This window comes from Auritidibacter ignavus (genome assembly GCF_003703835.1).
Classification (GTDB): domain Bacteria; phylum Actinomycetota; class Actinomycetes; order Actinomycetales; family Micrococcaceae; genus Auritidibacter; species Auritidibacter ignavus.
In genome coordinates, this window is the sequence record NZ_RDQR01000014.1 from 1 (window position 1) to 57671 (window position 57671).

Annotated in this window: 54 protein-coding genes and 1 riboswitch (1 of these 55 running past the window's edge); of the genes, 30 read left to right on the top strand and 24 right to left on the bottom strand. The window is 60.4% G+C overall.

Annotation, left to right across the window (positions count from 1 at the left end):
• On the top strand, positions 1 to 411 hold a 411-nt coding region (locus tag DYI20_RS07905; RefSeq protein ID WP_183145615.1), incomplete at its 5' end, for a transposase.
• Between the two features lie 853 nt (positions 412 to 1264).
• Here the strand turns inward: DYI20_RS07905 and DYI20_RS12805 are convergent.
• Together DYI20_RS12805 and DYI20_RS07915 are read right to left on the bottom strand one after the other, a co-directional pair.
• Positions 1265 to 1387, bottom strand: a complete 123-nt coding sequence (locus DYI20_RS12805; protein WP_255410749.1) for a hypothetical protein — start codon at positions 1385 to 1387, stop codon at positions 1265 to 1267.
• Positions 1384 to 1995, bottom strand: a complete 612-nt coding sequence (locus DYI20_RS07915) for a hypothetical protein (RefSeq protein WP_110110608.1) — start codon at positions 1993 to 1995, stop codon at positions 1384 to 1386. The genes DYI20_RS12805 and DYI20_RS07915 overlap by 4 nt, the downstream gene beginning before the upstream one ends.
• Before the next feature lie 167 nt (positions 1996 to 2162).
• On the opposite strand from DYI20_RS07915, the gene DYI20_RS07920 reads away from it, so the two are divergent.
• The 3 genes from DYI20_RS07920 to DYI20_RS07930 all read left to right on the top strand — a co-directional run bounded on the left by DYI20_RS07920 (position 2163) and on the right by DYI20_RS07930 (position 5421).
• Entirely contained in the window at positions 2163 to 3365 is a 1203-nt protein-coding gene (locus tag DYI20_RS07920; RefSeq protein ID WP_122549247.1) for a sensor histidine kinase, read from the top strand.
• On the top strand, positions 3358 to 4011 hold the full coding sequence (locus tag DYI20_RS07925) for a response regulator (protein ID WP_110098112.1): 654 nt from the start codon (positions 3358 to 3360) through the stop codon (positions 4009 to 4011). The genes DYI20_RS07920 and DYI20_RS07925 overlap by 8 nt, the downstream gene beginning before the upstream one ends.
• 192 nt (positions 4012 to 4203) lie before the next feature.
• Positions 4204 to 5421 (top strand): cation:proton antiporter, encoded by a 1218-nt coding sequence (locus DYI20_RS07930; RefSeq protein ID WP_122549248.1) that lies wholly within the window; start codon positions 4204 to 4206, stop codon positions 5419 to 5421.
• Between the two features lie 518 nt (positions 5422 to 5939).
• Here the strand turns inward: DYI20_RS07930 and DYI20_RS07935 are convergent.
• Entirely contained in the window at positions 5940 to 6542 is a 603-nt protein-coding gene (locus DYI20_RS07935) for a LysE family translocator (RefSeq protein WP_110100757.1), read from the bottom strand.
• Between the two features lie 112 nt (positions 6543 to 6654).
• Here DYI20_RS07935 and DYI20_RS07940 point away from each other — a divergent pair, with 112 nt between their 5' ends.
• From DYI20_RS07940 to DYI20_RS07945, 3 genes are all read left to right on the top strand, one after another.
• Positions 6655 to 8064 carry an aminotransferase-like domain-containing protein gene (locus tag DYI20_RS07940; RefSeq protein WP_122549249.1) on the top strand — a complete coding sequence of 470 codons (1410 nt, stop codon included), beginning with the start codon at positions 6655 to 6657 and terminating at the stop codon, positions 8062 to 8064.
• A 22-nt stretch (positions 8065 to 8086) separates the two neighbouring features.
• Complete coding sequence (locus tag DYI20_RS12350; RefSeq protein WP_158524723.1) at positions 8087 to 8242, top strand: hypothetical protein; 156 nt, start codon at positions 8087 to 8089, stop codon at positions 8240 to 8242.
• 87 nt (positions 8243 to 8329) lie between these two features.
• Positions 8330 to 8743 (top strand): hypothetical protein, encoded by a 414-nt coding sequence (locus tag DYI20_RS07945; protein WP_183145616.1) that lies wholly within the window; start codon positions 8330 to 8332, stop codon positions 8741 to 8743.
• Here DYI20_RS07945 and DYI20_RS07950 read toward each other — a convergent pair.
• Positions 8740 to 12297, bottom strand: coding sequence for a proline dehydrogenase family protein (locus DYI20_RS07950; protein WP_122549250.1), 3558 nt, complete (start codon positions 12295 to 12297; stop codon positions 8740 to 8742). The genes DYI20_RS07945 and DYI20_RS07950 overlap by 4 nt on opposite strands.
• Before the next feature lie 153 nt (positions 12298 to 12450).
• Here DYI20_RS07950 and DYI20_RS07955 point away from each other — a divergent pair, with 153 nt between their 5' ends.
• The gene (locus tag DYI20_RS07955; protein ID WP_122549251.1) at positions 12451 to 13368 is read left to right on the top strand and encodes a LysR family transcriptional regulator; all 918 of its coding nucleotides are present in this window, start codon (positions 12451 to 12453) and stop codon (positions 13366 to 13368) included.
• Between the two features lie 111 nt (positions 13369 to 13479).
• Complete coding sequence (locus DYI20_RS07960) at positions 13480 to 13959, top strand: MaoC/PaaZ C-terminal domain-containing protein (RefSeq protein WP_208392137.1); 480 nt, start codon at positions 13480 to 13482, stop codon at positions 13957 to 13959.
• A 107-nt stretch (positions 13960 to 14066) separates the two neighbouring features.
• Here the strand turns inward: DYI20_RS07960 and DYI20_RS07965 are convergent, their stop codons facing one another.
• Positions 14067 to 14819, bottom strand: coding sequence for an SDR family NAD(P)-dependent oxidoreductase (locus DYI20_RS07965; protein ID WP_110100753.1), 753 nt, complete (start codon positions 14817 to 14819; stop codon positions 14067 to 14069).
• Between the two features lie 144 nt (positions 14820 to 14963).
• Complete coding sequence (gene putP / locus DYI20_RS07970) at positions 14964 to 16502, bottom strand: sodium/proline symporter PutP (RefSeq protein ID WP_122549252.1); 1539 nt, start codon at positions 16500 to 16502, stop codon at positions 14964 to 14966.
• A gap of 221 nt (positions 16503 to 16723) precedes the next feature.
• On the opposite strand from putP, the gene DYI20_RS07975 reads away from it, so the two are divergent.
• From DYI20_RS07975 to DYI20_RS07990, 4 genes are all read left to right on the top strand, one after another.
• Entirely contained in the window at positions 16724 to 17419 is a 696-nt protein-coding gene (locus DYI20_RS07975) for a helix-turn-helix domain-containing protein (RefSeq protein WP_244924671.1), read from the top strand.
• A gap of 176 nt (positions 17420 to 17595) precedes the next feature.
• On the top strand, positions 17596 to 18033 hold the full coding sequence (locus tag DYI20_RS07980) for a pyrimidine dimer DNA glycosylase/endonuclease V (RefSeq protein ID WP_122549281.1): 438 nt from the start codon (positions 17596 to 17598) through the stop codon (positions 18031 to 18033).
• 57 nt (positions 18034 to 18090) lie between these two features.
• Positions 18091 to 18531: an acyl-CoA thioesterase gene (locus DYI20_RS07985; RefSeq protein WP_122549253.1), complete on the top strand. Its 441-nt coding sequence runs from the start codon at positions 18091 to 18093 to the stop codon at positions 18529 to 18531.
• Between the two features lie 93 nt (positions 18532 to 18624).
• Positions 18625 to 19878, top strand: coding sequence for an Nramp family divalent metal transporter (locus DYI20_RS07990; protein WP_122549254.1), 1254 nt, complete (start codon positions 18625 to 18627; stop codon positions 19876 to 19878).
• Here DYI20_RS07990 and DYI20_RS07995 read toward each other — a convergent pair.
• The 3 genes from DYI20_RS07995 to DYI20_RS08005 all read right to left on the bottom strand — a co-directional run bounded on the left by DYI20_RS07995 (position 19875) and on the right by DYI20_RS08005 (position 23797).
• The gene (locus DYI20_RS07995; RefSeq protein ID WP_122549255.1) at positions 19875 to 21059 is read right to left on the bottom strand and encodes a siderophore-interacting protein; all 1185 of its coding nucleotides are present in this window, start codon (positions 21057 to 21059) and stop codon (positions 19875 to 19877) included. The genes DYI20_RS07990 and DYI20_RS07995 overlap by 4 nt on opposite strands.
• Before the next feature lie 122 nt (positions 21060 to 21181).
• Entirely contained in the window at positions 21182 to 22630 is a 1449-nt protein-coding gene (locus DYI20_RS08000) for an MFS transporter (protein WP_122549256.1), read from the bottom strand.
• Positions 22631 to 22684: 54 nt separating this feature from the next.
• Entirely contained in the window at positions 22685 to 23797 is a 1113-nt protein-coding gene (locus tag DYI20_RS08005; protein ID WP_110098101.1) for an agmatine deiminase family protein, read from the bottom strand.
• Between the two features lie 294 nt (positions 23798 to 24091).
• Here DYI20_RS08005 and DYI20_RS08010 point away from each other — a divergent pair, with 294 nt between their 5' ends.
• The 4 genes from DYI20_RS08010 (at position 24092) to DYI20_RS08025 (ending at position 31476) form a co-directional block, all read left to right on the top strand.
• Positions 24092 to 25057, top strand: a complete 966-nt coding sequence (locus DYI20_RS08010) for a DMT family transporter (protein ID WP_110098100.1) — start codon at positions 24092 to 24094, stop codon at positions 25055 to 25057.
• An 82-nt stretch (positions 25058 to 25139) separates the two neighbouring features.
• Positions 25140 to 28544: an aldehyde dehydrogenase family protein gene (locus DYI20_RS08015; RefSeq protein WP_122549257.1), complete on the top strand. Its 3405-nt coding sequence runs from the start codon at positions 25140 to 25142 to the stop codon at positions 28542 to 28544.
• A 133-nt stretch (positions 28545 to 28677) separates the two neighbouring features.
• Positions 28678 to 29886, top strand: a complete 1209-nt coding sequence (locus tag DYI20_RS08020) for a M23 family metallopeptidase (RefSeq protein WP_147472545.1) — start codon at positions 28678 to 28680, stop codon at positions 29884 to 29886.
• Positions 29887 to 30180: 294 nt separating this feature from the next.
• Entirely contained in the window at positions 30181 to 31476 is a 1296-nt protein-coding gene (locus DYI20_RS08025) for an MFS transporter (protein ID WP_122549259.1), read from the top strand.
• An 18-nt stretch (positions 31477 to 31494) separates the two neighbouring features.
• Here DYI20_RS08025 and DYI20_RS08030 read toward each other — a convergent pair whose 3' ends face one another.
• The 9 genes from DYI20_RS08030 to hisD form a co-directional block, all read right to left on the bottom strand.
• The gene (locus DYI20_RS08030; protein ID WP_122549260.1) at positions 31495 to 32769 is read right to left on the bottom strand and encodes a hypothetical protein; all 1275 of its coding nucleotides are present in this window, start codon (positions 32767 to 32769) and stop codon (positions 31495 to 31497) included.
• Between the two features lie 57 nt (positions 32770 to 32826).
• Positions 32827 to 33039 (bottom strand): cold-shock protein, encoded by a 213-nt coding sequence (locus DYI20_RS08035; RefSeq protein ID WP_122549261.1) that lies wholly within the window; start codon positions 33037 to 33039, stop codon positions 32827 to 32829.
• A 114-nt stretch (positions 33040 to 33153) separates the two neighbouring features.
• Positions 33154 to 33549, bottom strand: a complete 396-nt coding sequence (locus DYI20_RS08040; protein WP_122549262.1) for an RNA-binding S4 domain-containing protein — start codon at positions 33547 to 33549, stop codon at positions 33154 to 33156.
• Complete coding sequence (locus DYI20_RS08045; RefSeq protein ID WP_110098092.1) at positions 33542 to 34090, bottom strand: flavin reductase family protein; 549 nt, start codon at positions 34088 to 34090, stop codon at positions 33542 to 33544. Before DYI20_RS08045 ends, DYI20_RS08040 begins: the two co-directional genes overlap by 8 nt.
• 58 nt (positions 34091 to 34148) lie before the next feature.
• A riboswitch (SAM riboswitch) is annotated at positions 34149 to 34269 on the bottom strand.
• Positions 34270 to 34382: 113 nt separating this feature from the next.
• Positions 34383 to 34652: an alpha/beta hydrolase fold domain-containing protein gene (locus tag DYI20_RS12945; RefSeq protein WP_122549263.1), complete on the bottom strand. Its 270-nt coding sequence runs from the start codon at positions 34650 to 34652 to the stop codon at positions 34383 to 34385.
• Positions 34616 to 35083, bottom strand: a complete 468-nt coding sequence (locus tag DYI20_RS12810) for an alpha/beta hydrolase (RefSeq protein ID WP_280524158.1) — start codon at positions 35081 to 35083, stop codon at positions 34616 to 34618. Before DYI20_RS12810 ends, DYI20_RS12945 begins: the two co-directional genes overlap by 37 nt.
• Positions 35084 to 35181: 98 nt before the next feature.
• Complete coding sequence (locus DYI20_RS08060; RefSeq protein ID WP_122549265.1) at positions 35182 to 36627, bottom strand: flavin-containing monooxygenase; 1446 nt, start codon at positions 36625 to 36627, stop codon at positions 35182 to 35184.
• Positions 36628 to 37237: 610 nt separating this feature from the next.
• Entirely contained in the window at positions 37238 to 38725 is a 1488-nt protein-coding gene (locus tag DYI20_RS08065; RefSeq protein ID WP_122549266.1) for a sodium/glutamate symporter, read from the bottom strand.
• 93 nt (positions 38726 to 38818) lie between these two features.
• Positions 38819 to 40186 carry a histidinol dehydrogenase gene (gene hisD / locus DYI20_RS08070; RefSeq protein ID WP_122549282.1) on the bottom strand — a complete coding sequence of 456 codons (1368 nt, stop codon included), beginning with the start codon at positions 40184 to 40186 and terminating at the stop codon, positions 38819 to 38821.
• An 85-nt stretch (positions 40187 to 40271) separates the two neighbouring features.
• Between hisD and DYI20_RS08075 the strand changes: the two genes are divergently transcribed.
• Both DYI20_RS08075 and DYI20_RS08080 read left to right on the top strand, forming a co-directional pair.
• The gene (locus DYI20_RS08075; RefSeq protein ID WP_166769845.1) at positions 40272 to 42065 is read left to right on the top strand and encodes a mechanosensitive ion channel domain-containing protein; all 1794 of its coding nucleotides are present in this window, start codon (positions 40272 to 40274) and stop codon (positions 42063 to 42065) included.
• Positions 42046 to 42735: a mismatch-specific DNA-glycosylase gene (locus DYI20_RS08080; protein ID WP_122549283.1), complete on the top strand. Its 690-nt coding sequence runs from the start codon at positions 42046 to 42048 to the stop codon at positions 42733 to 42735. The genes DYI20_RS08075 and DYI20_RS08080 overlap by 20 nt, the downstream gene beginning before the upstream one ends.
• Here DYI20_RS08080 and DYI20_RS08085 read toward each other — a convergent pair.
• The 4 genes from DYI20_RS08085 to DYI20_RS08100 all read right to left on the bottom strand — a co-directional run bounded on the left by DYI20_RS08085 (position 42732) and on the right by DYI20_RS08100 (position 45561).
• The gene (locus tag DYI20_RS08085; protein WP_110100738.1) at positions 42732 to 43313 is read right to left on the bottom strand and encodes an O-acetyl-ADP-ribose deacetylase; all 582 of its coding nucleotides are present in this window, start codon (positions 43311 to 43313) and stop codon (positions 42732 to 42734) included. The two genes, DYI20_RS08080 and DYI20_RS08085, sit on opposite strands and share 4 nt — an antisense overlap.
• Positions 43314 to 43781 (bottom strand): universal stress protein, encoded by a 468-nt coding sequence (locus DYI20_RS08090; protein WP_110100737.1) that lies wholly within the window; start codon positions 43779 to 43781, stop codon positions 43314 to 43316.
• Between the two features lie 81 nt (positions 43782 to 43862).
• The gene (locus tag DYI20_RS08095) at positions 43863 to 44696 is read right to left on the bottom strand and encodes an SDR family NAD(P)-dependent oxidoreductase (RefSeq protein ID WP_166769846.1); all 834 of its coding nucleotides are present in this window, start codon (positions 44694 to 44696) and stop codon (positions 43863 to 43865) included.
• A gap of 34 nt (positions 44697 to 44730) precedes the next feature.
• Complete coding sequence (locus DYI20_RS08100) at positions 44731 to 45561, bottom strand: MBL fold metallo-hydrolase (protein WP_110098079.1); 831 nt, start codon at positions 45559 to 45561, stop codon at positions 44731 to 44733.
• 12 nt (positions 45562 to 45573) lie between these two features.
• On the opposite strand from DYI20_RS08100, the gene DYI20_RS08105 reads away from it, so the two are divergent.
• Positions 45574 to 46710, top strand: coding sequence for a glutathione S-transferase family protein (locus tag DYI20_RS08105; protein ID WP_243857479.1), 1137 nt, complete (start codon positions 45574 to 45576; stop codon positions 46708 to 46710).
• On the opposite strand, the gene DYI20_RS08110 is transcribed toward DYI20_RS08105, so the two are convergent.
• On the bottom strand, positions 46674 to 47696 hold the full coding sequence (locus DYI20_RS08110) for an asparaginase (protein ID WP_122549270.1): 1023 nt from the start codon (positions 47694 to 47696) through the stop codon (positions 46674 to 46676). The genes DYI20_RS08105 and DYI20_RS08110 overlap by 37 nt on opposite strands.
• Before the next feature lie 42 nt (positions 47697 to 47738).
• Positions 47739 to 48173 (bottom strand): YchJ family protein, encoded by a 435-nt coding sequence (locus DYI20_RS08115; RefSeq protein ID WP_208392139.1) that lies wholly within the window; start codon positions 48171 to 48173, stop codon positions 47739 to 47741.
• Between the two features lie 94 nt (positions 48174 to 48267).
• Between DYI20_RS08115 and DYI20_RS08120 the strand changes: the two genes are divergently transcribed.
• The 10 genes from DYI20_RS08120 to DYI20_RS08165 all read left to right on the top strand — a co-directional run.
• Entirely contained in the window at positions 48268 to 49749 is a 1482-nt protein-coding gene (locus DYI20_RS08120; protein ID WP_166769847.1) for an MFS transporter, read from the top strand.
• Positions 49750 to 50086: 337 nt separating this feature from the next.
• Positions 50087 to 50512 (top strand): MarR family winged helix-turn-helix transcriptional regulator, encoded by a 426-nt coding sequence (locus tag DYI20_RS08125; RefSeq protein ID WP_158524720.1) that lies wholly within the window; start codon positions 50087 to 50089, stop codon positions 50510 to 50512.
• Between the two features lie 340 nt (positions 50513 to 50852).
• Entirely contained in the window at positions 50853 to 51089 is a 237-nt protein-coding gene (rpmB, locus tag DYI20_RS08130) for a 50S ribosomal protein L28 (protein WP_110098073.1), read from the top strand.
• A gap of 1 nt (position 51090) precedes the next feature.
• Positions 51091 to 51258, top strand: a complete 168-nt coding sequence (gene rpmG, locus DYI20_RS08135; RefSeq protein WP_110100733.1) for a 50S ribosomal protein L33 — start codon at positions 51091 to 51093, stop codon at positions 51256 to 51258.
• Between the two features lie 3 nt (positions 51259 to 51261).
• On the top strand, positions 51262 to 51567 hold the full coding sequence (rpsN, locus tag DYI20_RS08140; protein ID WP_110098071.1) for a 30S ribosomal protein S14: 306 nt from the start codon (positions 51262 to 51264) through the stop codon (positions 51565 to 51567).
• A gap of 274 nt (positions 51568 to 51841) precedes the next feature.
• The gene (gene nhaC, locus DYI20_RS08145; protein ID WP_122549273.1) at positions 51842 to 53329 is read left to right on the top strand and encodes a Na+/H+ antiporter NhaC; all 1488 of its coding nucleotides are present in this window, start codon (positions 51842 to 51844) and stop codon (positions 53327 to 53329) included.
• A 205-nt stretch (positions 53330 to 53534) separates the two neighbouring features.
• Entirely contained in the window at positions 53535 to 53819 is a 285-nt protein-coding gene (locus tag DYI20_RS08150) for an HU family DNA-binding protein (protein ID WP_110098069.1), read from the top strand.
• A gap of 189 nt (positions 53820 to 54008) precedes the next feature.
• Positions 54009 to 54737 (top strand): hypothetical protein, encoded by a 729-nt coding sequence (locus DYI20_RS08155; protein ID WP_110100732.1) that lies wholly within the window; start codon positions 54009 to 54011, stop codon positions 54735 to 54737.
• Positions 54738 to 54828: 91 nt separating this feature from the next.
• Positions 54829 to 55527, top strand: a complete 699-nt coding sequence (locus DYI20_RS08160; RefSeq protein ID WP_110098067.1) for a copper resistance CopC family protein — start codon at positions 54829 to 54831, stop codon at positions 55525 to 55527.
• A gap of 46 nt (positions 55528 to 55573) precedes the next feature.
• A protein-coding gene (locus DYI20_RS08165) for a bifunctional copper resistance protein CopD/cytochrome c oxidase assembly protein (protein ID WP_244924672.1) crosses the window boundary here: on the top strand, positions 55574 to 57671 show its 5' portion. 65 nt of this gene lie beyond the right edge of the window; 2098 of the gene's 2163 nt are visible here — the first part of the coding sequence; the start codon lies at positions 55574 to 55576; the stop codon falls past the right edge of the window.

The following is a 57671-nucleotide window of genomic DNA, read 5'->3' on the forward strand; positions in this document are numbered from 1 at the left end:
CTGCACAGCATCTATGACCAGCCCGATGCCCAGGAAGTACACGCCCAGTTCGACCGTGTCGTCGAGGCCCTGGACCATAAACACCCCAAGGTCGCCGACCACCTGGCCGGGGCCCGCGAAGACATCCTGACCTTCACTAGCTTCCCCAAAGAGGCCTGGCGCAAGATCTGGTCAAATAATCCCAACGAGCGGCTGAACAAGGAGATCCGCCGCCGCACCGATGTGGTCGGGATCTTCCCTAACCGCGAGGCCATCATCCGCCTAGTCGGGGCCGTGCTGGCCGAGCAGCACGATGAATGGGCCGAAGGCCGCCGATACATGAACCTCGAGGTCCTCCAACACGCCCAACAGCTCGGCACCGACACCACCGAGGAGGTGCCACCACAGACCATCGAAGCCCTCGCCGCATAACCCAGAATTACACGCTTGAAGGATCACCCCTCATACACCACACCACCGGACTTGACTCAACAGAAGCGTAATGATGATAGCTGTGCCAGGTGGGAACCGTCCGGGTGGGGCATTCATAGCATTCCTTTGCAAGATGTCTAGGTGTCTTAAAGGTAGCAAAACTGCTAAACACGTGTGTTTGTTTCCGGGCTCGAATTGGACGATGAGGCGCTACGTTTGCACCCACCCACGACATCGTATGAAAAGTTGCGTATGCACAACCGAATGCTTGCTGACAATGACGCGTTGATGTACCACCAGGCGCTTTTCGTCCGAGGGCGCCATGCTCAGCCCGCTCTGAAAAGCTCAGGGCTTTCCGGCAATGCCCGTCATGGTGCACGTCCCAACCGCCGAATTCTGCACCCTTAGGCCCTCGCCGGTTGGGTTCTGCGGACGTGTGTGGGACAACGTGCGCAGATCTAACGCAACGGCTAGATATTCGCGTAGCAACTCTATCTGTCATCCGTGCAGGTGAAGTCGCGTCTGGTCGAAGAGGGCGACTGTGGCGCCAGCAAGCTCGAAACGCAGGACGTCAGATACGGAGTTCCGATTGAAGGAGTCGTTACTTTGATAAACCCGCTTAGTAGCACCAGCGCCACCGTAGCTCGTCATGATGACGTTGGCCATCTGCAACTCGGTGTGAGTCGGGTACAACATCCAGTTGTATCCACCTGCTGTTGCGCCCCAAGGTAAAAGGCTCAGCTACGTAAGATGGGCAACAAGAAGCACCCCCGTTGATGGCGGGAGAAATTCTCATGGTTGGTGGCTCCGGGCGTGACATCGGGATGGTGCGGGCGGTCACGCGACGAGTGGTTCAGTCGTCTTTACGAATGTAGTAGACGACGATACTGATGATGACGACGAGGAGGATGGCCGCGAAGGGACCGGCGTCGAAGGACCAAGGACCGATCCCGACGCTGTTGTTTGCTGTGATCATGCGTTCTCCTTGGTTCGAGTGTCGGGTTCTTCTGGGACGTATCGTGATTTGAAGATCGTGGTGTAGACGGGGCCGGTGAGTAGCCAAGCGATGTTGATGAGGGTGAGTCGCGCCACCCAGGCCCACAGCTCGTCAGTCCAGAATTCCTCCATCGTCGAAGGCCACGACCAGCCGGAGAACGCCTTCATGATCAGCAAGGCGGGCACGGCGATGGCCCAGGCCGTCAGCACACGCAGCCAGTCTTGCCACTCGTGCCGGACCTTGGCGGGCCCTGTCCGTGGTGGACGTGATGGTCTGGGACCATCGGCGAATCGATAAGCGAACCATGCATCCGCTCTTTTGATGATGTAGTGCCCGAAACCGACGCTGAAGCCCAGGTAGGCCCCGGCAAGCCCGTGGACGAAGGTGGGCTCGGAACCACGGGAGAGATCCAGGCTCACCAGGATGATCAGCACCAGATCGGCCAGTGGCACGCTGAGCAGCAGGGCCGTGCTGGTCCGTTTCAGCTTGAGCGCGTAGCGAGCGAGCAGTCCGAGCACGAGCAGAACCCAGAACGCGATCTCGGCGCCGATGATGGCGACCACTATCCAGCTCCCAGAGAAATCCATGTCTCAACCTTGTCGCATCCGCGCTGTGTCATCATCGACCAGATGACGGCACTTCGCAGGCTGTGCGTCACCCGTTTGGGCTACGCAGGATGGTGCTTGCGTGAGACCCATCATCGGGTTGAAATAGAAGCAAGGGCGTGGACGATCGCGGGTCGCGAGGTGATGGTATGACTGGGACAGGGTCGATCCCGTCGCTACGTCATACGTGGATCACCATCGGGTATGTCGTGGTCGCGATTGGCTTCTGCTTCGTGCCGGGCGCGGGGATCGAGTGGTTCGCGACACCCCGCTCACAGGTCCTGATCGGTAGCATCGCTACCGCGATCGCCCTCGGCATTGTGCATCTGTTCCGGCAAAAGTGGCCCACCGTGGTCGTCGTAGCAGGGCTGGCAGTAATGACCGCTGAGGGCCTCACAACCGGGACCACTTCGGTTGGGGCGATCCTGATCGAGTGTGATGCCCTTTATAGCTTGGTCATTGCCCGACCAACGACGCGGTCCCGGAGACTACTGCCGATGATCGCCGCGGTCTGCTTGTCCAGTGCCGTCGGTGGACTGCTTCTAGCGAACCTCCTCGCGGAGCCATTGTTGCAGATGACTACCTTGCTACTGGCGGTCGGGGTTACTCTGTGGTGGGGTATCACCGTACGAGCACCGATGACCCGGGCCGAGGAAGAACGTGAACGCGCCACTCTCATCGCTGACGCCGTCGCGGCCAAACAACGAGAGGCGCTGGTCGCTGAGCGACTGCAGATCAGTCGCGAACTGCACGACACCATTTCCGGGCACCTGTCTGCCATCACAATCCAGGCAGCTGGGGCCCTGGCGACCACAACACCGCCCACAGCCGAGGAACTGACCGAGCGCCTCGAGCGAGTCCGGGCTCTCAGTCTGGACGCGATGGGCGACATGCGAACCCTGATCGACGTGCTCCGGACCGACACGCCCTCATCCCTCGCGCTCGCCCAGAACTGGTCATCGGTGGACTCGCTCATTGCAGGTGCGCGAGAATCCGGCACATCTATCACCCTGACCGGCGACGACCCCGCGACGATCAACCTGGACCCGCTCGTCTCGGTCACCGCCTATTACGTCCTCCGCGAGGCACTCGTTAACGCCGAAAAACACGCCCCGGGCAGCGATGTGACCATCGATATCCGACACGAGGACGAGGTCCTCGCTATGACCATCACGAACGGACAACACCAGCCTGGGCACGTCGGAGCGATGCCGTCCGGATACGGCTTGATCGGATTGGCCGAACGTGTCCGCCTCTGCAACGGAGAGCTCGACATCGACCGCTCCAACGACACCTGGACCTTGCGGGTCTGTCTGCCGCTGAGAACCGGACGGGAGTCACAGCATGCCTAGACTCGTGATCGTCGATGACCACGCCGCCGTGCGGGCGGGCGTTACAGCCATCCTCACGGCCGATTCGGAAATTGAGGTCCTTGGCGAAGCAGCGACCGGCCACGACACGATCGAGGCCATCCAAAGCCTGAAGCCGGACGTGGTCGTCCTCGACCTCCAGCTACCTGACCGCGACGGCGTTGACATCTGTCGCGAGATCACCGCAACGACCGCCACTCGCGTGTTGATCCTTACTGCCTATGAGATCACCGACAACATTACCGCAGCTCTGGATGCCGGAGCGACAGGGTTCCTCGCCAAGACGGCCGAGCCACAGCAGATGATCGACGCTGTGCACGCTGTCGCAGCAGGACAGGCGTATCTCACCCCGTCGGTCACCCGGCACGTCATCGCACAGGCGACAGGCAAACACCCGCCAGCACATCGAACCAGGGCTGCCGCGCCGGAGCTGACCGACCGCGAGCGGGAAGTCCTGCAACTGGTCGCCGAAGGTCTGACCAACAAGCAAATCGCTCAGCGACTTGTGATCTCCCCAGCCACTGCGAAAACGCACCTGGCGCGCATCATGCAGAAACTGGGAGTATCCACCCGCACACAAGCGGCCATGCTTGTTCGAGCAGGAAACTCACTGGATAACGGAGTGTGAGGCCAGGGCTGTTCCGTCATCAGACGGCCGTGGTCGGGGCGAACGAGAGGTCATCGATCAAAAGGAACTCTCAGAGCCCTCTTCGGCGTGATAAAGGAACAGGGTGTGAGCGTGACAGCGCCCGTTGACTTGCTCAGCTGGGCAGATCTGCAACTCTTGATAGCATAAAACCCGTTCTAGAGAGGGGGTCTCATGGAGGGTGCGCAGTTATTGGCTGACAACCTGCTGTCCATGTGGTGGATTGCGATCGTCGCTGTACTCGCTCCCATTCTCGCGTTGGTGACGAGACGCGTTGTACCGGATGTCGTGTGGTTACTCGTGTTCGGGATTATTATCGGCCCGAACATGCTTGGTTTGGCTGAAAGCACTGAAGCTGTCGAGTTTTTGCGCGAACTCGGTATGGGATTTCTGTTCCTGCTGGCCGGTTTTGAGGTCAATGCATCTGAGATGCGTGGCCGGCAGGGTCGGCATGCCGCCCTGACATGGTTCATTTGCGCGCTTCTTGGTGCTGGGGCTGGGTTCCTCTTGCTCCAAGATGGGTGGCAACTCGCTGTGGTGTTTGGCATTGCCTCCACATCGACTGCGCTGGGTACCCTGCTGCCGATCCTCAAAGACTCGGGAGCCCTGCAGTCACCGTTAGGGCGTGCCACCATGGTGCACGGGGCCTACGGAGAGCTGTTGCCCATCGTGGCCATGTCTTTACTGTTGTCCACCCGGGGTACCTGGCAAGCAACGGTCGTGCTCATCCTCTTCAGCCTCGTTGCCATGATCACCGTGGCGGTCCCGACGCGGATTTTCCGCAAGCTTCCACGCCTGGGGCGGGCCTTCGGGGACGCCTCCGATTCAACAATGCAAACCACTCTGCGCATCACCGTGTGGGTGCTGATCACGCTGATGCTCCTCACCGCACTGCTAGAACTCGATGTGGCACTTGGTGCGTTCTCCGCCGGTCTGCTACTCAACGCAGCGCTCAGCGCTACGTCTCCCGCTCATGCCGACGAGGTGATGCACAAGATCGAAGTCGTCGGGTTCAGCTTGTTGATTCCCGTCTTTTTTGTCACCAGCGGTATGTCGATCGATTTGGGTGCAGTTCTCAGCCAGTGGCCTCTGCTTTTAGGTTTCGTCGTGGTCATTGCTGTGGTCCGCGGGCTACCGGTCTTTGTGCGTGAGCAGTTCACCACGACGCATTCAGGGCTGAAAACCGTGCAAGAGCGCATCGGGCTGGCATTCTATTCAGCGACCGGCCTACCCATCATCGTTGCTGTTACCCAAATTGCAGTTTCGTCAGGTCTCATCTCCACGACCTTGGCCTCGATCATGGTGACTGGAGGTGCGGTAACAGTTCTCATCTTCCCGTTTATTGCCTCCCGGATCACGGCAACCGGCATTACCGTTAACGAGAGTAAATAAGTCATCGGGGGAGAAAGCTTGCCCACGGGGTTGGTGTGGCGAAGCCCAGTTCGTTGGCCATCTCGTGCGATGCGACTGTGGTCCTCTGAATGCTTGTCACTCTACTCAGTAGGCCAGAAGCGACGATGAAATGGATCATTCTTCTTCGAAATAACGTCTTGAGGTTTCTACTTTAGAGTTCCTGAATTCTTTCATGGGTCGACCGGATTGTGCCTGGAATGCTGAGCGTTACATTGTTGCTTGTGAACACGATATCGACAAATAACGTTTTCAAAGGAAAATGTTGGTGTTCTCAAGTGCTATGCGGGTAACGGCGGAGGTAATGACTCGTCCAGGCGTGAGCTGAGAATGACTCATGGTGTAGTTCGTGTGTGTGATTCCCAGTTCTGCGCGTGAGACCTGCGAGTTCCCCATGTGCCGATTCTAAACCCGCTTGTTCTGTCGTCCCGAACGTGCGATGCATTGTCTCGTCGCCGGATAGAGCATGGCAGATGAGCCTATCGCCGCAGGGCACACGGCTAAAGCGAGGCTGTGAGCATCGGGTATAAAGTGGTCACCAGCAAAATCGCCATGACAATGTTGAAGGCTCGGCGCGTGCGGGGCTGTCCGAGCCAATCCCGCAGCTGAGCGCCGAACAGCGCCCAAATCGCCACGCTGGGCGCATTGACCAGGGCATACACCGTGGCGATGAGGCATACCTGCAGAAGATCGATCGAAGCGGGCAGGTAATTGGCCGAAGCACTCACTGCCATGACCCATGCTTTTGGGTTAACCCATTGGAAGGCGGCAGCGCCCAGGAAGGTCATCGGTCGCCTCTGCGAGTTCTCGCTGGTAGGGGAGGGAGCTGTGGCGATTTGCCAAGCGAGCCACAACAGATAGGCCGCGCCAACGAGACGGACGAGCGTGTATAGCGCGGGGAACGTGGTGAACAGCTGGGCAAAACCCAGTGCCACAGAGAACACCAGCACAAAGAAGCCGGTGCTGATCCCGGCTAAGTGGGGCAGCGTTCGTCTCAAGCCGAAATTTACCCCGGAGGCCAGCAACATCAGGTTGTTCGGTCCCGGTGTAATGGAGGTGACCAAAGCGTATCCGGCCAGAGCGAGCAGAGTGTCGACGCTCATGCCGAAACCGACCGGGAGTGGAAAACGTCTCGTGGTTTTGTGGTGTTCATTCCCATAGCATGACACTTATGGGAATACGGTGCAGGTGTCATAGGACACTAAAGGAGCTCGTGTGAAGACACAATCGTCGTGGCATGCGTGGGTCGAGGAGGGCACTGCGACGCTGTACGAGCGTCTCGCAGCTGCGATCGAATCTGATATTAGGAACGGGCTGCTTCCTCCCGGCACCCGACTGCCGGCGCATCGCCAGCTTGCCCAACAATTACAGATAGCAGTAGGCACAGTCACACGCGCCTATTTGCATCTGGAACAGCAGGGTTTGGTTCAGGGCCAGCACGGTCGTGGTACGTTCGTCGCTACATCAGATCAGCCCGGTGCGCCGGCGCTCAGTGGGAGATCCAGTGCGTCCGGCGGGGCGGTAGAGTTGCTTGACTTATCCCTGAATGTGCCACCACCGTTGATCGCTGCGGAAAAACTTGCCACGACATTGGCGCAACTGCCGGATGCGTTTTTGGCCGCCGACTTTTCCAATTACGCAGATGCCTCTGGGGTACCACGGCACCGCCAGGCCCTTACTGGATGGTTGTCTGGGCAGGGAGTTCAGGTCGACGTTGAGCGTGTGCTAATCACCCACGGGGCCCAACATGCACTTGCCGTTGCTTTTGCTGCCACCGCGCCAACTCGGGGAACTGTCTACACCGAACCCCACACTTATGGGGGTGCCCTATCCGCAGTGCGTCAAGCACTCCGACAACTCGTTGCCGTACCTGTCGACGAAGAGGGAATGATTCCCGGGGCCTTAGCCGAAGACCTACAAGGTGCTAACCCTGAAGAGCCGGCAATTGTTTATCTCACTCCAACTCTCCACAATCCCTATGGCATCAGCATGCCACAGCATCGTCGGCGCGAGATTATCGCCGTCTGTCGCCACCACGATACAACCATCATCGAAGACGATGTCTACTCTACTTTTCGGACGCCCCACACAACCCCGCTGGTCGCACTCGCTCCCGAACGAACCTGGTATATCAATGGCTTTTCAAAGTGCATGGGTCCCGGTTTGCGAGTAGGTGTGCTTATCGCGCCGGCCCAGCAACTACAACGCGCGGCAACGATTCTGCAAGCTACGGCGCTGGCAGTCAGCCCGATCATGGCTGAACTGGCTACACGCTGGATCCAGGATGGAACCGCACGTGATGTCGCTACGGCGTTGCGCGCTGAATCCCAGGAGCGACTCACGCTCGCCGATACCATTCTCGGTGACTACCTCGCGCGTCGTCCTGCCGGCGGTTTCCACCTGTGGCTTCCGCTCCCACGACAGCGCGCCGAGGAAGTCGCTCACCACATCGCGCGTGCCGGGGTGTTAGTCACTCCGCCCGCATCTGTGCTGACCGACCCAGCCGGTCAATCCGCGGGCCTGCGCCTGTGCATTGGCCGTCCCACGCTTCACGAACTCGACCGTGGTTTGCGCAAGTTGCGACGCATCCTTGCCGGACCAGCGCAGCTCGCACCGCCCAGCTGATGCTGTCGATACTGGTGACCCAGTGGATGAAGGGCCGTTACTTGACCTGCTCAATGTTGCCGTTTTCGAGGTCGTATCCCGTCACCGTGAGATTGCTGGCCTGGTGCAACGAGTGATCGATGCGCGGGGGATTACCGCTCAGGCCCTGGGCGGACGGCGCTTGAGCGAGCCGGTATGACCGAAGCGATCGTCTACAGTTCTCGCCCAGACAAGCTAGACCACAAAGACAACACCATGTCGTGAAACAAGGCGGCGATTGATGACGATGAGCTTGCGGTCATTCACGCGAGAAATTCATGTCCCGCTTGAGCTGGTACGCGCAGCGACGTATGGCCCCAGTGGCGTCGCCGAACCCAAAGGTTTCCGTGCCCCGGGACTGAATACGCTCGGGAAGAAAGTCTCGGCAACGTATCGACTCGACGGGGAACAGTACTACTGGAATGTCACCGGAGCATCGGATGTGGTGGTCTTCGAGATTGACCCGGATTTTAAATACAGCCGTCTGATTCTCTCGATGGACGACCCGGTCGGCTGGGAACGAAAAATCAATAACGGGGTGGGAAACCCAACCCCTGGAGCACTGGCGTTCAGAGCGCAACAACGCGGTTCGCCTGTTCTTTATGGCCATTCAGACCAGAAAAAACAGGCGAACCGCCGTGCGAACCCGAATGTTCCTTAACCCTTGAGCTCGTCTGCCAATTGGTGGAACAACTTAGACGCGTTGCCGAACCGGTGCAAGGTCATCGAAATCGACTGTTCCTTGACCCAGTACCGCAGTTCCACTCGACCCGAGTGCGTCACAGGATCATCGAGCAGAGCCACCACTGGACGGTCGGCTACCTTCTCGCGGACCTTCGAGGCGATCTCACCGAGATGCCGAACCCGAGTCCCAACACCGAAGTCGTACTCGCCGCAGGCCAGCTTCTTCGCGAACTCCGTGTCCTTTTCCTTCGCCGGCTTGACGTTGAACTGCTTGGCCACGGTCTTCAGTGCTTTCACCGCACGCTGATCGGCGTCGGGGTGATATGACATCACAGGGGTGACTTCGGCAGTTGCTGCCGCCAACAGGACGCGGACTACGTCGTGGCTGGTTGCTCCAGGAGCCAGGCGAAGGACCACATCAGCACGGCGATAGCGGAAGATATTGGCTTCTGAGGACAAGCCGGTGGGATCCTGAGCGACACCGAATTCTCGGTCCCACCACACGGCGTCATCAGTGGCCGCAACCTTGAGTGCTTCCAGCTCGGTATCAGACACCAACGACTTGGCCTCGGCCGTTTCCAACAGGTCCTGAACGACCTCGTTGGCCGTGTGGGGTGTAGACACCTTGGTGGTGTCTACGGCGTCGTTCCAGGTACCAAACAGCATCACGTAGTTCGGCCCACCGGCCTTAGAACCCAGCCCCACTGAGGACGCCTTCCAACCGCCGAAGGGTTGGCGGCGCACGATCGCGCCGGTGATCCCGCGGTTGACGTAGGCGTTGCCGACGTGGACGTGGTCCAGCCATTCGGCGACCTCGTCGGTGTCCAAGGAATGGATGCCACCGGTGAGACCAAACTCGGTCTGGTTCTGGTACTCGATCGCGGTCTTTAGGTCCTTGGCCTCCATCAGGCCCAGGACGGGCCCGAACACCTCGGTGAGGTGAAAGAAGCTACCGGGCTTGACTCCGGTTTTGATCCCGGGGCTCCACAATCGGCCGGTGTCGTCGAGTTGTTGCGGCTTCAAGAGCCACTGTTCGCCGGGCTCCAGGGTGGTCAACGCGCGGGTGAGTTTCTCGGTCGGCAATTCGGTCAACGGGCCGACGGTTGCCGACAGGTTCTGTGGCCAGTCCACCACCATCGATTTCGCGGCGTCCACCAACTGGCGACGGAACCGCTCGGACTCATAAACGCTACCGACGAGAATACCCAGGGACGCAGCCGAGCATTTCTGACCGGCATGACCGAAAGCCGAGGCCACCAGATCCGCCACCGCTAGGTCGCGGTCGGCCGAAGGAGTGATCACCAGTGCGTCCTTACCGGAGGTCTCAGCATTGATGTTGAGCTCGGGCTTCCAGGAGCGGAACAGTGCGGCCGTATCGGAGGCGCCGGTGAGAATAATCCGGTCCACACCCTGGTGAGAAATCAGCTTCTTGCCGGCATCGCCTTCATCAGGGTAGATTCCGTGCAACACCTCCCGCGGTACTCCGGCATCCCACAGGCATTCCAACAACGCCATCGAACAGTGCGGTGTGGGGGTCGATGGTTTGTGAATCACCGCGGCACCGGCGGCCAGCGCGGCAGCCGTCCCACCGGTGGGGATGGCCAACGGGAAGTTCCACGGCGGGGTAATCATCACCAGTTTGTCGGGGGTGAATTCGGCGTGCTCGACCTGTTCGAGAGCCAACGCGCTGTGTGCGTAGTACCGCAAAAAGTCGATGGCTTCAGAGATTTCCGGGTCAGACTGTGCCACGGACTTACCCACCTCGGCGGCTGCCACAGAGGCGAGGTGTCCTCTGCGGGAGGCCATGATATCTGCGGCCCGGTAAAGAATCGTGGCCCGCTCGGAAGCGGGGCGGGCGGCCCACTGCTGGCCAGCAGCGCGCGCATTGGTCACCAAAGCGTCAACGTCTTCGGTGGAGACTTTCTCCGGTACCGACTGTTGTTTCAGCCACTCGGGGGTGGCCCGTTCGATGACCTGTTCGGCCCAACGCTGGTTGGGTTCCAACGACGGGTTGGTGTCGGGCTCATTGCGAAACTCGGGGACACCTTCGGAGTACTCGCCGGGCTGGTGGGACTCTTCGGCGAGCCGATCCTGTTGGTGGTTGGGTCCGGGAGCAACGGTACCCTCCGCGACGAGGATGGCTCCCAGCGATTCTACCGCGCTGCGGAACCGGGATTCTTCGCGACGGAAGATCTCGCTACCCTCACCTTTCTTGTCCACCGAAAGGTCAAAGATGCCCGACATGAAGTTCTCGCTGGAGGCATTTTCCTCCAGACGACGCACCAGGTAGGAGACCGCGACGTCGAACTCCTCGGGACGGACCGCCGGAACGTAGAGCAAGAGCTGGCCGACATCGTCGCGAACGGTATGCTGCTGTTCGGCGGCCATACCCTGTAGCATCTCGAATTCCAGGCGGTCGGTTACCCCGCGCTCGCGACCCAGCAGGTGGGCGAAGGCGATGTCAAACAGGTTCTGACCGGCCACGCCCAGGCGGACACCGCGCATCCGCTCTTGGGTGAGCAACCAGTACAGCACGCGCTTGTAGTTGGCGTCGGTGGCTTCTTTGGACTCACAGGTGGCCAGGGGCCAGTCCTGAATATCGGCGTGCACCGTTTCCATGGCCAGGTTCGCGCCTTTGACCAAGCGGATCTTAATACCCGCACCGCCGTTCTCAACTCGTTCATTGGCGAACTCGGCCAGTTCCTGGACTGCGCCTAAGGCATCGGGCAAATAGGCCTGGATGACGATTCCGGCCTCGTAGTTCTTCAGCTCTGGCTTGGACAGCAAGCGCTTGAACACCGCGATGGTTAACCGCAGGTCCTGGTACTCCTCCATGTCCATGTTGATGAACTTGGTGCCAGCCGGTGCTTTGGCTGCCTCAAGGTAGAGGTCGGTGACCCGGTTGACCACGTAGTCAACGGTCTCTTCGTAGCCCCACATCGAAATCTGGCTGGCAATCGAAGAGGCCTTGATCGAGACGTAGTCCACATCATCGCGACGCAACAACCGCACGGTGTCTTCAAGGTGCTTGGTGGCTTCGTCTTCACCTAGCACCGCTTCACCGAGCAGGTTGATGTTGAGTCGGTTGCCCTGCTTTTTAATTTCTTTAACGGCCTTGCCGAACTGTTTATCGCGCGCATCGACCACCATGTGGCCCACCATCGACCGCATCCGCCGACGCGCCACCGGCACCACGATATCCGGCATCAAACGTCCCAGAGCAGAGCCAGCTTGGATCTGCGCACGATCGAGCGCATCCAGAGTATCGGGAGCGATGTCGCCTAGCTCGTTCAGTGCCTTCGCTGCTGCCTTGGTATCTTCGGTGCGGATCACGCGGTCTACGAAGCCGACGGTAAAGTCCAGGCCCGTGGGGTGAGCAAGGACCTGAGAGAGTAGTTTGGCCGAGCTATGAGGTTTGACCCCGGATTTTTGAGTCTTCTGCAACCAGGTTCTGACCTTCTGCACGGCCTCATCGGCCAGTCGGCGGAGCTCTTGCTGCACGCCCTGTTCGGTGGAAGTGATTTCGCTCATCAGCTTCGTCCTCTCCTGACGTTGGACGACCCGGTATTCAGTAGTGTGTTGTGGGTCTCGTAGACATCGTAAGCAGTAGCTTTTTATCCTTCGTTAAAATCGAATGAAATCCTCCGACTCCATCGGAAGACGCTGAAAGACGGGGAGGGTACCGTGCTGAATCTGCATCGACTCCAGCTATTTCATGAGTTCCGCTTGCGTGGCACGATCTCAGCGGTGGCCACCTCATTGGGGTACAGTCCCTCCACGGTCTCCCAACAGCTGACGCTGTTAGAGAATGAAGTTGGGGTGGCCCTGTTTCACCGAGGCGGACGCACGCTACGGCTCACGACGGCAGGTCTTCGTCTGGCTGAACATGCTCAGACGATGCTGGATCTGCAAGAAGAGGCCTTGCGCTCGCTGACATCTGCTGAACCGGAAGTCGGTGGCCTGCTGAGACTGTCAGTTTTTCAGACCGTCGCGCTCACACTCGTTCCGGCAGCGCTGAGTCAGTTGCGCGCCCAGCACCCGGAACTGCGGGTGGAGATTGTGCAGGCGCCACCGGAGCGGGCCTTATTTGATCTGCAGGCTCGACGTCATGACTTGGTGGTGGCAGAGCAATATCCGGGGATGAGCAGGCCGAGGCAAGCTGAGTTTGACATTGAACCGTTGGGAACCGATTCCCTGCGTCTGGTGGTCCCCCAACAGCTAGCCGGGATAGACGCCGAAGACCTGGATGCCTATCCCTGGGTGATGGAGCCGGCTGGAACCGTAGCGCGAGAATGGTCCTTACAACAATGTCGGGCCCTGGGCTTCGAACCAGACGTTCGGTTCACCACGGACGATCTCGCCGCCCAGCTGAGGCTGATCAGCGCCGGGCTGGCTGTTGGGATTCTGCCGGAGCTTTTCCTGGCCGGTCACCGACTCGACAGCGTGGCGCTCAAACCATTGCCACAGAACCCGGTGCGCAGTATCTTTACCACGGCTCGTCGGTCTTCGGTACAGGCGCCAGCGGTTCACGCCTGCCGGCAGAGTCTGGCGGAGGCGTTTAAACAATTCTCTCGTAAAGGCTGGCGTCACGATTCGCCGTGACGTTGTCTGATAGGGCGCCTCTGGGCGACGATAGCTTCCCCGAGAGCCCGGGTCTCCGTACAGTGGGGGAACAACTATTGTGATAGAGAGCACTCTTGGAAGGAATTGCGGATGCCTGCTCAGATGCCACCGGTGGTGAACGAAAACGGATTATGGTTTGAGGACCTCTACGAGGGCTACACCTTCACGACCGGCACCCACGAGGTGACTGTGGAAGAAATCATTGCCTTCGCACAGCGATTCGACCCGCAACCGTTTCATACCGATGCCGATGCGGCCACAGCAAGCCTTTTCGGCACGCTGGTGGCCTCCGGGTGGCATACCGCTGCGATGAGCATGCGCCTGGTGATCGACTCTTTTCCTGTTGCCACCGGTGTGATCGGGGGACAAGGCGAAATAGCCTGGCCCTCTGCAACACTGCCGGGAGACATCCTGCGTGCAGAGTGTGTGGTGGAATCACTGCGGGACCCCGGCCCTGAGTCCCCGCGAGCCTCCGGCTGGGTGAAGAATACGACCACGAATCAACACGGTGAAACTCGTTATATCTCGCGACTCAAAGCCGTGCTGTGGAAGAACCCGACGTTGCGCTAGTGACTGTTCGCTTACGGTTCACAACACCAGATGCAGATATGCAGGTGGCCCGGCCGAACAGGTCGTTCGGGCCGGGCCACGCGTGTGCGCTGGTGGTGTCGAGACGATTAGACGGCGGTGTAACCGCCATCGACGAGGTGGTAGCTACCGTGGATGAAGCTTGCTTCGTCGCTGAGCAGGAAGGCGGCTACATCGGCAACTTCCTGGGCGCGACCCAGCCGGCCTAGCAAGTGCTTATCGGCCAACGACTGCTGAGTCTCGTCGTCGAGGTGCTTCTCGATCAAAGCGGTCAGGATGTAGCCGGGACCTAGGGCGTTGATGCGCAAGCCCTGCTCGCCGTATTCCGCAGCGGCGGTCTTGGTCAAACCGACCACGCCGTGCTTGGCGGTGACATAAGCGGCTGCGTGGGGGAATCCGACCGACCCCAGAATGGAGGCCAGGTTGACGATTCCGGACGCAGCGGGATTCTTGAGCAACTCAGGGATCTGGTACTTCATGCCGTAGAAGACACCGTTGAGGTTGACGTCGATGACCTTCTTCCAGTCATCGAGCTCCACGTCAGCGACCGGGACCGGCTCGCCACTGATACCGGCGTTATTCACCGCGTAATTCAGTCCACCGAAGGCATCTACCGCAGCCTGGACCGAAGCCTTCGCATCTTCCGGGACAGCAGCGTTGGCTTCAACAGCCTTGGCTTCACCGCCGGCTTCGATGATCTCGTTGGCTACTTTTTCTGCGTTCTCGAGGTTGATATCGGAAACCACGATCTTCAGACCGTGCTTGGCCAGGGTCTTACTGATGGCTTCACCGATTCCGGCGCCACCACCGGTGACGAGTGCGACCTCACCTGTGAAATTCATGGTTCAAACTCCTTCTGCCCAGCAGGGGCGTGGTGTTATTAGTGTGTTAGACATCAACACTAATCCTGACGCGGTTAAAACACCCGGCCCGGTTTTCTGCGAATTTGCAAAAACCGGGCCGGAGCAACGAGGCGATGAATCGCGTTAGGCGTTGGCCGTGACTTTCTCGGAGGCCATCAGCTCATCGAAGGCCTTCCGGTTCTTGGCCAAGTAGGCCGCGCGCTCAAATTCCTGCTCCACCTCGGGGTTGGGCTTGTAGGTTACTGCTGAGACAATCAGGGCCACCAGTAGCGACAGAATGAAGCCCGGTACGATCTCGTAGAGGTCGAAGATGCCACCGGTCAGTTCCGCCCAGACGAACACGACAACCGCGCCGACGACCATACCCGACAGGGCGCCCCAGTTGGTTAGCTTCCGGTAGTAGAGGCTGAGCAACACGAGCGGGCCAAAGGCAGCTCCGAAGCCAGCCCATGCGAAGCCCACCAGTTCCAGAATCGTACCGTTGGGATTCAGCGCCAGCAGGCCAGCAATGATGGCCACCAACAGCACCGCGCCACGGCCCATCAGTACCAGTCTGCGGTCGCTGGGTGGATCCTTGCGGACCACCTTGTAAATGTCCTCGATCAGAGCCGACGAGCACACGATCAGCTGTGAGGAGAAGGTCGACATAATCGCAGCCAGCACGGCGGCCAACACGAAACCGGCGAACAGCGGGTGCAGCAGTGCCTGGGACATCAGCAGCACGATGGTCTCGGGATCGGCCAAATCAACATTGTTTTGGTGTACCCAGGCCACACCGATGAGCCCGGCGAAAACGGTTCCGGCCATGGAGATGGCCTGCCAGGCCAGCCCCACACGACGGGCCTGCTTAGCATCCGAGGGTGCACGCAGTGCCATGAAGCGCACCACAATGTGTGGCTGTCCGAAATAGCCCAGGCCCCAGCCAATACCGGAGGCAATCACGATGATGGAGGCAGTGGTCAGTCCACCGCCGCTGAAGCTCAGGTGGTTGGGCTCCAGCGTGTTGATCAGTGAGACGGCTTCGCCCCAGCCGCCCACGGAGATCACTGCAAAGATCGGGACAATGATGAGCGCGATAAACATCATCAGGCCCTGGACCACGTCGGTCAACGAGGCACCGAGGAAGCCACCGAAGAGCGTGTAGAGCAACGTAACGGCGGCGACGATGAGCATACCGGTCAGGTAGTCAGCCTCGAAGGACGATTCGAAGAAGACACCGCCAGCGACCATTCCCGAGGAGACGTAGAGCGTGAAGAAGACCAGCACGATGACCGAGGAGACAATTCGAAGCACGCGGGAGGAGTCGCGGGTGCGGTTTTCGAAGAAGCTCGGTAGCGTGATGGAGTTGCGGGAAACCTGAGAGTAGGCGCGCAAACGTGGAGCAACAATAAGCCAGTTGACGAATGCGCCGATGGTCAGACCGATTGCGGTCCAGGCCTCAATGAGTCCGGCAACGTAAATGGCGCCGGGCAAACCCATGATCAGCCAGCCCGACATATCGGAGGCACCGGCCGACAGCGCAGCCACCCAGCCGGGTAGCCCCCGGTTGGCCAGCATGTAGCCTTCGTGGTCGCTGGTCCGCAGATAGGCCGCAACTCCGATGCCGATCAGCACTAAGAAGTAGATGCCTATCGCAAGGTAAATGAAAAATTGGTCGTTCATTGATAAAGATCCAAGAGGTAAGTGATGGTCGTTAATGGACAACTCGGGGCGAGTCAACCCCGCCCCGAGCACCCGGTTAAGTATAGGGGTGGTGGGTGGCTGTGGCTACTACGCTCGAGAACTGTTCCCCCCCTGGTCTTGCTGCGAACCGCTAAGATGAAAACCATGCCATGGTGGTGAAGGCCACTGTAATCATCACAGGATGAAGATAGAGGGCTTGAGTGAGTTTCGAATCCGACCTGTCCCCGGAGATGTTAAAACCGACCCAGAGTCCGGATAACCGACCCGATGCTCGTGGACCAAAGACGCTGGAGCAGGCGATCGCCGAATCAACGCGACAAATGCGTAAAGCCCGTCGTCTCACATTGGCGGAACTGGCTGGGCGGGTTGGTATCTCACGTCAAATGCTGTCGAAAATCGAGAACGCGCAGACCTCGGCCTCCTTGGCTACGGTGGATGCGCTGGCTCAGGGGCTGGAAGTTCCCGTGACCAGCTTGTTTCGGGGTGCTGACTATGAAACCCAGGCAGTCTTTGTCAAAAATGGAGGCGGACAAGAAACCATTCGCCGCGGCTCCCACTTGGGCCATCTCTACCACTTGCTGGGAAAATTAACCGGTCACCACAGCAACCTCGAGCCACTGCTGGTCACGCTGACTGAGGACTCGGAGACCGTTCCGCTGTTCCAGCACGCCGGAACCGAGTTCGTCTATGTACTCGAAGGAGAGATGGAGTACCAGCACCAAGAAACCACCTACCACATGCAGGTCGGCGACAGCATCACCTTCGATGGTGAAGGAATCCATGGGGCGACGAAGACTCTGCAGGCACCGGTCAGGTTCCTGTCGGTTTTCGTCTCCGATGAAAAAGTCCTGCACAGCTTTGAGCCCGAGGAAGGCTCTGCTACGGAAGAGCAGTAGTTCTCCGTCGGGTTTGGAGGGAAGCTGAGTAACAGGCGAGGAGTTAGAGCGCGTGGATCCCCACTTCTGCGGTGTCCTGGTGTAGTTCCTGAGGCCTGCGTCGTCGGGTGTGGGGTCGGTGCAGGAGAAAGACGATGGTGCAGGAGAAAGACGATCATGGGATGAAGGAGAGGTCCGTGAGGTTGTGGTCACTACACCCGCAACATCTCGATGCCAAGGGTCTTGTCGCGTGTTGGCGCGAAGCATTGCTGGCGCAGAAGGTGCTTGCCGGCGGAACAGTCGGCTACCGCAACCATCCACAGTTGGTGCGCTTTTGGGAACAACAGTCCCCATTGGTAGCGATCGGGGCCTACCTCACCGGAGTACACGACCAGGCCACCGACCGCGGATATCGCTTCAACCCAGAGTTGATCCAGCGCCCAGTCTCCGATTGGTCCACGGTGGCCCCGATCACTGTCAGCGACGGGCAGGTGGACTACGAGTGGAACCATTTAGGAGCTAAACTTGCCGCGCGTTCGTCCGCCGACTACCGACGCTGGCAAACCGAGTCTGCCGAAGTCCACCCGGTGTTTCGCGTCGTTCTCGGTGAGGTCGCTGACTGGGAAAAGATGTGAAAAACCTCGCAGGGTACCACCCCGTTAGGTCTCCGGGTCGGCTTCTAGACTGGGGATATGACCCACGATCCCAACACATCCGATTCCGCTGTCACCGGCTCAGGATTCGACTTCCACACCCGGAAATGGGTTAAGCCAGAAGATCTCAATGCCCACGGCACCCTCTTCGGTGGCGCCCTGGTGCGTTGGATCGACGAGGAAGCCGCGATCTACGCGATTTCGCAGATGGGCAATAAACGTGTGGTGACCAAATTGATCTCCGACATCAACTTCATCTCCTCGGCCGTGCAGGGTGACCTCATTGAGCTGGGGCTGAATGTCACCGGGTTTGGGCGCACCTCGATGAGCCTGTCTGCCGAAGTTCGGAATATCGAGACCCGCACCTTGATTCTGTCGGTCGACCAGATGGTGTTCGTGGCATTGGGAGAAGACGGCCGGCCCGCTCCGCATGGCTATACCGAGATCGCCGACGATCACGACCGTATCCCTACCCGATAACCTCGTGTGAGCTCGCCAACTTGTGCGTGAGGTGCATCACTGTCTAGAGTTACGCAGGTCTCAATAATTTATACCTGCGGAAGGTAGGGCCTGATGCACAACGAGCAGAGCGCACCGTCGCCAGAAAAGAAACCTCGTCGCCGAAGTTGGTTTGGTCCCGGTCTGTTGATCAGTGCCTCCTTTATCGGCCCGGGTACTGTCACTACTGCCACCGTCGCCGGTGCAGATTTCGGGTTCGCCTTAGCCTGGGCCGTGGTGTTCTCCATCCTGGCGACCGTCATCTTGCAGGAAATGTCGGCCCGCTTGGGCGTGATGACCAATAAAGGTCTTGCCGAAATCATGCGCGAGACCTTTACCCATCCGCTGAGCAAGACCTTCATGATCGTGTTGGTCGTGGCGGCGATCGGTGTGGGTGGGGCGAGCTACGCCGGAGGGGACACCACCGGTACTGCTCTGGCCATCGACCAGCTGATTCCGCTCCCGATGCCGGTCTTGGCGGCCATTGTCGGTGGCATCTTGCTCCTGTTGTTGCTGACCGGTAGCTACAAGATCGTCGAGCGGGTGATGACCGTGCTGGTGATCATCATGGCACTGGTCTTTTTCCTCACCGTGATCGTGGTGCGCCCAGACTTTGGGGCCTTCCTGTCGGGCGTTTTCGCACCCAGTTTGCCGGCCGGATCCGCGCTGACCGCTATTGCGTTGATCGGTACCACTGTGGTGCCTTATAACGTCTTCCTCCACTCCTCACTGGTCCAGGAAAAGTGGGGTCATGAACCCGACCGTGAGCAGTCGCTGAAAGAAGCCAAAGTTGATAACGCCGTGTCGATCTCGATTGGTGGTTTGATCACCTTGGCCGTGCTGGCCACCTCGGCCGGAACGCTGTTCGTGCACGGTGTCAGCGCCCAATCAGCTGCCGATATGGCCACCCAGCTTGAGCCCCTCCTCGGACCGGCTGCCCACTGGGTATTTGCCATTGGGCTCTTCGCTGCCGGTTTGACCTCCGCGCTGGCCGGGCCACTGGGTGCTGCCTACGCGATTTGCGGGATTGTCGGCTGGAAAGCCGACATGAGCTCCTGGCCCTTCCGGCTGATCGCGCTGGGCGTGGTCGTGATCGGCATCATCATTGCAGTCACCGGGGTTAATCCGGTGACGGTGATTGTTGTGGCCCAAGCTGCCAATGGGCTGATCTTGCCGATTATTGCCGGTTTCTTGCTTTACACCATGAATAAGGCCCGCGCATTGGGCACTCACCGTAATGGTGTGGCCGCCAACATCCTGGGCTTTGTTACCTTGCTGGTGGTCACCGGATTGGCGATCTTCCAGCTGGCGGATCTGTTTATTGGCTAGTTGCCACTGACCGCGTGGTCGTCCACGGCAGCATCCGACGGATCGGCCTGCTGAACCTCAGTCGGATCCTGACCGCGTTGATCTGCCCGCAACGCCTCGATCAGCTGTGCCTTATTCAGTGCTGAGCGTTGCGGCAGGTCACGCTGTTGGGCGTAGACATAGAGCTCCGCCTTGGACAGCCTGGAGTAGTCGGCGACCAGCCGGTAAGGCGGTTCGCCCTTGGCCTTCCAGTATCCGTGCACGTAGCTGTCGGCCTTGGACAGCTCCCAGCCGGAGCGGATGAACTCCCGCAACGGTCGCACCAGTGAGGATTCACCGACCAACCAGCCGAACACGTAGCCCTGCGGGCGGGGTAGCGAAGTGACCTTATCGACCAGCTCGTTGAGCGCCTTATTATTTTCGGGTGCTTCTAGCGCCTCGTCCGGGTGTGTCGGGTAGGCCCAGGTGATGGAGAAACCGGTCGGCAAATCCAGTTCGAACACTGCATCCGGGCCACTGGTGAGCACAAACAGCGCGCCCTGGGCGTTGGGCGGGAGCAAATCGATCCAGCGCAAGGTAGAGCCCAGCCCGGAGTCATCGGTGATCATCAGGTAGAAGTCGTAGTCGTTGGAGATCTTCAGCCCGGACTTCACACCCTGAATCCACACGGTGTCGCCGGGCTGGAGGTCCTCGGCCCATTCGGTACCCGGCCCACGTTGGTGGCGGGTGACGTAGAGCTCGATCGCGCCGGTCTCGGGCCAAAACCGTCGCACACTGTACTTGCGGGAGGCCGGCTTGGCCTCATCCCAGAACGGCAAGACGCCCTTGTCGGTTTCCCGCACCGTGCTGGGGGTCTTGACGCTTCCGTCCACGTCATGGGGTGGGATGAGAACGCGCACGTACTCTTCGACGAGATCTTCACTGACCGGCCGGATGTTGTCGGTTGCTGGGGTCAGCACCACGGAGATGAGGGTCGCCGAGATCGGGGTGATAGATTCAGCGCGCATCTGGTGGTGGCGTTGTGGGATCTTGACCTTGGCCTGTGCACGGGGACGCTGTGCCAACTGCTGTGAGGTCTCCTCAGCGTGTGCGAGCTGGTCTTTCAGCTCGCGCTGGGATTCTTTGGTGGCTTTCTTCTGTTGTTTCAGCTCGCGTTCGGCAGCCTTGAGTTTTTTCTTCAGGTCTTTCTTCTTCGAGCTCACAGCGATCTCCGAGGACAATCACGGCATGCACGCATGCCCCAGCGGTTCAGCATTTTTAGGCTACGTCGTGCGGTGGACAGACTCCAAAAAATGTGAGCGAGACCGCCTGTCAGCTCGGCGTGCTACCGGGGTGAGGGGCTGTCGTCGGCCGGGGCTCTTTCCTGCAGTGCCCGGCGATGATCGAGCAGGGCGACCATACTGGCGCCGGCCATGCAGAAGACAATCACTGCCAGGGCGGTCATAAAAGCCACGTCCCAGTTGGCTGCTGAGGAGAGCTCAAACAAGATGGTGGTGATCAGCGCAGTACCCATCGCGGTGCCAATGCGTTGGCCGGTCTGCATCACCCCGGCCGCCGCCCCAGAATTCTGGACCGGCACATCCATCAGGGTCAGGGTTTGATTGGGGGAGACCACCAGGCCTTGTCCCATCCCGCTGATGGTCAGCGCCAGCATCATCCACCACGGGCTCAGGCCCCAGACCAGGTGACCGGCGACCACACCGGCAGTGAGTGCCATCGAGACCATGACAATCCCCATCCCGATCGCGACCAGTTTGCGGCCGACGTTCAACACGAGTTTGCCACCCAGCTGTGCCGAGAAGGCGCCGATCAGTGCCGACGGCAGACCGATCAGTGAGGCAGCCAGCGCGGAGAAATCCATCCCGGCCTGCAGGTACATCGCCACGCTGACGAAGATCGAGGTGGAGCCGGTGAAGTACAGTCCGATCAGCAACACGCCGTTGCGATAGCCACGGATGCGAAACAGGTCGAGGTTGACCATCGGGTCATGGCCGGCCCGACGGTAATGGTGTTCCCAACCCAGCCAACCGATGAAGGCCAGCAGACCGGCGACGAGGATCAGCACCACCCACCAGCCTTCGGTGAGTTCGATGAAGGCCAACATGATCAACAACACCGCAACTGCCAGGGTGATCATCCCGACCGGGTCAAGGTCGGGGTGGGCGCGTGGGGCGACATCTGCGGTGCTGCCGGGCCGCTGCCAGGCCGAGGCGGGAAACCACCAGCGGGCAAAGATCACGGCAAAGATGGCGATAGGGACATTGACGAGGAAGGTCCAGCGCCAGCCCCATTCGGGTCCGGCCAGGCTGATCAGGGTGCCGCCCAGGACCGGGCCAATGGCCACCGAGACCGAGATCAGACTGCCGGAGATCGCAAAAGCTCGGGCGCGTTGTTGGCCACGGAAGTATTGCTGAATAAAGCCCATGGTTTGGGGGTTGAGCAGACCGGAGCCGATTCCGGTGAGCACGCGGGCGGCGTCTAGCACCAGCCCGGTCGGTGCTAGGGCCGAGAGCAGAGAGCCGACGCCGAACAGGGAGACTCCGGCGACGAAGAGTTTGCCCCGTCCGTAGATGTCTCCGGCCCGTCCGCCGGCGACCAGGGTGATACCAAAGGCCAGCGTGTAGCCGGAGAGTACCCACTGAATCTGGGAGGTGGTGGCATCCAGGGTGGTCGACAGGGAGGGGAGGACAACGTTGATGCTGGAGACCGCCAGCAGAGACATAAACATTGGCACCATCACCACCGCCAGAAGTTGTTTCTGGGTGGTCGTCATTGAGGGTGCTGAGGACACGGTATTGCTCAGGATTCCGGGGACGGGGCTCGACGGTTAGCGCACGGTCTGGGCGATGCCGGGCCGAGGCTGGGGGAGGGTGATGGCACGCAGGCTGGCCCGTCGGTCGAAGAGCTCTTGGGCCATGATCGGGGTCAGCGCCCGCTCGGGGAACAGCTCACCGAGGATCTCGAAGGCTTCGTGGTCGGCAGGGTCGATGAAACGCGGAACCAGCAAGAGCTCGTTGAGCACTCGGAAATCCAAGTAAGACCAGTTCACCGGCCCCAGGGCGTCCGAATGGGTCTGTGGAGCCGAGATGGGGATAATCGAGAGCCGACGGCCGGAGGCATCAGTTTGCTGGGACAGCAGGGCCTCGGTCTCTGCACTGATGCGGTGGTCGGGATGGGAGGGGTCGTTTTGCTGGTGCAACACCACGGTGCCGGGCTCAATGAAGTTCACCAGGTGGTCAATATGTCCGCCGGTACGCCCCCGGCCAGAACCGCGGGTGAGGCCCTGCGGGATCCACATGACTTTGTTGATCCCGGCCAGCCGGTGCAATTCGCGTTCTACGGTGTCGTGATTCCAACCGGGGTTACGTCGCTGGTCGGTGAGCAGTTGTTCGGAGGCGATGGCGGTACCTGCGCCATCACTAACCCAGGAGCCACCTTCGGCGACCATTAGCGACAGCTGACGGGGGAAGTTCTTCCCGCTGCGTCCAAGTTTTTCGGCCATGGTGCCCGGAGCAATATCATCGAGCCGGTATTCCACCCCGGGGGCGCGACCGAAGCCGTTGAAGGTCCAGTCAATCATGGTGACCCGTTTGCGTCCGGGACGTCCGGATCGGCGCGGAGTGGGGGGATCGGAGACCACAAAGCTGGGGCCGGTTCGACCCAAAAGTGCGTTATTTAGTGGCACGTGCAGGCGAGGAATCTCACGCAGCAGATACGTATCAACGGTCTCCCCGTCGGCGGGATCCACCAACATCGCCACCGGAACGGTGCGGTGAATTGTCTCAGCGACCCGGGACCAGAGCCGACGGGATGACGACAATTGCCAGCTGGTGGTGGCATTCAGGGAGTTCAAGGGTGGGAAAGCCATCCAGACGCGTTCAACCGGATCTGATTCAGGAACAAGTTCCCACGCGCTTGTACGCTGCGCGGACTGCATCATCACCCACCTTGTCGCCGTCGAAAAATGGCCCGATGTCCACCATCATACGGGGTTTTATTCACACCCGTGCCGGGGCTGTTTCACGTCTCGTGACCTCGGGGCTAATCTCACGACACCCGGCCGTTCTAGACTAGCTAATCTAAGTCATCTCGGGCTACTTTCACTGCGTGTACACCTGGTGAGTGTGCAACGCTCAATCGTTGCTGATCATTCGACCTCACAGCGCGCACCAGAGATAAGGCACACAACACACAACAGAAAACACCAGAGAAGTCACAATAGAAGAGAGGAATAATGACAATACTGCTGGGCCTGCTCGTGGGATGCATTATGCCAGCACAGGCCGCCATCAACGCCAGGTTGCGCGTTGCGGTCCAATCGCCATGGGTGATGTCGACGATCTCCTTTGGCGTCGGGACAGCCGGGCTCGCGATCCTGGCATTGATTGCCGATGGCGGTATCGGATTCGATCTCGTCGGGGTAGCAACTCAACATCCGTGGTGGATCTGGCTGGGCGGTGCCTTCGGCATGGTGGGCATGACGTCTATCGTGTTGTTGATCCCGCACCTCGGGGCGATGCTCACCACGGTTTCGCTGTTGGTGGGTCAGATTCTCACCGCCGCGCTCGTTGATCACTTTCAACTCTTTAACGCACCCCACCACCGGCTGACCCCGCTGCGCGTGGTGGGAATGGTTCTGGTACTGGTTGGCGCCATCGCCACGGTATATCTGGGCAACCGGGCTAGTCTGAGGTTGCAACGCAACCTGCAACGGATGGCCGATGACGATCCGATGGCCGGTCAGAGCACCAGACAGGTGTTGCTATTGTTGGCCGGTCTGGGCATCGGGTTGCTCTACGCTTTTCAGGCCGCGGTCAACGGCACCTTGGGTGAGGTGCTGGGGTCGCCGGTGAAATCTGCGCTGATTTCTTTCACCGTCGGATTCGTCGGGTTGTTGATCTTGCTGATCATTTTGCGCCCGCGACTGCAACTCACCGACCCCACCGGCAAGGGCAACCCCTGGTGGATCTGGATCGGAGGTCTGATTGGGGCCATCTATATCTACACCACCGCGGTGCTGGTGCCGCTACTCGGTGCTGGGGCTACGATGATTCTCTTGCAAACCGGCATGTTGATCGGCTCACTGATCATCGACTCCTTCGGTCTCTTCCACGCGGCCAAGAAGCCTTTCGTGCCCGCACAACTGTTGACCTTAGTGGTGATGCTCAGCGGTGTCGCGGTCATCGAATTCGTCGGCTGAGCCGTACCGAGCGATCTTGAGGTTTGCCGAGGAGTTGTTGAGAATGAAACAAGACACACGGTGAGAAAGGGACGGTGCACAGGTGAGCCCATCACAGGATCCCATCACGGACGAGTCGGTCCAGGCCTGGGCTCAGTCCCTGGCGCAAACCACCCAACAGCCCCTGCCGACGATTCTGCAAACCTTAGCCACCGATACCGACCGCGAGGTTTTTAGCGAACTCCTCCATCGTGTGATCCGCCCCGATGACCCGGGTGAAACCGTCGACGCCATCACCGAACTGAGGTCTCGCCCACGCCAGGGGTGGCCCGAAAACGTCGAGGCGGCACTGAAAACAGCCGCCCGCTTTGCCCGGCGCGCACCCGGCTATGCTCGCAACCAGATCATCAACGTGATGGCCGAAGGACTGGATGCTGTCATTGATACCCCGCAGACCGAGCCGACCCCCGGTGCCGACCTGCAGATTATGGAAGCTAGCGTGCTCGGCCGGTCGCAGGCTGCCAAACGCGTGGAACGTCTGCGGGTGCTGCTGGACCGACCGGCGTGGGGCTCGGTTACCGTCCCGTTGGCCGAGGTCTTAGCTCCGGCCCCGCACTGGGCGTTCAAAGAAACCATCCGCGACCTGGAAACGGTGCTGGGACCACTGCTGGAGTTACTGGCCAGCACGAACCGGGCCGAGGCCTCAGAGCACCCCGACGACACCTGGGAACCGCGGGCGGTCTTCCTCAAGATCCAGTACGACTGCCAGCTCACGGTGCTCGAGCACCTGGTGCTGAACCTGTGCGAACGCCAAGAGCTGCGCGGACTAGTGCTCGGCCTCGATCTGCCCACGCCCTTTGATACCACCAGCTCGACACAGCTGACCGAGCTACATCAGCGCTTCGCCACGGTTCTCCAGCGGGTCTATACCGCCACCGGCCACCGGGCAGTCATCCGGCTCAACACCGCCGACCACCGCGCGCTGAGCGGCGCCCAGCAGTCATATGTCCTCTGGTCGGCTTGGATTCAGCACGTCATGACCCCTGAGATCATGGAGCGGGCAGATCTGCGGATCCGGGTGGTCAACCCCTGGGATACCCAGCAACTGCACCGGCTGGCTGAACTCTACGACCTCGAAGCACACCTGTACCCCGGTGGATCGGTGACTACCGAGCTGATGCGAGGTGTACCCGCTGAACTAGTCGAGCACTTACAGGCCGAACACCACCGGGTACGGCGCTATGGTCTGCTGGTGTGGCAGACCGATACCCGGCTGATTATCCGGGCCCTGTACCACCGCCTCCTGCACGGTGACGTGGCTGCGGGCCTGGACCAACAGCCCTTGAACGGGCCCTATTTCGGATTCCAGACCCGGCCGGTGTACCCCCATCAGGATTCTCTGCAGCAGTTACGCGCCGGACGACAGATCCTTGCCTGCCTGCCCGACTCTCAGCTCGGGACACCATCGGTAACGGCACACACGCTGAATACGCCAGATGATGTGCGTGCCGTCGTGGATCGGGCTGTTGCAGCACAGCGACCAGATCAGCAAGATCAGCACCCCGAACCGGATGTCCTCTCCCATCTCTCGGAGCGAGTGGCTGTTGTCGATGAGCTCATCGCGACCATGGATACCCAGCGCGATCAATTGCTGGAGGTGCTATGTTCGGAAACCGGACGAACCCTGACCGACGCGGTGGAAGAATACGGTGACGCCATCGATGCGGTCCGGTGGAACCAGACCGTTGCCCAACAGTTACCCGCGCTACGCGGTGCCCGCCCTGTTGCGGCCACCCCGACCTTGCTTCTCAGTGGCCGATCCCATCCGCTGGTCGAAGTCTTCGGCGTGGTGACGGCAATCTATCTCACCGGCGGAGGCTGTGTCATCTCGCCCGACCCGCTCACGGCTCGCACCACCGCGGTGAGCGTGGACATCCTACAGCGCACCCTGGCCGAGCGTCTCGTCGATTTCGCGGTGGTCCGGGCCGGCGACGAGGACTTTTTGGGTCGAGTGCTCTGTACCGACCCGCGGTGGGCCACGGTCGTGCACTTCGGGCCCGATACCGCAGCCCACCGATTGCGGATCATGAAACCCGATATGCCCTTGATCTCCGGGTTCTCATCGAAAAACGCCATGATCATTACCCCCACCGCCGATATTGACCAGGCGGTGGCCGATGTGGTCACCTCGGCCTTCACCACCGCCGGACAGACTCCAGCGTCGTGTTCGCTCGTGGTGCTGGTTGGTTCCATGACCGGCTCCGCACGATTCAAAAACCAGCTGGTCGATGCCACCGAATCCCTCGAAATCGGATACCCTACCGATCCGCGGGTTCACCTCGGGCGACTCGTGGAACCACCGGCCACACCCCTCAACCGCGGATTGCGCGAATTAGGGCCCGGAGAATCCTGGTGGCTGGCCCCAGCCGAGCAGGACAGCACCGGTCGGCTCTACTCGCCGGGACTGCGAGCCGGAGTGCGGGTGGGCTCGGATGCCCACATCAGCGAATACCGTGGTCCGGTACTGTCAATTATGGAGGCCGACACTGTGGAAGACGCTATCGAGATCATCAACATGACTCCCTACGGTCTCAGTGCTGGCATCCACACCGCCGATGAGCACTCTCAACGGGTTTTTCGGGAGAAGATTCATGCTCCCATCCACTTCTACAACGCGCCCATCAACCGCATCCGCCCTGGAATCCTCGGGCTGACTGGGGTGAAGCACTCCGCCTCCGGGATGTTGGGGGCCCTGGGCGCCCGCTCCTGGCTCAACCAGTTCATGACGTGGCGTGACGCTGCCCGCACCACCCCACAATCTCAACCCTCCGCTTTGGTTAGCGCACTGGCAGGTCTACCCACTGCGGTGCAACGCCTCTTGGCCGCGGCCGAAGCCGATGGTGTGGCTAGCGACTGGGTCAGTGAAGCAGCCCGCTCGGATGCCCGCGAGCTAAAAACACTGCTGGGCACCCACCAGGTAGCCTCCCCGGCCGGGCTCCCACGACAGCACAGGATCATCGTCGAAGCCTGGGCCGAACCCACACCGGTGACCATCCGCTGGGAAACCGGACCGCTGCAACACCTGCTCCGCGTGGTCGCTGCAGGGTTAGCGATCGGTGCCACCATGACCGTCTCAGTGCCCCACGACCTACCCGAGCAGTTGCGCCAGCTGTTGGACCTGGATTCCACCGTGACCTACCGGTGCGAAGACGCCAGTAGCTTCCGGCGTAGCCTCCAAAAACAGCCCGCACCCGAACGGGCCACCGCCAGCGGACGTTTGATTCCCGAAATCACTGCCGAACCCCGGATTCGCCTGATTACCGATCACTCCACCCCCGAGGCCCAAGCCCACGGTAACCAGCTTGCCAGCGCAATCCTGCACGCCCGCGGTGCCGAAGCCCCGGTGACGCTGGTGCACCGTCCTGTCGTGAGTGCATCCCGGCTGGAAATGATGCCATTTGTGCACGAAAAATCGTCTCTGAGCAGTCGTGAAGTGCGGGAGAACTGACGCGACCCGCACCGCAACGGAGCAACGTTACCGGCAAGACACCTCACGTTATTCATACGCTAACCCTCGTATGTTGAGCTAGGCATCACCGGTTACTCACACCTTTGAATATTGCAACAGCGAGGTCGCCGTCGTGGAAAATGCGCCAACAACACGGGCAGAAGCCCGTCGTCAACAACGGGTAGCAGCGACGAACCGTTGGACGCGGCCGGTAGCGGTGGTGGCCGCAACCCTCGCCTCAGCGGTGGCGATCAGCTACAGCGTAATCGCCGATCCCCCGGCCACCTCGGCCAAAGCCGACGGCGATGCTCAACGCACCGTCTCAACGATCGATACGGCTCTGCCACTGGCCTCCACCCACGTTTCGGTCGAGATGGGGGCCACTCTGGCCTCCATGCGACTGGGGCTATCTCCACTGGGCGGACCGGCCTACGATGAAGCCACCCTCAGCGCTGCCGGCATCAATATCCAGCAGGCCGGAGCCGGTGGCATCAAATCCTTACCCGGCGATATCAAACTCTCTCATCCGGTGGCCTCCACCCGCATCTCCTCACCGTTCGGCATGCGGAAGAACCCCACCGGCCCCGGCTTCCAATTCCACATCGGCCAGGACTACCCGGTGCCGTCTGGCACCCCGGTACGTGCCTCGGCGGACGGTACGGTGCGCTTCGCCGGCTGGCACCCCACCGGCGGGATGCGCGTGGAAATCGACCACGGTCACGGCGTGGCCACCGCCTACTCGCACAACTCCCAGCTGGCCGTGCGCGTCGGCGATCAGGTCTCCCGCGGCGAGCTGATCGCAGCCGCCGGGTCCACCGGAAACTCGACCGGCCCCCACGTGCACTTCGAAGTCATCGTCAACGGTCGCTGGGTCGATCCGGCCGACTACCTGCCGGCCGTGCCAAACCAGCCACGGGCGATGACCGAAGAAGAACTGCGCCGACTCTACGAGGTGGACGAACCCACTGAGTCCGCCTCCCCGTCGGAGGAACCCAGCGAGTCCGCCTCCCCATCGGAATCCGCTTCACCGTCACCGAGCGCCGCACCGAGTTCGACCCCCCGGGAGTCTCGCTCTTCTGCACCGTCTCGGTCCTCGGCACCCTCGCGCGGATCCTCGCGTTCACAGGCACCCTCTCGGACGCAGGCCCCCTCGCGCTCGCAATCGCCGAGCCGACCACAGAGCACCCCGAGTCGTTCGTCCTCGGCCCCGTCTCCCCGGCCCTCCCGGTCGACCCCGACATCCCGGCCCACCACCCCGCCCGCCGAGCGCCCCACGCCCACGCAACCGACGGAAACGAAGGCTGCCGCAGCGACCTCGGTCCCCGGCACATCGAACGACTAAAAGACCACGGGGCGATCCTCCCGGTTGCGTTTGAACTCACACCACTTTGCAACGACGGGATCTCTACGCTCTGGGCGCTGGAATCTAGGACAGCTGGCTCACCGCTGGTCCGGCTGTGCCCAGATGAGGCTGATCTTCCTCGGCTCCGAACGAGCTCTGGTGGTAGCAACCGCCGCACTCGGCTGGTGGATACCGCTGATCGTCACGGTCCTGGTAGGCCCACCCAAATGATCGCTCACCCCACCACCACCGGACAGGGTGAGCCTTGTGAGTCTTCGTCCTAGACTAAACACCATGCCCCGTTCCGTCCCCCGCCCCGCTGACCGGCCACGCTCCGCTCCCGGTTGGTTGTGGGTGTTGGTCGTTGCGGCGGTGCTCACCCAGACCGGGGTGCAACTGTTGCGTCCGGTGACCAGCTATCAGCTGCTCTCTTTCGGATACGGTGAAACCGAGATCGGGGCCACCACCGCCGTCTACGCCATCTTGCCCCTCGTGCTCGCCATGCCACTGGGCCGAGCCACCAGCGTTATCGGCGATATCCGTTGGATCATGATCTGTGGCACGGTGCTGCTGGGCGCCGGCGGGGCCGTGCTGGGATCAGCCACCGAGCTGATCGGGGTCTTCGCCGGCTCAATATTGCTGGGGGTGGGCCACCTGATGTTCACCCTCGCCGGCCAATCAGTGGTCTCGCGCCGATCCTCGGCCACCGTCATGGATTTAGGGTTCGGACTGTTTACCGCCGCCTTCTCGGCCGGGCAAATGCTCGGGCCGTTCCTGTCGGGGCTCATCCTGGGATCTCGGGCTGAAGCCTCCGAGATCACCACCGCTCTGTGGGTCGGTTCCCTGCTATGCTTCGGGGCCGTGCCCCTACTGTTCGGCCTACGTGGTTCCTCGTCCGACCAGGACTCCGTAGCCAGATCCCGCAACGAGGGCGACCAGCGCACCCAGACTGGGAGCCTGCCCATCTCAGGCACCAAACCCACGGCGCTACGGATTCTTCGGGTCCCAGGCATCGCCTCGAACATGTTCGCCGCCCTGGCCATGCTGGCGATGATCGACATTCTCGTGGCGTTTATGCCACTGGTCGGCGAAAGCCTTGGCGTCTCGCCGCTGGTTATCGGGGCGCTGTTGTCGGCTCGCGGGCTGGCCTCGGTGATCTCCCGAGTGTTCCTGCCCATCGTCACCCGTCACGTCTACCGCAATACGGTGCTGATTGGCGCAGTGGGGATCTCCGGGATCGCCGTAGCCTTAGTGCCGGTGGTGCTGAACGATTCTGCGGTAGGCATTGTAGCCGCGGGCGTGCTGATCAGTATCGGCGGGGTCTTCTTGGGCTTGGGCCAACCGTTGACCATGACCCAGATCTCCCAGGCGGTACCACTCAACTGGCGCTCGCCGGCCCTGGCCCTGCGGCTGGTGGGTAACCGTGTTGGACAAGTCCTCATCCCGCTGGTGGCCGGGCTGGTGGCGACTCCCTGGGGTCCGGCCGGTGGGATCTGGTGCGCCAGTGCGCTCTTGCTGGTCTCCGCTACCGAACGACTGGGATTGAGACGATGGGGACCAGATCCCGATGAACGCGACCGCGATAACTAACGAGTGCGCTCCAGGCTGTTACGTAGCCTGGGTTTCATTGCCGGGACCGTGGTCGCGGTGGCGGGAGGCTATCACGAAGTAGACCACCGTTGAGGCCACGACCAGTAGCCCCAGGGTCAGTACGATCCAGACCCAGGTCTGTGAGTTCTGACGGGTCAGCGGGACTGTTTCTTCGCTCTGCTCAGCCTGTTCGTTCAATTGCTTTTGTTCACGTTCTTCGACGGAGTTCTCAATCTCGTCCCAGGACATCGCCGGCGCTGTCGAGCGTTGCTCAGAGGGCTCGACATAGGCGCCCTGTGGCGGGCGTCGTAAGGCTGCGCCCTGATCCGATCCGAGGCCAAAGGCATCGTGGATGACTCCGGTGGGTCCGGAGGCGACATAACCCCTCCCCTCCGGGACGTCCTCGGGGCTCGGAGTTTGCTTGATGTCGGGCTCACCGCCACCCGTGTCGCGGGCCCCACCGGAGCCGTCTGGTTGCTCGGCGCCGGGCTGAGGGGGCCCGCCGGGTTGCTGGGGTTGACCCGGTTGGTGCGGTTCTCCAGGTTGTGGTGGCTGTTCCGGTTGCGCGGGTTCTTCCGGTTGGTCGGGTTGGCCCGGTCTCGGGGTGTTAGGAGGAGCATCAGGTTGCTGTCCTCCAGAATCACCCGGCCTGGTTCCTGGTCCGGGACTGGAAGTGGGGGAAGGGTCCTGGCCGGGGGAGGGAGGCGACGTAGCACTTGGCGATTGACTGTCGGACGGAGCGAAGGGGCCCACGGTGACCGAACACGTGGTGATAACCTCGTCGTCGCGGGTGACCTGCAGATTGAGCTCTTCCTGGCGGAGGTCACTGCCTTTGGGCCAGTAGACCACACGGGAGTCAGTGATCTGTACCGTCCCGGTGATAGCGGGTGGAGCGTGGCTGATCTCGTCACCCTCAGCTAGCCCGGTGAAGGTAATCGTGACCGGGGCCTTAGTGGTCGAGGTCGACCGACAGGTGATCTCGTCGTCGGGATCAGCTGGGGGTGATTCGGTGGTCTCGTGACTGCTCGGCTCGCTCGTGGGAGAGGACGGCTCATTAGGTGAAGACTGCTCTGTCGGTGAGGCAGAGTCATCGACCAGCTCGGTGGTCGGCGAGCCGGTCCCGGGCTGCAGACGGGGCTCGCCACTGGGGGTGCTGGGTTGCTGTGTCGCACCGGGTGTCTCGGTGGGCGCAGAGGTGGCTGGAAGCGTCGTGAGCGTGAGGGGAGCAACGAGGGAGGCGAGGCAGAGTGGCGTGAGCGCAACGAGACGCCACGACGATTTCACCGTGCGCATTCTCACTCCTTGGGGCTCTCAAATCGGTGTGACCCGGTAGGTCTGCTGGCTAAGTTCTTATGGCATTCCGGATAGTGCGCGGACTTGTCGTGCTTGAAGCCCTCGGTCGGAGGGCTCAAGATCAAATTCTACGCGTTGACCTTCAAGAAGTTTCTTGAATCCTTCATGGTCAATAAATTTATAGTGTACGAACACGTCATCGTTTTGGTCGGACGTAATAAAACCAAAGCCCTTTTCGGCGTTGAACCAACGAACAGTGCCTTGAGGCATGGCCGAGTACTCACTCCCTGCTGCGTGCCACAGCGTTGTCTCCAGACGTCACGGATCTGCACGACGTCAATTCAGGGACTATTCTAGCCAGAATGTGAGCCAGTATTGGTGTGATTAGCGGGAGCTATAGCCACGTAACTTATCTAGTTGGCGACGTTCTTTCTTGGTCGGCCGCCCGGCTCCGCGTTCGCGATAGGGTACGGCAAGTAAGTGTCGCGGTATGGGTTCTGGAGAGTGGTCAACATAGTGTTGGACGGCCACCGGGGCCCCAACGCGTCGGGAGAGCAAACCGGTGACTTCGAGAATGCGTTCGCGACCGGGTTGACGGAAGCTCACGGTATCGCCGACGTGGACTTTTTGGGAGGGTTTGACGGATTCACCGTCAATTTTCACGTGCCCGCCTTTGCATGCTGCGGTGGCTGCCGAACGAGTTTTATACATCCGCACCGACCAGAGCCAGACGTCGATGCGCACCGCTGAGGGATGACCAGTGGCAGTGGAGTTACTCATTGCCTTCGGCAGTCTTCAGATCTCGGAAAGCTCGGCGGTGTCGCACCAACGGTGAGGTTTGCTCGGTGCTGGAGGCCAGACCGTGGACTTCGAGAAGGACAATGTGGTGGTCGCCAGCTGGCAATTCGGCGTAGACGGAGGTGTCCAACCACTGGGCGGCTCCCTGAAGAAAAATAGAACCGCGTTCGGAATAGCGCAAGTCCAATCCGGCAAACCGGTCCTTACTGCGTGAAGCCAGCTGGGCGCAGATGTGAGATTGGCGTGACCCCATGATGGAGACACCGATGTGATCGGCTTCTCGCATCCGGGGCCAGGTGCGGGAGTGGTTCTGAATGGCAAAAGACACCAGAGGGGGTTCCACGGAGACACCGACGGTGAAGGAGGTGGCCACCAAACCTTCTTTAACCCCTTGAGCGTATCCGGCTAACGCCACGACGCCGGTGGGGTACTGTTCCAGGGCGTGACGCAAATTGTGAGGTGAGATGTCCTGAGTGAGGTCGGCACGTAACTCCGAAAATACGTCAAAGCTGGTCGCGGTCATCACAAACTCTCTGTGTTTTGTGTGCGCCCCGAATTCCCCGAAGATGAGCTAAACTCGGACGCGGTACTTGCCACTGTGGGGTATCCACAGGACCGAATCGTCACCTGGAGCACCCCACTACTCGCGAAGAGGGTTGCCGTTCCATCAGCCAGGGCTGTCAACGATGGAAACTCGTGATTCACGTTGTCTCAGTGGTCTTTAGCTTAGGCATTGAAGCCTGTGGGGTCAATTCGATAGGTCACGTGATGTCATGCGTGGTCGGGGTTCGGTTCCTGGCACTCCAGCGGGTGCGTCACCCGCTGGATAAACAGGCAAGCGTCGTCCAGCACTTCATCAGCCACGGGATATTTGCTCCCGGAGGTGAAGATCCCGTGGGGGACCCCGTGTAGGTGCGGAATTGCACATCGACCCCAGCCTGGACCAGAGAGTGAGCGTAGGTGACGCCATCGGCGACGAGAGGGTCCAAGTCAGTCGACACGATAACTGCCGGGCAACAGTGGGGTCCAATCTCTGCGTGCAGGGGGCTCAGCCGTGGATGAGATGTGATGTCGGGGTCGCTGATGTAGTGGGAGACAAACTAGTCCATTGTGTCATCGACGAGGGGGAGGCCTTCGGTGAAGATGCCACGGGGTCAAAAGGTAGTGCTCCAGCCTCTCGGACCCACTCACAGACGGTCACCACATCGTTGAACGCGGCCGGGAATTTGTGCTCTGGTGCCCGACGGTAATCCACCGCGATGACAGGGTAACCGGTCCGGACCGCCAGTTGCCGGCGCAAGCCGTCGTGGGTGTCGAGGCTACCCATGACCCAGCCCCCGCCGTGTGCGAAGAGCGCTACCGGACTCGCTGCCGAGGCATCGGTGCGGGGTTCGTAGTATCGGGCCGTGATGCCGTTGACCTGGAATTCGTCGACCGATGCAACGGGAACTTGGTCAAAACCGACGGCCGCACAGTTTTTTTCGTAGGTCTCACGAAGTTCAGGAATAGCGAGCAAGTGAAAGGGTTGAGCTCGGCCTTCCCGGAACGGGCCCAGCACCTTGCGAGCCTCGGATGAAACCTAGCGTGCTTTGTAGCGGTCGTGGTGAGCCATAGCTATACCACCGTGTAGTCCTGGAAGTGCGGAGTCTTGAGGGCAACCCGGTAGTCTTCGACGGTGCTACTCCAATTGTTCGTGACGCGCCCTTCGGAGTTCTTGAACCAGGAGGAACAATCAGCGGAATAGGACGAAGCCTCGAGCTCTTTCTGGATCTTTTCGTTCACGCGAGCTAGCGCATCGGCATCAACCTCGACAGCATGCATCGAACCGGAGGAGATCCGTTTAATGAAATCAGCGATGTAGTCGTGCTGAATTTCCAGCATCGACACCACCGAGTTGTGGTTCAGATTTGTGTTCGGTCCGTAGACGAGGAAGAGGTTCGGGTAGCCATCAACTGTGATGCCATAATAAGCTTCCGGGCTGATGCCCCACCGCTGAGCGAGATCGACGCCATCAGTTCCGATGATGTCAATATCATCGATGAACTTCTGACGCTGGAAACCGGTGGCAAAGATGATGACATCGAGCTCGTGCAGCTCTCCGTCCGCAGTGATGATTCCTTGCGGGGTCACCTCTCGAATCTCTTCGGTCACCAGGTCCACGTTATATCGACGTAGCGTCGGGTAGAACGCGTCGCTACGGAGCGTGCGCTTACACCCGTAGGGGAAATCCGGAGTCAACTTCTCGAGTAGCTCAGGGTCGGTGATTTCGCGTTCGAGGAATCCCAGCGCCTGCCGTTTGCCTTCTTCGGAAGCAGCGGTTCCCTCCAGGGTCCGGTAGAAACCGGTTTCGCGATCGTTATAGATAAACTCCCGGACGTCGCGAAAGACCTCCGGATCCGTGTGCATTGCTTCACGTGTTTGGGTGTCAAAGAGCTGTTCTTCTCGCGGAAGAATGTAATTGGCCGAGCGCTGGAAGACATCAAGGTGGGCAACCTCGGGTGCAATCTCTGGCACGTACTGGATAGCCGTGGCCGCGGCACCAATTGAAGCGACCCGTTTTCCCGCGAGATCGATGTCGTGGCGCCAACGCGAGGCATGAAACTGCTCGCCCTCGAAGGTATCGAGGCCAGGAAAGTTTGGCGTATACGGGGACCCCAGTTGGCCACATGCCGAGATCACTGCTCGAGTCTGTAGAGACTCGCCGTTTCTCAGCGAGACGGTCCAGGTGCGCGTTGCGGAATCCCAGCGCGCCTGAGTGACGTCAGCGTGAGTACGCAGGTGTGGCAGGATGCCAAACTTCGTCGTGAAATTCTTGAGATAGGCGTGTAGCTCGTGCCCGGGAGCATACATCGAAGACGCTTCGAGGTGGAGGTCGTAGCTGAAGCAGTAAATAACAGATTGGGTATCGCAGGCGACTCCCGGGTAGGTGTTATCCCTCCATACGCCCCCGACGTCATCGGCCCGTTCCAGAATGACGAAATTGTCGATCCCGTGATGCTTCAACGTCGCTGCCTGTCCGAGTCCCCCGAAACCGGCTCCAATAATGACTGCGTCATACATGTGATGTCCCTCTTCTTCTCGTCTCGTTAGCTGTGCAGTGATGCGTGCGTTGGCGTTGACTCATCGTTGCTCCCCACGCTAGGGAGAGTCCAGCATGGGGAAGAGCCGTCGAAGCCCAGAGATTCCCTGGCATCGTCTGGCAGTACCGTGCTGGGGAGGAATAACGTTGCTGGTCGGCCCGCCGACAGCGGGTGGCCGATCAGAAAGACTAGGAACAAGACAGCGGGCACACGCAGAGACGCTGACCGGCTCGATCCAGATGAGCTGGTCAGCAGGGCGCGGGGTTTTTCCGGTTATGCGGGGCCGAAGGGACAGGCAAGGGGAATGTGTCGTGGGGTGATGGGGGCCACTGACAGCTAGAACAGCACCACAGCTCGTCCTGCTCATTGCTGCCTCGTTGTCTATGATCGTCCCCTGTCACACAGTGCGTTTGGCCTTGATCGGCGCACCACGAGCTTATCCAGATCAGGTCAAACTTGCAATTTTATGGACAACCGATAGTCAGCCAATGGTGAGATGTGCACAGTCCGCTGACTTCGCCATGGTCGCTGACGCTGTGTGAGCGTGTCGGGGGCACGGCAAGGCGGACAGCGAGTGAACCGGGACGCGACTAGACGCCTTCGCTGGCGGCCTGTTCGGAGGGGTCGGTCCATCTGCCCTTCTTGACCCCACGGTTGTAGATCATGCCCGCGGTGATGGAGACGATGAATAGGATCGCCATTGGGACCAAAATCCAATAGGGGTTGCCGGTCGCGAAGATGACCGGGATGGACAGTGCGGTGACCAGACCGCCACCGAAGAAGGGCTCGAAGAAGAGCTGCTTATAGCCGAAGGCCTCCATGGCCGGAGACTTGTCCTCGGGGTCGGCCACCCGCAACAGCACCAGACCGGTGGCGGTGACACCCATAGACTGACCGAAGTCCGCGATACCGCGTTCGAGCCAAAAGGAGGGGATAATCCGCGGGGTGAAGAACAGCAACATGAACGTGCCGAACAATACGCCGGCCAGAGAAAGAATTAAGAAGGTCTGCCAGTAATCCGCGATGACCTCGAGCGAGATGGTGGCCAGAGCGGCCACGATCAAAATGTCCAGGGCGAGACCCTGAATGCGTTTCATGGTTTCTTGATCCACCAGGTAACTCTTACCGGTGCGATCGAGCACGAACTGGATGATGACGCCACCGATCATCGCCAGAGGGAACAGGGGGACATAGCCCAGCAGAGTGAGACCTTCGCCGTCAGCTCCGGGCCAGACAGAGTCGGGCTGGCCCCATAGCTGGTCTTCGACCCACACGAGGCCTTCCAGCAATACCCAGCCGATAATGATGGCCAAACCCACGATCGCTACGTGGAGGGTGAGCGGCTCGATGGAACTGGGGCGAGAGGTCATCACGCCGGTACGGACGTGATCGGTATCGCTGTAGAGACCGCGCAGCTCGGAGGCAGACTGCTCAGAGACCTGCTTAATCACCCGGGTTCGACCGGTGCGCACACCCCAGTTGACCACGGCAATACCGATGATGATGCCTGTCACCAGACCCACGGTCGCCATGGCTAAGGCAAGGTCGGTTGCTTCGGGGATGCCCATATCTTCGAAGGCCGGTTGCATACCGGCCGCCGTGCCGTGACCACCTTCAAAGGAGACCTCGATGAGGGCACCGAAAATGGGGTCGACACCGAATAATGGGGCCAACACGAGTACCCCCAGCAGGATGCCGACGACGTATTGTCCAGAACCGTAGGCCAGACCAATTGACAGTTGAGGCCCGACTAATTTGGCGGCACGTTTGGGGGAGGGGATGGTCTCGCCGAGGAAAAGGGTTGCGAAAACAACCGAGATCAGCAGTCCGGGTAGTTCGCCCCACACCTCAAAGGCTCCGTCGGTAAACAGGCCACCATTTTCCAACCAAGACCAGTTCAGGGCCTCGCCCAGGCGTCCCAGGACTTCGGGACCGATCAACAGGCCGAGGAAGCCGGCGATAATGGCGCTGGGAAGGAAAAGTCGCTGAAAGAGGCCGACTTTCACGCGAAGGTATTTACCCAAGAGCAACAAGGCTGCCAGGAGCACGATGGCAAAGCCCACGGATTCTGCAGTCATGAGGCGATCGTAACATTCAGACCGCGATAAAGTCACTGGTCAGCTAGGGCTCAGCGCCTGAGATTCTGGGCCGGCAGAGGCCGGTGTCTCGGGTTAGTTGTGGTGAGCGCCTGGGGTGAGCTGGCGCGCTAAGACAGCTTCGGCGTGAGCGCGAAGGCCTTCCGATTCTGCCAGGGCCACAATCCCGGGGGTGACTGCAGACAGTCCGGATGCTGAGTACCGGATGCGTTGCTGTAAGCGCATGAAGCTCAGTGTGTTCAGCCCTGAGGAGTGTCGGGCCGTGCCGGAGGTCGGCAACACGTGATTCGATCCGGCCGAATAGTCTCCCAACGGGACCGGGGAGTACCCGCCGATAAACACTGCTCCGGCAGAGGTAATCTGCTCGGCGACCGCCTCAGGGTCGGCAGTATGAATCTCCAGGTGCTCGGTGGCATAAGCGTTGGCCACGGTGATGGCAGCCGGCAGGTCCTCGACGACTAAGATTCCCGACTGCGGGCCGGTTAGCGCCTCCCGGATTTGGTCTTCCAACGGCAAACCGGGGACCTGCTGATTGATCTGATCATTGACCTCCTGGGCCAGTGACTCAGCATGGGTGATCAGCACTGAGGCAGCCATCGGGTCATGTTCGGACTGGCTGATCAGATCGGCGGCAACCCAGGCGGGGTTTGCCGTCTCATCGGCAATGACGGCAATCTCGGAGGGACCGGCCTCGGCATCAATGCCCACGGTTCCCATCACGGCGCGCTTGGCAGCGGCGACGTACACGTTTCCGGGCCCCGTGATCAGATCCACCGGCGGGCACACCCACCCAGACTCGGCCGGACCGGTTTCTGCGGTATTGTCCTCCGCACGCTCAGCCTCTCGGACGCCGTAGGCAAACATGGCAATGGCTTGAGCACCACCGGCAGCGTAGACCTCATCGACGCCCAACAGGGCACAGGCGGCCAAGGTCACCGGATGTGGCTGGCCGTTGAACTCTCGTTGCGGGGGCGTGGCCACCGCCAGAGACTCGACTCCGGCCGCTTGGGCCGGGACCACGTTCATCACCACCGAGGAGGGATAAACAGCCCGCCCGCCGGGCACGTACAGACCCACGCGCTGGATGGGGACCCAGTGGTTCTCCACGTGAGCGCCATCGGCCAGTTGCACCACGGTGTCTTCGACACGCTGGGACTGGTGGACCATACGAGCCCGCCGAATGGATTCTTCCAGTGCTACCCGCACCGAGGGGTCCAAGTCGATCAGCGCCTGGGCAAGCACGCTGGCGGGAACCCGTAGCTGGTCGGGGCGCACCCCGTCGAAACGCTCGCCAGCCGCTAAGACCGCAACGACCCCACGTTGGCGCACATCGGCCAGAATCGGGGTAATTTTCTCCACGGCGGCGGTGACATCGACCTCTGCCCGGGGCAAATCACGATCCGGAGCAAAGGGACGGCCTCGCAGGTCAGTGATGTTGAGCATACTGGCTAGTCTACGTCGTTCTCGAGTGACGAAACCCCTTGGTCTTTTCAGCCTGAGTTCAGACCCGCATGGCACAGTGGAGATTATGCTTTCTGGACTCACCCTCTTAGCATCCTCGACCCCTGAATCAGCAGAGCCGAGCCCCTCCACCTCCGATGGCTTTGCCGAGGTAGAAGACGCGCTACCCCAAAATGTTCAAGATTCGGCCTCCTCCAACGTGGAATCGCTGGGGCCTGTCCTGGGCGTGGTGCTTAACCTGGCTGTCGGCGCCCTGGTGGGCCTGGTCGTCGCCGGCATCATTGTGGTGGTTACCTCCATGGCCTTCCGTCGGCGCAAGACCTTCCACGCTCAGTTGCGTCGCCTGTATACCCCGATGGTTCTCGCCCTGGTCTTTTTGGGTGCCCGCATTGCGTTGGGACTCTCTGGCCGAGATTTGGCCTGGTATTCGGGTTTGGCCTTCATCCTTTTGGTGTGTGTGGTAGCCAGCTTCGCCTGGTTGGGGTTGCGCGTGGTGAACTTCATTGAGTCGCGCATCGCCGATAAATATCACGTGGCCGGAACTGGTTCTTTGCGTGAACGTCGTATCCAAACCCAGATGCAACTCATCCGTCGCATCGTGGTTGCGGTCATCGTGGTCATTGCGGTGTCGGCCATTCTGCTGGCGATTCCCCAGGTGCGGGCGTTGGGCGCAGGTCTTCTTGCCTCGGCCGGCTTGATTTCGGTGATTGCTGGCCTGGCAGTCCAGTCCACCTTGACCAACGTGTTCGCCGGCATCCAGCTGGCCTTCACCGATGCGATCCGTGTCGGTGACGTGGTGGCGATGGACGACTACGAAGGCACTGTGGAAGATATCACCCTGTCCTATGTGGTGCTCAAGATTTGGGACGGTCGGCGGATTCTGTTCCCTTCCAGCCACTTCACCACCACCCCGTATGAAAACTTCACCCGTGTGGGCACCGCACTGTCGGGTGTGGTGGAATTCGACGTGGACTGGCAGGTGCCTATGGACAACCTGCGTGAACGGTTGCGCGCCCTGCTTGCCTCCACCGACCTGTGGGACGGCCGTGACGCCTCGATGCAGGTTACCGACGCGGCATCGGGCATGTTGCATATTCGGGCCGTGGTTTCAGCCCGCAACTACGGTGAACTGTGGGATCTGCGGTGCCTGGTGCGCGAAGACCTCGCCACCTTCATTCGCACCGAGCACCCCGAGGTGATCTACCGGATGCGCATCATGGAACCCAGCGGTCCGCTGAATCAGACGGAATCGTCCTCCCACGTGGCACCGGGTAAGAACGATCGTGCAGACTCGTCTCAGACCAAGCCCAACACGGAGTCCGAGACGACTCAGCAGGCAACACAAGACCAGCACCAACAACAGTCCCGCTGGGAGAACTGGTACGACACCAATGAACCTCCCGCGGTGATCTCGCAGTTACCGGTGATCCGTCCGGGTGAGACCCTGGACGAGGCCGTCCGCGGGGCAGATCAGTCGGCACAGTCCGCATCCTCGGGCACATCGAAGCCACAGAACTCCGATAGCGATGATGCTGAGTCCACCCCAGAGACTCAGGATTCCGGTTCGGTGCCGTTGACCCGGTCCTCGGATGCCTCCTCGGTCTTTACCTCCTCGATTGCTGGGCTGGAACGTGGTCGGGATATGGCCGGACCTGGTGAAGACGCCTACGCAGAGCGGGCGCGAAGGACTGCGGAATCCACCGGGGCGATCCCGGAGATCGATCCGAACACCGGCGAGCCGGTCGATATCGATAACCTCACCACCGAAGAGCTCGAAGAACTCAAACAGTACCAGGCCCGCAAACGCGCCGAAGAAGCCGAAGAATCTGATGGAGGGGCCGATGACGGTTCCCAGAGTTAAGGCCCAGCCGCGACGGGAATCTCCGCTGGGTGGGGCCAAACCCACTCGCCAGGATTTGAACGCGGTGGATACCACCGATCCAGAGATCACCGATGATGTGTTGCCGGTCGATCCCGAAGAACGGTTGCGGCTGTTGATCTGTGGCATCAACCCGGGGTTGTGGACCGCGGCGGTCAACGCTCCGTTCGCCCGCCCGGGAAACCGGTTCTGGCCCTCTCTGTACCGTGCCGGGATGCTCCAGGAACCGGTCGATGTCAGTGCCGGAATGAGTGCAGAGCTGGCCGATGAGCTGGTCTCGTCGGGAATCGGGATGACGAATCTGGTGCAACGTGCCACTGTCCGGGCTGACCAGCTGAGCACCGCAGAACTCCGGGAAGGTGGCCAACGGTTGATCCGGCGAGTGGGGCAGTTGCGCCCCGCGGCTGTGGCGATTGCCGGGATCACAGCATTTCGTACCGCATATCACGCACCTCAGGCCCAGCTGGGGCGGTTGAGTGCGACAGACCGGGCCACCTATGAGTTGCTAGCGCAGTGGCCTGATGAGGTGCAATTATGGGTGGTGCCACAACCGTCGGGGCTCAATGCCCACGAGAACGTTGACACCTTGGCCGATAAGTGGCGGACGGTGCTGGCCGGGCTGGAGACTGACCGGCCACAGCACGCGGACTAAGCCAGGCTGGAAACCCCGGCGCGGAACCCGGCCTCGGCCTGGTCGTTATAGGCCACCAACACCACCTGTTTCACCGTGGGTGCCCCATCCTCGCGGGCAGCGAGCTCGTCCAAAGTCTCAGCGCAACTTCGGGCGGCGATCCGGGTGGCATCATCCATCGGCCAACCGTAGACACCGGCTGAGATCGCCGGGAAAGCCACCGAGGTGGCTCCGAGCTCATCGGCAAGCACTAAAGACTTCCGATAACAGGATCTCAGGGTTTCGGTGCGGTCCTGTTTGACGGAGTACACCGGCCCGACCGTGTGGATCACCCAGCGAGCGGGCATATGCCCGGCCGTGGTGGCCACGGCCTCGCCAGCGGGAAGTCCCTCGGGTAGCTTGTCCGACCGTAGGGCACGACAGGCCTCCAGAATGGCGGGACCGCCGGCGCGGTGGATCGCTCCGTCGACGCCACCACCACCGAGCAGGGAGGAATTGGCGGCATTGACCACCGCGTCGACCTCGAGGATGGTGATATCACCGGTGATGACCTCGATGGGGTACCCGTGTGCAGAACTCGGCGATGGGGGTGTGAGCATCTAGGATTCCACCTGTTTCGGGTCGGCATCCCCGGTGATCTCCGGGGTGGCATCCGGTGAGGTGAGGTCCTGGTCCTGGGTGGCCTTGACCGCCAGCACCGGCTCGTGCATTTCTTGCAGAATCTGATCGCCCACCGAGCCCATCATCAACCGGCCGAATCCGGACCGGTGGCGGATGCCGATGACGATCATCGAGGGGCGAATCTCGGCCGCGACGGTTTTGAACTCGTCCATGGTGGTGTTTCCACGCGCATACTCGCGGAACTCGGTGGTGGCTGAGGACGCTGCCAAGATGGAGTTCAGCTCCCGCCGGGTCTCTTCGGTCATCGACGACGAAGTGCGGTGCTCGCCCCCAGGGCCAGCATTGAGGACCACGACGTTTTCTCCGGAACGTTCGGCGATCTGCAGGGCAGTGCGCAAGGCGGCCCGCGACTCAGCGGAGGGCTTATACCCGACAAGAATGGTCATGGTCGTTGTCGTCCTTTCGCCGGCGAAATCCCACCGGTAACAACCGGCGGAGGGAACACTTCTGAGCTTATCGTCTCTGGGCTAATCTTGCTCGGAGCTACCGGTTAGCGGCCGTTTGCGAGCAATGGAGGCCACCAGTCGGTTGGGTAACACCTTGGCGGAGCGGGCCAGCAACTTCGCAGCACGGCCGGGAATGCACAGCGGCTCGCCTTTATGCACCGCGGCCAACCCCTCCAGAGCCACTTGATCCACTTCGGTGAAACTCCACTTGGGCCGATGGGAGACGTCGACGCCGGAATTGACATGGAAGTCGGTGTCCAACAGGCCCGGACACAGTGCGGTGACATTAACACCGTCAGCGTGGTACCGAGCATGCGCCCACCGAGAGAAAGCCACCAGACCGGCCTTGGTGGCCCCATAGGAGCCGTCCGGGAACAACCCGGCGATCGAGCAGACATTCACGATCCGACCTCCGCGACGCAGAAATGCTGGTAGCGCGCCGTGGATCAGATGCATCGGGGCCGTGAAGCTGACCTCAATCATCCGGGCCTCAGTCTCCCAGTCGCTATCAGCAAAGTCCGCGGCCAGCCCCACACCGGCATTATTAACCAGCATTTGGACCGGGTAACGCGGATCCACCAACCGGTCGATCACCCGTTGGCGCTCGGCAAACTCCGCCAGATCGGCCACTAACGTTTCGGTCACCACCCGGTAGCGGGACTCGACGTCCTCAGCCACCGCCGCCAGCCCGTCAAGGTGGCGAGAGGTCAACACCAACCGATACCCCTGAGAAGCCAAATGCCGGGCAAAAGCGGCCCCCAGCTGGGAGGAGGCGCCGGTGATCAGTGCCACGGGTGCGTGGTCGGAAGCCTGCTCGTAGGAGGAGGTCGATGAGCGGTCATCCGTGTTTTTCACGGGAAACTCCTTCGAATCAGCACGGGGCGTGGGATCAGCGGTGATCGATCAGATACTGCAGTGTGGCAGCTACGGTTTGCACGGCCGGACCGCGCACCTCAGGCGGAACATCGGGGTAGACCTCGGTGGCTAAAGACTGCACTACGGGGTCAGCGACCTCGATATCACGACCCCGGAAGGCAGCAAGATCCACCATTTGCCGTAGCTGTTCGACGCGTTGCAAGCGGTGCGCGGAGAGCTGCCGGGCAACCTGCGCCAGATCCGATAACGGATCCCCGTGGGCCGGCAGACCACGAACGGTGGTGGCTGGATGATCAGTCAGGCCCTCGGCAGTGGCGATCAGGCGGTCCATCGTGGCCAGATAGTCCACCAGGCGGCCATCGGGATGATCCAGCATGGTGGTCCCGGCGCCCAGCACGGTATCCCCAGTGATCACCGCAGGGTCTTCCGGTAAAACCAGACAGATCGAATCAGAGGTATGGCCGGGGGAGTGCAATACCTGCACGGTGGTACCGGCCGCGGTGATGTGCCCTCCGTCGGCCACCGGTTGGGTATGGCGACACCAGCTGGAGGAGAATGCGGTGACCGGGGCCTGAAGCTGCTGGTGAAAGTATTCGACCGCGCCGGTGTGATCCGGGTGGTGATGGGTGATCACGATCAGTTCCACGCTCCGACCGTGCAGGGCCTGACGTACCCGCGCCAGGTGCTCGCGCTGTGAGGCGGCCTCGCCGGGATCCACCAGCACCACCGTCTGCGCCTCTGGGGCGGCGATCAGGTAGGTATTGGTGCCGGTCAGGGTCATCCCCGAGGCATTATCAGAACGGACCACTTCGGTATGAGCTGTTGTGCGTTGTACCACTGCCATAGTATTGAGTGTATGGAATTACAGGGCGCAACCGGCTACGTGACAAGCGGTCAAGAATATAACCGCGACACAAATTACATCAATGACCGGATCGTCGCCGACCCGGAAGCGATCACGGCCGCTGAACGGGTGGCCTATGACCAGGTAGGCCAGCTCACCGACCTCTCGGCCGGTTTAACCGACGAGGCGCAAGCTTGGCCCGTGGAGTCCGGACGCTACCGGCTGGTGGCCGCCCGCGCCTGCCCCTGGGCGAACCGGACGATGATCGTGCGACGACTGTTGGGGCTGGAAGACGCGATCTCCTTGGGTACCCCTGGCCCAACCCATGACGAACGCTCCTGGGTCTTTGACCTCGATGAGACAGAACACGACCCGGTGCTTGGCACCCACCGGTTGCAGGAAAACTACCTCGCCAGGTTTCCCGACTACCCGCGCGGTATTACCGTCCCAGCCATCGTCGACATTCCGACCGGCGCGGTGGTGACCAATGACTATCCGCAGATCACTCTGGACTTCTCTACCCAGTGGCGTGCTTTTCACCGGCCTGGAGCCCCTGACCTGTTACCGGAGGACCAGCTGGAGGAGATGCACGAGGTGGTCACCCGGATCTTCACCGAGGTGAATAACGGGGTCTACCGGGCCGGATTCGCGGGGTCGCAGCAGGCCTATGACCGGGCTTACACGCGATTATTTGATGCCATGGACTGGTTAGAAGACCGGCTGTCCACCCGCCGGTACCTCATGGGCGAGCACATCACCGAAGCCGACGTGCGCCTGTTCACCACCTTGGTGCGCTTTGACCCGGTGTATCACGGCCACTTCAAGTGCAACCGCCAGAAACTCACCGAATTCCCGGCCCTGTGGGGTTACGCCCGGGACTTATTCCAAACCCCCGGTTTCGGTGACACCGTGGACTTCGTCCAGATCAAACAGCACTACTACATTGTCCACGCCGATATTAATCCCACCCAGATCGTGCCGGCCGGACCCAATGTCTCCGGCTGGTTGAGCGCTCACCGTCGTGAGGAACTGGGTGGCACACCTTTCGGGGATGGCACCGCACCCGAACCGGTGCGCCCTGCTGAGCAGGTCACTGCCGGCCACAACCCGCTCTACCCGGCTACCTCGGCAAACCGGTCAGCCAGCTGATCTGCTGCGAAACCTGCGCACACCAGCAGTGCCAGCAGAATCCGGGCCTGATAGGGGCTGAGCGAACCGGCCAGCATCGCCCCGGCCGCGACCAGGTCCACACCCCCACCGTTACCGTAGATCGCCACCACCGGACCGAATGTGGTGCGGGTAGCCAACACGACCGGGATGTGGTGCTGACAGGCGAGGTCGACGACCGTCACAAATCCGTCGGCGGCATTACCGGCTCCGGTGCCCATCAATACCAGCCCGTCCAGGGTTATTCCACATGAGGCGGAGTCCTCGACCAGGTGGCGGGCCAACTGGGCCGAGCTGCCCAGGCCGGCTTCGAGAATCGGGATCTGCACCGAGCCAATCTCGGCGGTTGGCATCGGCAGCCCCGGCCCGGCGGCCGCCGTGGCCTGGCGAACCAGTTTTCCGTGTGTCACCGTCGCGATCTCGGTGCCCCCGGTGAAAGGCTCTGGAGCCAAGGTGTGGTGTTTGCGGGTGGCGCGAGCCGAATGAATCCGTCCGGCAAAGCTAATGGTGACCCCGGTGTCAGCCATGTGCGGGTGCCCGGCTGCCAGGATGGCCTCGCGCAAATTTCCCGGGCCATCCCCCGCTGGGTCATCGGCAGGCTTCTGGGCCCCGGTGATGACCACCGGAACGGTACCGGTGTAGACACAGTGTAAGAAGAAGGCGGTGTCTTCGATGGTGTCGGTACCGTGGGTGATCACCACGCCAACCACTTCCGGGTCGGCGATTGCCTGCTCAACCGCCAACGCGATCTGGCGAAGATCAGCGAAGGTCAGTCGGAAACTATTGACCGAGAAGAGCTGTTCACCGCTGATCTGATGCTCCGGCCAATCTTCGTGGGTTTCACGATCACCGGATGTGATGACTCCCAGGAGCTCCTCGACGCTATCGGAGGCCACTGAGCCGATGCTGTGATGCTCGGTCCGGGAGGCGATGGTCCCACCGGTGGCGATGACATGAACTCTTGACACAACGGGTCCTTTCGTCTGCGCAGCTGGCTGAAGGTCGGGGACTCAGTGTTCGAAGATTTCGCCCTCAAGATACACCCAACACCCGGGGGTATCGTCAAGAGTTTGGCGGATAAATTGTGAGCGCTCATGCTGGATGATGCGACCTGCGTGAGTATCGCGGGAAAAAGCGATGAATTCCACGATTCCGGTCTCATCCTGAGACCCACCAGCAACCACGTCACGAATCCGCAATGCGGTATACCGCTGGCGAGGGTCCAAAACCACTTGCTCGGGGCGAGACTGACTGGCCCAGGTGCGCATCACATAGTCGCGGTCTGCCACGGCGAAAGCCGTGTAGCGAGACCGCATCAAGGCTTCAGCCGGCGGCGCATACCGCTCGCCACGTAACAACGGTATCCAGCACTGCTCGGCCACCAGCAAGCTGCCACATAGGCAGGCGGGCAGAGCGGGTTGTGGAGGCGTAGGCTCGTCGGTCACGATGAATCCAATCGGCGTAGGATAATCGGGTTATCACACTATTATCGGCGACGATCTGTCACGAACACCCCCTGAGACGAAGGAGCGTATTTCGGTGTCCGCCTCTGCCACTGGCACTACCGCACCGCGACAATCCCCCTGGTTAGCCTTTACCGTCTGCGCGGTCACCGCGATTTTGACGATCCTCGATCTGGTCAAGGTCAACGTGGTGTTGACACCTATTCGAGAAACCCTGGGCGCAACCACGACCGATAACCAGCTGATCGTCGCCGGATATGTATTGGCCTTCGGAGTGGCCCTCGTTCCTGCCGGACGGCTAGGAGACACCTGGAACCGCAAATCAATGTTTTTGATCGGGCTGGTGACGTTCACCATCGCCTCGCTGGTAGCCATGCTGTCGATCTCATCGACCATGCTGGTTACCGCTCGCATTGTCCAGGGCATTGCAGCTGGCACCTTAATGCCCCAGGTCCTGGGCATCATTCAAAACTTATTCCAAGGCCAAGAACGTGGTAAAGCACTCGGATTCTTTGGGGCCAGCATTGGTTTGGGAACCTCTTTTGGCCCAGCGGTTGGTGGTCTATTTATTGGAGCGCTCGGGCCTGAACTCGGGTGGCGCTGGACATTCGGAATGAATGTTCCCCTGGTGATCATTGTGCTCCCACTGGCTATCTGGCTACTTCCCAAGGATCAGCCGCGCGATGTGCGCGACCGACAACTTGACCTGGTCGGCGTCGGGCTTCTGGCAGCCACCGTGTTATTCATGATGTTGCCCTTCGTGCTGACCAGTGGCACCGACCAAGACATCCCGGCCCGATGGTTGTTGCTAGTCCTCGGAGTTATCGCCGGTGCCGGATTCGTCATCTGGGAGTTTCGGTATAAGGCCCAGGGTAAATCACCGGTGCTCGATTTCGCGCTGTTCCGCTACAGCTCATACCGCTACGGCGTGATCATTACCAGCCTCTGGTTCGCCATGATGCCACCGCTGTTTCTGGTGATGACCCTCTACAACCAACAAGGTCTGGGCCACTCGGCTCTCGTGGTCGGGCTCATCACCGTGCCGTGGGCCGTGGTATCGGCTATCGCCGCGGCCTGGGTGGGGCGATATACGTTGCGCTACGCTCCTCAGCTGGTCTTCGCCGGTCTCATCCTGTTCATCATCGCGTTGCTGTCTCTGGCGCTGGGTGCCCGCCTAGTCTCTGTTGAATACACACCACTGATTATGGCAATAATTATGGGTGTAGCTGGTATCGCTCCCGGTATCGTCATGTCAGCTAACCAGATGAGGAGCTTGATTGACGTGCCGTTGCCCCAAGCCGGCGTTGCTGGCTCCTTTTATCAGGTCGGCCAGCGGGTCGGCAATGCCATCGGTGTGGCCGTGGCCACCGCGGTGTTTTATAGCATGACCGCTCACCTGCCGGTGAATGCCGGAAAAGACGTTGAGGAGATCAGACCAGAAACTGCCCGAGAATACCTCAACGCATTCGATGTCTCGATCCTCGTTTTAGTGGTCTTCGGCCTCGTTGCTTTGTTCGTCGCCATCGTGGACTGGCGAGGCAGTAAAAGAACTGAATAATTACTGATAAGTACCTGAGAGAATTCACGGTAGTATTGATGAAACCCTGGCGTTTCTTCCCACTTCTGTGGTGTACTATTTCTCTGACTAAACTCATTCCCCTAGCCGACTGGAGATTACCAGAACCAATGCCAAAACCAGTGTCGACTAAGGTATTCGTGAAACACAAGGTGTTCTACGTTTACAATTGTTTGTTCGCACTTTAAATACCCATCAAGGGCGAACTTTCGGGAAGGCAAGAGAGACAAGGAAGATGGCTCCACACCACTCACAAAGACGAAAAGCGCAGCTGACCCAGAAGGAAGCAGATATTTGGCGGCGCGCGGTAGCGGTTGTTATGACCGTGGGCCCGATGATCGAGACGGATCTTCAAAAAGCCGGTTCTCTGAGCTTCTTTGAGTTCCAAGTGTTGTCTGCTCTGCATGATGCAGACGGTGCGTTGACCATGTCGCAATTAGCCGAGCGGTGCAATTCCTCGTTGTCGCGCCTGTCTCACGTGGCCCGCAAGCTCGAAGAACGCGACGTGATTATCCGTACCCCAGCCACGAGCGATAAGCGTGTGACCATGGCTGAGCTGACTCCACAGGGTGAGAAGGAAGTGGAGAAGGTTCAGGGTCGTTACGCTGATTCGGTGCGTCGCCGGGTGTTGTCCGTGTTCGATGACGAAGATCTGGAAACGATTGACGACCTGTTCTCTCAGTTACTGGAAGAAATTGACCCCGATCACTGGTTGCTGGACTACGAGGATGAAGAAGACGACTGATCACCCGCTGTGATCAGCACGTCCCGCGGTTAATTTGCCCGCAAGTAGCGAAACTCCTACAATAGAAGTTTGTTGCGCGTCGTGCGAGTCCGCATCATGTACGTTGAGATGCGTCATGGTGTCCTCGTGCCGGAAAACGGCGTCGTTCCCTAAACTGGATCCCTGGTAAAACAGGGACTCACCGTCTTCACCCTAGCGATTAAGGGCACTTCGGTTGGTTCTCACCCAGCCTGGTTTACCTTCGGAAAGTCGCAGTAAGAGTGCGGTGTACACACTGGTGGCGGGATCCTCTTTCGGGTTCTGCCCGTCCTTTTACTAGTACTTAAATCGAGGAGTGATCATGGCAGCACATTGCCAGGTAACCGGAGCTGGGCCAGGTACTGGGTACCACGTGTCCCACTCGCACCGTCGTACCAAGCGCCGGTTCAATCCAAATATCCAAAAAAAGACCTACTTCGTGCCTTCGCTCGGCCGGAAGGTAACCCTGAATGTCTCGACCAAAGGCATCAAGGTGATCGACGCTCGCGGTATCGATGCTGTGGTCAACGATCTGATCGCCAAAGGAGTGAAGCTCTAAGATGGCAAAAGATAAGGGCCTGCGTCCCATTATTAAACTCAAGTCAACTGCCGGCACCGGCTTCACTTACGTGACCCGGAAGAACCGTCGGAATAACCCTGACCGGATTACGTTGAAGAAGTACGATCCCGTTGTCCGTCAGCACGTAGAGTTTCGAGAGGAGCGCTGAGGTTTGGCTAAGAAATCCAAGATCGCCAAGAACGAGCAGCGTAAAGTTATTGCCGCCCGTTACGACGAGAAGCGCAAGCAGCTGAAAGCCACACTGGTTGACCCCAACGCCTCCGATGAGGCTCGTGAAGAAGCTCGCGTCGGCCTGCAGAAGCTTCCCCGTGATGCTTCGCCAGTTCGGGTTCGCAACCGCGACTCCATCGATGGCCGTCCCCGCGGTACCCTCCAGAAGTTCGGTATCTCCCGCGTTCGTTTTCGGGACATGGCACACCGAGGCGAGTTGCCCGGTATCACCAAGTCTTCCTGGTAAACATCAGTTCATGCCAGCTAGTTGCTAGTGCGAGCTGTTCCGCTCAGTCGCAGTCAGCCAGCACGATGACCCGTATGCACACCCGTGGGTGGCATACGGGTCATTGTCTTTTGTCGAGTTGTCTATCTCGATAGAGAACGATAACGGGGATGATTGTGCTGTGTAGATCTCTGCGCTAATGTGAGCCAAGACACAAAGCGTGGGTTTCCTGACCCAAGGAACTGGCGCCCTGACATTTCTGGCCGTCACCCCGGCCACCCGTCTAAGGAGACCGATGACAGAACATAAGCTTCCTACGGTGCCAGTAGCCCTGCTGCCGATCGCGGTTTTGGTGGTGATGGCCCTGCTGTCGATTTCTGTGTGGGATATCGACATGGTGATCCCGTTGATGTCAGCCGTGATCGTCACTGTCGTGATCGGTAAAGCGCTGGGATATACCTGGCGAGAGCTGGAGCAGTCGATGGTCCGCGGTGTCAGTCGAGCACTGCCGGCCGTGTTCATCTTGTTTCTCATCGGTATGATTATCGGCACGTGGATCGAAGGTGGTCTGATTCCGACCATCATCTATTACGGTCTGACGGCCATCTGGCCGGTGGTTTTCCTTCCGCTGGCATGCCTGGTACCGGCCATCGTGTCGTTGGTGTTGGGGACTTCGCTGACCACCATCGCTACCGTCGGCATCGCCTTTATCGCGATTGGGCAGGGAATGGGCTTTCACCCAGCCCTGGTGGCCGGTGCCGTGATCTCCGGGGCCTTCTTCGGCGATAAGCTCTCCCCGCTGTCTGACACCACTAACTTGGCGGCCGCGATGGGCGGGGTTAAACTCTTCGACCACATCCGCCATATGCTGTGGGATACCATACCCGCTCTGGTGATTGCGCTGGCCATCTACGCGTTCATCGGCTGGCCGATGGGCGCCGAGGGGAGCGTGGGTGATGGCGAGGTGACAGAACTTCTCACGGCTTTAGACGCCGAGTTCGTGATTCACCCCTTGCTGTTGATTGTGCCCGTGATCGCCATTGGGCTGATGCTAATTCGGGTTCCGGCGCTCCTGACCCTGCTGATGGTGGCCCTTTTGGGGGCAGCCACGGCGTTAATCGTGCAGGGTAGCTCCCTGACCGAGGTCATGCAGTCGATGAGTGCTGGTATCGCCAGCGAAACTGGTGTGGAATTTATTGATTCTCTGCTCTCTCGGGGTGGTGTCGCCCAGATGCTGAGCACCATTGCCCTGGTCGTGGTCGCTACCGCCTTGGGCGGAATCTTGGAAAAAACCGGAGCCTTCAAATCGCTGGTGGGAACAGTGGTGCGCCGAGTCAAGCGCCCCGGTTCCATGGTCGCTACCTCGATGGGTGCCGGATTCACCGTGGCGATCTCCTCCGGTGAACAATATGTTTCTGTCCTGTTACCCGCACGCGCCTTCTTGGGCCCATACCAGAAGATGGGGTTGGCCCCGGTCAATCTCACCCGGGTGGCCGAGGCTGCTGGAACGGTCGGTATCAACCTCGTGCCCTGGTCCGTTCCCGCGGTCTTTGCAGCCGACGTTTTCGGCCTCTCGCCGCTGGAATTCATTCCCTTCGTGTTCTTTGCGATGCTCGTGCCGGTGATCAACTTGATCTATGCCTACACCGGATTCAGCATCAAACGCATCGACCCGCGCGATAACCCCACTGAGGTCATCCCTAGCTCCGATATTGATGTGAGCCAGTACCAAGATCTCAGCCCTGACACCCCGGGTTCGGCTTCCCACAAGCCGGCCAAATAGCCGAAGGAGGTACAAGACCGGTTGCAGACACTTCGCACGTGGAGAAAATGTCCACATGCTGAGAGATCGCGCAGAATTCGGCGTGAAACTCGAGTAATCGCGACGAAAACTGCGTGTTGGAGCCGAAATGATGGTAGTTTCACGTCAGGGAGCCCAGTCAGGTGCTGGGCGGATTTACCTAACAACCAAACGTCCAGGAGGACACATGGCTATGAATCGTAGTGAACTCGTTGCAGCTGTTGCAGAGCGTTCCGGAAACTCTGCCAGCGCCGTCAACGGCGTGTTGGACGCCGTTTTCGAGGTTTTCGCCTCGCAGGTTTCCAAGGGTGAAAAGATCACCATCCCTGGCTGGTTCTCTGTTGAGCGCACCGACCGCGCTGCTCGCACCGGACGCAACCCCCGCACCGGCGAAGCCATCGAGATTCCGGCAGGCCACGGTGTGAAGCTGTCCGCTGGGTCCAAGCTGAAGGCTGCTGCTTCCGGAGAGTAATCCTCCTCAGCATGTTGCGACAGGGCCTGGCTCTGTCGCGGTGCCTCCGCAGGCCGTCACAAATCCGTGGTGGACTGCGGGGGCATTATCGTGTGCGGTGGCCTAGAGTTCACGATGTCAGCCCTCTGGGTCAAGGAGTGGCAGAATAGGCAGAGACCGCACCACACTTCGAGCATGTAAGGGCCCACTGTGTCAGCCACGACCACTCTGATCGGAACCGGAGAAGCTCCGTTCCGCTCTCGTGGTGTGCCTGCACCCCGACACCACGGCCCGGCACGCCTGGCACGTGGCTGGCTGGTGGCAGCCGGCTCGGCCAGCGTGGCCACCGTGGCCCACGTGATGGCGCACGGACTGGCGCACGGGCCCACCGGCTACGGGATCCTCGCCGACCTGATGCAGTTGCTGATCTCACCGGTCTGGCTGTTGACCGTCGTACTCTGCGCCCCAATTGCGACCTTGCTGGCCGGTCGGCGCATCTCCGGGTGGGCGACCGCGGTGATCCTGACCTTCGGCCAGATCATTTTTCACGGCGCCTCCACCCTGATCACCGCAGCTGCGGGCACCACCGTGACTGGCGTGGTCGCCCCGGGACACCCTGACCACCACGTCACCGGTATTATCGTCAACTCCGCCGAGACCGGTGCCGTGCCGTCGGCGGGCTCCGCGATGTTGATGGCCCACCTGATGGCGGCGCTATTCACCACCGCGCTCATCGTCCACGGACAGCGGATCTGTCTGATCATGATCGACCGCACGGTGGTCGTCGTACCCCGCCGAATCTTCTCCTATACCGGGCTGGGCGTGGTGCCACAGCTACAGCCCCGGATACCTCGTAGCGCGCCGCGCTGGTGGATCCATCCCTGCGAGGCCTTATTCTCCTGGCACACTCGCGGACCACCGACTCAACCTTGTCTCTAAACCACCTCACCGGCCGAGCCGGCTCTTTGGCGTGGCCAGAATCACTAATTTTCAACGTTGTCACAACGTGTACAGACAAGGATGATGTATCGTGAACACCGCACTTGCCCTTGCACGCCATAGCGTGCGCATGACCACCATGATCACCGGCCTATTCATGGCCGTCATTCTCAGCTTCGGTATGGCACTGAGCCTGTCGGCGCCTGCCCAAGCCCACGACGTCCTCACCGAGACCACTCCGGCCGATGGTGAAGAAACCAGCACCACCCCCGATGAGGTGCGCCTGACCTTCTCTGGCCAACCCACTGAGGGGGCCAACCTCGCTAACCTGATCACCGTCTCGGATGCAGACGGTCAGGAATGGCAGACCGGTGAGGTCTCGGTCGAAGGCTATGACATCGCCGTCGATGTCTGCCCCGGGCTACCTGCCGGCGACTACGAGATCAGCTACCGGGTGATCTACTCCGATGGGCACACCGGCGAAGACACCATGAGCTTCACCAATGCTGATCCCAACGCCCCGGAGTCCGGCGACCCCGCGAAAGACTGCGATGGGGCGGCTGAGGAACCCACCGAGGAAGCCTCCAGCGAAGTCAGCGAGGAAGGCACCCAAACGGCAGAAGCCAACACGGCCACCCAAACCGGCGAGAACACCGAGGAAGCCTCCATCTTTACCTCCTGGGTGTTCTGGGCGATCGTTGCGGCTGTGGTCTTGGTGGTTGTCATTGTCGTGGCATTGATTATGCGTGCCGGCCGTGGCAACTCGCCCGAGGCCGATACCAAGCGCTAACACCTTGCTGATCCAGCCCCCAGTGGGCAGAAAGTGACCGGTTACCGTGAAGACCATCGAGAAAACTCCGAGCACCGCCCCGGTGCGGCAGTCGAGCGTCGGTATGCCCGCTTGGGTATGGCCGGTTGCGATCGTGCTCGGGGGACTCACCGTGGTGGTAGCTGGTCTCGCCGCTGGGGTCACCGGAGTCCAACAACTCTCTGACCCCGGTGGCCTAACCCGCTGGGGGCTGCCGATCACCAAAGTCATACACTCGCTGGCCTGGGCAACCACCGTTGGTGCGCTCGTGTTCGCCTGCGCCATCCTGCCACGCTGGGCTGGCCCCAGCTACCAAATCCGCCGGGCCGTGCACCGGGGAGAGACAGTAAACCTCAACGAGCATCCGACCTATACCCGCGTGATGCTCATCGCCTCCATCTCTTCGGTCATCTGGACCGTGAGCGCGCTGAGCCAGTTGGTATTCACCTACTCCGACATGGCCGGGATGCCGCTCAACGCCTCACCAGAGTTCTCCATCGGCCTGGTGGACTTCGTGCTCTCGATCGCGGTGGGCCGGGCCTGGTTCGCCATGACCCTCATCGCAGCGGTGGTGACCTCGCTGATTTTTGGACTTCGAGGTGCCACCTCGATGGCCTTCACCGCCGTGCTGGCCCTGATCGGTATCGTCCCTATGGCGCTGATCGGGCACTCTTCCTCCGGAGATGACCACTTCGCTGCCGTGAACTCGATCGGACTACACTTGCTTGGCGTGTTGCTGTGGGTGGGAGGGCTACTTGTCCTCGGTCTGAGCGCCACCACTCTGATCGGCCAGGACCGCGCCCGCGAGACCGCCGGTTCCGGGGTCGCCGACCAGCCCCTGGTCTACGTGGTGCTGGCCCGCTTCTCCGTGCTGGCCGCCCTGTCGATCATGACCGTGGCCCTGTCCGGGGTGATCAACGCCGACATTCGGATGAACAGCATCAACGAGTTGGCACTACCCTACGGGGTGCTGATCGTGGCCAAGTTCCTCATCACGGTGCTTCTCGCCCTGGTTGGGTTCGCCCACCGTCAGGTCGTGATTCCGCAGTTGAAAACCGGTTCAGCTGAACCCGGCCCCGGGGCCAAGCGACTGTTGTGGCGACTGATCGGGGTCGAAGTGGTGCTGATGGTCGTGATAACCACCGTGGCAGTGATCCTGGCCCGGACCGAGCCTCCCAAGCCCGAAGAAGAACCCCCAGAAGCTTCCCCGGCGCGGTTGCTGACCGGTTATGAGCTTCCGCCCGAGCTGACCTTTGACCGCTGGTTCACCGAATGGCGGCTGAACTGGTTGTGGGTGGCCATCATCGTGTTCTTGGCCCTGTGGTACCTGAGGGCCTTCCTGCGGCTACGTCGTCGTGGCGATAACTGGCCGGTGTTACGGCTAGTGTCCTTCATGGCCGGACTCGTGGTGCTGATGTGGGTCACTTCCGGGGCCCCGGCAGTGTACGGGATGATTTTGTTCTCCGCCCACATGGTCGCCCACATGACCCTGACCATGATCGCCCCACTCTTCATGGTGTTGGGTGCGCCCATCACCCTAGCCATGCGCTCACTACCGGCTCGAGCTGATGGCACCCGCGGGCCCCGAGAATGGATGTTGTGGCTGTTGCAATCCTGGTGGGCGAAGCTGGTGACCCACCCGATCTTTGCTGCTATCAACTTTGCCGGTTCCATCCTGATCTTCTACTACACGCCATTCTTCGGATTCGCGTTGGACCAGCACATCGGCCACGAACTGATGAACTTCCACTTCTTGATCACCGGGTTCATTTTTGCCTCGGTGATGGTCGGGATTGATCCGTTGCCACACCGCCCCAACTACCCGCTACGACTGGTGTTGCTGTTGGCCACCATGGTCTTCCACGCCTTCATCGGGGTGGCGATGACCGGATCGGAATCCTTGCTGGAAGCCGAATGGTTTTCTGCGATTGGACGCGACTGGGGTCCTTCGGCCATCGCAGACCAACAGATCGGTGGCGCGATCATGTGGGGCATCGGTGAATTCCCCACAGTGATTATGGCTATTATTACCGTGGTCCAGTGGCGTCGGTATGATCTGGCTGTGGCTGCCCGCCGGGATCGTCGTGCCGACCGAGACGGCGATGCTGAATTGCAGGCCTGGAACC

What these genes read in the sequence shown, in the direction of transcription:
- DYI20_RS08025 (WP_122549259.1), top strand. Translation starts at nt 30,181, where the DNA reads ATGCCCCGTTCCGTCCCCCGCCCCGCTGACCGGCCACGCTCCGCTCCC.
- DYI20_RS08105 (WP_243857479.1), top strand. Translation starts at nt 45,574, where the DNA reads ATGGAATTACAGGGCGCAACCGGCTACGTGACAAGCGGTCAAGAATAT.
- DYI20_RS08040 (WP_122549262.1), bottom strand. Translation starts at nt 33,549, where the DNA reads ATGAGTAACTCCACTGCCACTGGTCATCCCTCAGCGGTGCGCATCGAC.
- DYI20_RS08030 (WP_122549260.1), bottom strand. Translation starts at nt 32,769, where the DNA reads ATGCGCACGGTGAAATCGTCGTGGCGTCTCGTTGCGCTCACGCCACTC.
- nhaC (WP_122549273.1), top strand. Translation starts at nt 51,842, where the DNA reads ATGACAGAACATAAGCTTCCTACGGTGCCAGTAGCCCTGCTGCCGATC.
- DYI20_RS08045 (WP_110098092.1), bottom strand. Translation starts at nt 34,090, where the DNA reads ATGACCGCGACCAGCTTTGACGTATTTTCGGAGTTACGTGCCGACCTC.
- DYI20_RS07935 (WP_110100757.1), bottom strand. Translation starts at nt 6,542, where the DNA reads ATGAGCGTCGACACTCTGCTCGCTCTGGCCGGATACGCTTTGGTCACC.
- DYI20_RS07945 (WP_183145616.1), top strand. Translation starts at nt 8,330, where the DNA reads ATGAGCTTGCGGTCATTCACGCGAGAAATTCATGTCCCGCTTGAGCTG.
- DYI20_RS08085 (WP_110100738.1), bottom strand. Translation starts at nt 43,313, where the DNA reads ATGCTCACACCCCCATCGCCGAGTTCTGCACACGGGTACCCCATCGAG.
- DYI20_RS08065 (WP_122549266.1), bottom strand. Translation starts at nt 38,725, where the DNA reads ATGACTGCAGAATCCGTGGGCTTTGCCATCGTGCTCCTGGCAGCCTTG.
- DYI20_RS07990 (WP_122549254.1), top strand. Translation starts at nt 18,625, where the DNA reads ATGCACAACGAGCAGAGCGCACCGTCGCCAGAAAAGAAACCTCGTCGC.
- DYI20_RS08090 (WP_110100737.1), bottom strand. Translation starts at nt 43,781, where the DNA reads ATGACCATTCTTGTCGGGTATAAGCCCTCCGCTGAGTCGCGGGCCGCC.
- DYI20_RS07925 (WP_110098112.1), top strand. Translation starts at nt 3,358, where the DNA reads ATGCCTAGACTCGTGATCGTCGATGACCACGCCGCCGTGCGGGCGGGC.
- hisD (WP_122549282.1), bottom strand. Translation starts at nt 40,186, where the DNA reads ATGCTCAACATCACTGACCTGCGAGGCCGTCCCTTTGCTCCGGATCGT.
- DYI20_RS08060 (WP_122549265.1), bottom strand. Translation starts at nt 36,627, where the DNA reads ATGTATGACGCAGTCATTATTGGAGCCGGTTTCGGGGGACTCGGACAG.
- DYI20_RS07985 (WP_122549253.1), top strand. Translation starts at nt 18,091, where the DNA reads ATGACCCACGATCCCAACACATCCGATTCCGCTGTCACCGGCTCAGGA.
- DYI20_RS08000 (WP_122549256.1), bottom strand. Translation starts at nt 22,630, where the DNA reads ATGACGACCACCCAGAAACAACTTCTGGCGGTGGTGATGGTGCCAATG.
- putP (WP_122549252.1), bottom strand. Translation starts at nt 16,502, where the DNA reads ATGAACGACCAATTTTTCATTTACCTTGCGATAGGCATCTACTTCTTA.
- DYI20_RS07965 (WP_110100753.1), bottom strand. Translation starts at nt 14,819, where the DNA reads ATGAATTTCACAGGTGAGGTCGCACTCGTCACCGGTGGTGGCGCCGGA.
- DYI20_RS08150 (WP_110098069.1), top strand. Translation starts at nt 53,535, where the DNA reads ATGGCTATGAATCGTAGTGAACTCGTTGCAGCTGTTGCAGAGCGTTCC.
- DYI20_RS08010 (WP_110098100.1), top strand. Translation starts at nt 24,092, where the DNA reads ATGACAATACTGCTGGGCCTGCTCGTGGGATGCATTATGCCAGCACAG.
- rpmG (WP_110100733.1), top strand. Translation starts at nt 51,091, where the DNA reads ATGGCAAAAGATAAGGGCCTGCGTCCCATTATTAAACTCAAGTCAACT.
- DYI20_RS08125 (WP_158524720.1), top strand. Translation starts at nt 50,087, where the DNA reads ATGACCGTGGGCCCGATGATCGAGACGGATCTTCAAAAAGCCGGTTCT.
- DYI20_RS07950 (WP_122549250.1), bottom strand. Translation starts at nt 12,297, where the DNA reads ATGAGCGAAATCACTTCCACCGAACAGGGCGTGCAGCAAGAGCTCCGC.
- DYI20_RS07920 (WP_122549247.1), top strand. Translation starts at nt 2,163, where the DNA reads ATGACTGGGACAGGGTCGATCCCGTCGCTACGTCATACGTGGATCACC.
- DYI20_RS07960 (WP_208392137.1), top strand. Translation starts at nt 13,480, where the DNA reads ATGCCTGCTCAGATGCCACCGGTGGTGAACGAAAACGGATTATGGTTT.
- DYI20_RS08100 (WP_110098079.1), bottom strand. Translation starts at nt 45,561, where the DNA reads ATGGCAGTGGTACAACGCACAACAGCTCATACCGAAGTGGTCCGTTCT.
- DYI20_RS07915 (WP_110110608.1), bottom strand. Translation starts at nt 1,995, where the DNA reads ATGGATTTCTCTGGGAGCTGGATAGTGGTCGCCATCATCGGCGCCGAG.
- rpmB (WP_110098073.1), top strand. Translation starts at nt 50,853, where the DNA reads ATGGCAGCACATTGCCAGGTAACCGGAGCTGGGCCAGGTACTGGGTAC.
- DYI20_RS08075 (WP_166769845.1), top strand. Translation starts at nt 40,272, where the DNA reads ATGCTTTCTGGACTCACCCTCTTAGCATCCTCGACCCCTGAATCAGCA.
- DYI20_RS07930 (WP_122549248.1), top strand. Translation starts at nt 4,204, where the DNA reads ATGGAGGGTGCGCAGTTATTGGCTGACAACCTGCTGTCCATGTGGTGG.
- DYI20_RS08035 (WP_122549261.1), bottom strand. Translation starts at nt 33,039, where the DNA reads ATGCCTCAAGGCACTGTTCGTTGGTTCAACGCCGAAAAGGGCTTTGGT.
- DYI20_RS12805 (WP_255410749.1), bottom strand. Translation starts at nt 1,387, where the DNA reads ATGATCACAGCAAACAACAGCGTCGGGATCGGTCCTTGGTCCTTCGAC.
- DYI20_RS08005 (WP_110098101.1), bottom strand. Translation starts at nt 23,797, where the DNA reads ATGATGCAGTCCGCGCAGCGTACAAGCGCGTGGGAACTTGTTCCTGAA.
- DYI20_RS08080 (WP_122549283.1), top strand. Translation starts at nt 42,046, where the DNA reads ATGACGGTTCCCAGAGTTAAGGCCCAGCCGCGACGGGAATCTCCGCTG.